Raw genomic sequence first — 57460 nt, 5'->3', positions numbered from 1 at the left:
GCCGAAAAACCGCGAGTGTTAATGAGCGGCTTCCAGGAGCTCGCCATACACGACGTCGCGGCCAAGTCCGTTGCTTCACTGTGGTACATCGCCGTCTCCATTGTCTCCAGATCGTGCAAAGCCCGGCTCGACCGGGTGGCGGCAAAGGGCCAGATCGACCGCCCAAGACAGCACGATCAGCCGTTCGAATGCGGAATGGCTCGCCGGAATGGCCGCGGATCTATCAATGCGGGAACTCCGCAGAGCCTCCTGAGCAAGGTCCGTGCCGGGACATCGCAGGTCCAGATCTTCCTCCCGTCATTAACCTCGATCGCCGGAAATGATCGCGTTTGGCCCTGCGATGCGACATCAGGCGAGAAAGTTGCAGATGGAGCCATGTTAACCGTGAGAGCCCGGACCATGACGACCGATAGAACCGTGACTGAGCCGATCGCCGCTGCGGCAAGCGCGTCGATCGCGACGGACATCGCGATCGTCGGCGGCGGCCTTGCGGGGTCGCTGGCGGCAGCCGTTCTTGCGCGGGCAGGGCATCGCGTTGCCCTGGTCGACAAGCGTGCGGTCTATCCGAACGAATTCCGGGTCGAAAAGATCGGCGGGGGACAGCTGGAGGCGTTCCGCAGGCTGGGCTTCATCCGTGGTCTTGAAAGCGCCGCCTGTCCATACGACCGCGTGCTCAATATCCGGGAAGGTAAGGTGGTCGATGTCAGCGTCGGCCAGGCTTACGGGCTTGCCTATGCCGATCTCGTTGCGATGGCGCGCAGCCAGTTACCTGATCCATCCAGCCTGATCGTCGACGAGGTCATTGCGATCAGCTGTAGCGACGACCTCCAGCATCTCGAGCTCGCTTCGGGACAGCGCGTCACTGCGCGCCTCATCGTTCTGGCCACGGGCATGGCAGGAGTTCTCGGCCACAAGCTCGGCATCAGGCGGCGCGTGCTGGCTGCGGGCCACTCGGTCTCGTTCGGCTTCACGATCGCCCGACGCGATGGCGCGCCGTTCGATTTCAAGGCGCTGACCTGTTACGGCGAGCGCACAGGGGACGGCGTCGACTACCTCAGCCTGTTTCCCGTACGCGCAGGTATGAGGGCGAATCTTTTCATGTTCCGCGACCCGGCCGATCCGATCATGCGCGATCTACGTCGCGAAACGGAAGCGACCGTTCTGCGCCTGCTGCCGGGATTGCAGATCTATCTCGGCGACTTCCGCGTGATTGACCGGATACAGAACTGGGTGATGGACCTCTCGGTCGTCGAGGGCCACCTGCAGCCCGGTGTCGTGCTCATTGGTGATGCGTTCCAGACCAACTGTCCCGCCGCCGGAACTGGCGTCGCGCGCCTGCTGGTGGACGTCGAGCGTCTTTGTACCGAACATGCGCCGCGGTGGCTGATGACTCCCGGCATGAGCAGGGAGAAGGTCTCGGAATTCTACTCCGATCGCGACAAGGTCGCGGCAGACCAGCAGTCACTGAAGATGGCACGATTCCGCCAAGCCTTGACCTCGCGCGACGATATCGGCTGGGATGTGCGGCGGCGGCTGCACTTCCTGCGCCGCAGTATCACCCATCGGGTCGATCAAATGCGGCCAGGCTGGCTCGCGCATGTCCGCAGCGCGCTCCGCGCCTGAGCGCCCCGGCCGTTGGCGTCCCGCGCTCGTCAGCGTGTCGGGGTCGAGGTGCGGGTCGGCAGAAGCCTGAACTCCGAGATCCGCTTGGCGGCCAGTTTGAGCCAGGGAGCCTGCTTCAGCGCAAACAACGCGACCGCGCCTGCGGTGCTGCCGGCCTGTGTGACCGCCCACATTGGCGATGGCTGCCCGCCGAACAGTTTCTTGTACGGCTCGTCACCTATGGTGAAGTCGAGCATCTGGTCCCCGCGCTCGATGCAATCCCTGGCCACCTGCTCGAACATCAGCGCGCCCAGCGACTGGCTCTTGTAGCCCGCAATGTCGAAGGCGCTCATGATGACGTGGAAGGTGTCGCGGTGGCACAATCCGAGCACGGCGGCGATCACCTCGCCGTCCATCTTCATGGCATAGAGACGCACAAAGGAGCCGAGGCCGCGGAGGGCCACCTCGGAATAGAAGTCGAAATATTCGGGGCGCTGGAGCAGATCTCCGTCGCCTTGCGACTGGAACCGCGGTCCGCGAAATTTCTTCATGACCTCCAGCGCGTCGAGCGTGGAGGCGCTGTCGTTGCAGCACGAGAAGCTCAAGGCGCCCTTCTTCTGGAGCTGACGATATTTCTTCGCGAGCTCCTTCTGATAGGAGCGATCCATCGCGCTGGCCCGCCATTGCTCGAACGGCGCGATGAGAACGGTCGCGTAGGCATTGGTGTCCATCGAGACGCGGCGGGGTGCAGCCAGGAGGTTCTCGATCGGAAGCCGTCCGTCGGGAAGCTTGGTCATGCGGAGCAGGTCGAAAGGGCGGAGGAGGCTCCGAAGCTCCGCGCATGCGCTCTCGTCCGCGAGCAGTTGAGAAAATGCTCCCGGGCTGCAAACCGGCGCCAGATAGTCGGAGACGCGGAGGTCGGCGAATTCGACGGTCCGTATCGGACCACGCCGGATCCGCAGCAGAGGCAGCACCATCGCAAGGGCGCGCGTCGTGCGATGGCGGACCACGACGATGAAAGGGGTTGCCCCCGCATGAGACGCCAGCCTGGCATAGAGGCTGTGTAGCCACAGCGGATGCTGGAACGCGGTGGCGGCGGAGTTGTCAAACAGCTCTGCGTATTCCGGACACAGAAAGTCGAACGCCTGCTCGATGGCGATATCGAACGTGCTGCTGGATCTGTTCATGCGCAACCAAGAAAACCAGACAATTCGTGAAAATTCGATCGAGCTCGATCCGCGCTTTATAGCAGGGTCGTTACGGGCGAGACACCAGCGGGGTACGATTTGCATTAATGCGCCGCGCCGGGTCTCCTAGCGTTACCAAATCCCTAAATTTCGGCGTCCTGTGCGCTGGGAGTGGCGGAGCTCGACCGTGGTAGCAAATTATTAACCGTGCCTAGGGAAGGTCGGTTCATGGCCAGCCTGCAGACCGAGGTGGATTCCGGGACACTCGAGAGCGCGTTCTGGGAGACGCGCAGCGTTGGCGTTGAGAAGATTGCCCGAGCCGCAATCAGCTGTTCGATTACCATCAACGTGGTGGCATCGATGGGCATCTTCAACGCTGCGCTCCTGCCGCCGGAGCTGACCTTTGTGCAGCAGACCGTGGCGCTTCTGATGTGGGGCGTCCTCATCTACGCAAGTGCATTCGTGCGCCCGCGCCTGCGCCTGCAGCTCAATCCCGATCTGATCGCGCTGCTCGCGTTCTACACGTTCGCGGTCGTCTCAGTGTTCTGGTCGAGCCTGAGCGCGGCGGCGTTCATGAAAAGCGTGGCGCTTGCCATGACGACCTTCGGCGCGTTCTGTCTCGTCACACGCATCGAGATCGACGAGATTGTGAGGGCCACGGCGCTTGGGTTGTTCATATTGGTCGCCGCATCGGCTTTCTGTGCGCTTGCTGTCCCCGATATCGGGATAGACCAAACCTGGATGCATAGCGGTCAATGGCAGGGCGTCTATGAATCGAAGCAGACGCTCGGATTCGTCGGCGCGTATCTGATGTTTTTTGCCTGTTATCGTAAGATGAAGGGGCAGGGATGGCCGACGTTCCTCGTCGTGTTCCTGCTGGCCTCGACCTGCGTCGTCGCGTCGGAATCGCGTGGTGCCGGCGCGGTTGCCCTGGCGGCCTGTGCGTTGCTCGTGACCTCGATGTGGTCGGTCGGATGCATGAGGGTCTATGCGGTGCTGCCGTTCGTCATGTGTCTCCTGGCCGGAATTCTGTTTCTTTATTTTTACCTGACAGGCTATGACGCCATCCATCTCGGCGATGCCTCGATCGATTTCACTGAACGAACCTTCATCTGGCACTACGCCATCAGCCATTTCGACGATGCGCCGCTGCTCGGTTTCGGGATCAACGGTTTTTGGACGGTGCCGTCGATCTACGATTATTTCGAACAAAACCACGGCTGGGTACTCGACAATTATCACAGCGGCTACATCGCGATCCTGATGGAAACTGGATTTCTGGGATACGTGCTTTTCGCAGCGAGTGTCCTTCTGTTCTCGAGCAAGATTCTCCATCTGATCTCGACCAGATCGATCGATCGTTCGCACTGTGCTCTCATCATCGGATTTGTCGTCCTGAGCTTCCAGACAAATTTCACGGAGACGACATTCCTTCGTTCGACGATGTTCACGTCGGTGTTGCTGGTGGCGTTCTTGTTCGCGACCTGCAGGCCTGTGGACGCAAGATGACCGTCATGCGCGCGAGGTGGCCGGGGAGCGTCATGCTGGCAGCGACGGTGATATTCGTCGCATCGCTCTTCTCCGACGTTCGCGGAGCCGAGCGGGCCAATTCCCGCGACGTGCCGAAACTCGGCCGGGGCATCAATATTCTCGGCTACGATGGAATCTGGGAGGGCGGTCAGAACGCGCCCTTCCGTTTGGAGAATTTGACGGCAATCAAGAAGGCCGGATTTTCGCACGTCAGGATCAACTTCTTCGGCTTCAAGTTCATGGGTCCGGAGAATGTCCTGGATGAGATTGTTCTGAGACGGCTCGACACCGTCATCGAGGAAGTCCTTGCAAGGGGCCTCATTCCTGTCCTCGACGAACACGATACCCAGGTTTGTCAAAGCGACATTGCCGGATGCACTGAGAAGCTGAAGTCGTTCTGGAGGCAGATATCCGAGCGCTATGCGGGGCGGTATCCCTCGCTCGTGTTCGAGGTCCTGAATGAACCTGGCGGGCTCATGACGTCCGCCAGATGGAATTCACTGCTCAACGAGTGTCTCGCGATTATCCGCCGCACCAACCCTGAGCGGCCGGTCATTGCCGCCGTTCTCAACAGGGATGATATTCCTGTCGACGAGCTGGCTCTGCCGCCTGAGGACAGGAAGCTCATTGTCACGTTTCACTACTACGCGCCCATACGGTTCACGCACCAAGGTGCACCATGGTCTGAAACTTTCTCGAAGATTGGTCCCCTGGCTTGGGGTACTCGGGATGACGAAGCAAAAGCCGCAGCCGATTTCAGGAAAATGAGTCTGTGGGCGGAGCGTGAGAGGCGCCCCCTTTATCTCGGGGAGTTCGGGGTGTACGAGCGTGCGCCGTCCGGCAGTCGCTTGCGATACCTCTCCTTCGTGGCGAGAAGCGCCGACAGGCTTGGCTGGTCATGGGCCTATTGGCAGTTCGACCATGATTTCGCGGCCTTCGACAGCGCGCGTCAGGCCTGGAAGCCGGGCATCCTGCGCGCCTTGATCTCGCCGCCGCATTGAAGCGGCGACGTGTTCGCAAGGGCATCAGAAATTCGCAGCCAGGGCTCCGAGGCGCTTGAACGCCCGTTCACGGGCGGCCTCAATCGGTTGCGGTGGCCCCGTGGTCGGCCCGATCGGCACGAAACGGACATCGTTGATGCCAATGAAGCGCAGGATTTCCCGCACGTAGGGCGTCGCCATGTCGATGCGGCCGCGGTTCATGCCGGTGGAGAAATCGCTGCCGCTGGCGAGGATCACGAGCGTTGGCCGGTCCCTCAGCAGCGGAACGTATCCCTGGGACGGATCGAATCGAAAGGTAAGCCCGGGCTGGACGATGATGTCGATGAACTGCTTCAGCTTGTAGGGGATGCCGAAGTTCCACATCGGCGTCGAGATCAGCACGCGATCGGCGAGTGAAAAGCGCAGCGCGATGCGCTCGGCCTCGGTAAAGCTGTCGCGTTGAGGATCGCTGAAGCGCTGGCCGTTCATGCGGGCGTATTTGGCTTCGAGGATGGGACCAGCGAACTCAGGCATCCGCTCGCGCCAGAGATCCATGACGTCGATGTCCCAATCGGGATGGGCCTGACGAAAGCCGTCAATGAAGACCAGCGCGGCGGCACTCGATTCCGAGTCGGGGCGCGGCGAGCAGGACAGGTGCAGCAGCTTCGGCACTGCGCGTTACCCCAGCGCCCTGATGACCGCGTCCGCCTTAGTCACCACCGCGACGTTTTGCATAGCGAAGTTGATCGAGGCGTTGTGCCAATCGGCATTCATGGTCGAGCAGCAATCCTCGGGCACGATCATGAAATAGCCCTTGTCGGCACCGGTGCGCGCGGTGTGTTCGACCGACATGTTGGTCCAGGCGCCGGTGTTGATGATCATGTCGCGGCCGGTGGCTTTCAGGATCGTCTCCAGCCGCGTGCCTTCCCACGCGCTCATGCGCATTTTCTCGACGACGAAGTCGCCGGGTCGCGGCTCGAGGCCGGACACGGGCGCCGCACCCCAGCTTCCGCGCACCATCGCCTTGCTGTCGACGAGGCCTTCGAACAGCGGCGCATTGAGCGTGACGCCGGGCGCGCCGGGTTCGACGATGAACCAGACGTGGATGATGGCGACGCCGCGGGCGCGCGCGGTCTCGGCAAGGCGGCGGACGTTGTCCACCACGTGCTGCTGCCGCGCATGACCGGGGGCGCCCGACTCGGCGAAGGCGCCGCCGTCCATGATGACATCGTTCTGAAGGTCCTGGATGATCATCGCGCATCGCTGCGGATCGAGCCGCATCTCGCCCTCGGCGAGGACGGGCGAGGTTGGCGCGGAGCTTGGCGCTGTGCCGCCGCCGGCTCGCCGGCCGCTCATATAGGGTTCATGCCGCGGGCCGACCTTGGTCGGGATCGCGTACACCGAATGCGTCGCGGTCAGATACAGCATGCGGAAGTCCGGACCGCCCCAGGCGAGGTTGGCGACGAGCTCTGGCACCCGAACCTTGCCGAGCAGCTCACCGCGCGGCGAATAGACCCAGACGCCGCCGGGCGCGGTGACCCAGACATTGCCCTGCTGATCACACTTCATGCCGTCGGGCAGACCTGGCTCGAGTTCGGAGCGAATGCCGCTCGCGAACACGCGCGCGTTCGACAGTGAACCGTCAGTATCGACGTCAAAGACGCGGATCAGCGCCTGCACGGTGTCGTTGATATAGAGCAGCTTTTCGTCGGGCGAGAAGCAGAGCCCGTTCGGCTGGTCGAACAGGTTGCGGTCGACGACGAGCTTCGGTTCGCCGCCGGGTACGAGGCGATAGACGCCCTGAAAGCCGAGCTGGCGTGGCCGCTCGACGCCATAGACCGGCATCCGACCATACCAGGGATCAGAGAAATAAATCGCGCCGGAAGAGTGTACGCAGACATCGTTCGGGCTGTTGAGCTCCTGGCCCTGGAAGTGTGAAGCCAGCACCTCTCGCCGCCCGTCCGGGCGCTCGCGGACCAGCGATGACGTCGCGTGCTCGCAGACGATGAGGTTGAGCTCGGCATCATAGGTCATGCCGTTGCATTTGTTCGAGGGACGCTTGACCTCCACGACGCCGCGCCGCGCATCCCAGCGCCGCCGCACGTCGCCCGGCATATCCGAGAACAACAGGTAGTGATCGACCGGATGCCAGATCGGTCCTTCCGTGAACTCGAAGCCGGTGCCGACTTGCGCGATCGGCGCGTACGGGTCGATCAGGGTCTCGAATTCGGAACGCAAGGTAACGTGGGTCATCGGTCGATCCTCAGGACCATGGTCCGGAAAGTGCTGCGCGGACCCCGGCAAGATCATGCGCAGAAAGGGTCTCAGGCCGGGAACCAGTTGCGCTCGGGCAAGGACTGCACGATCGGGCCTGGGACCTGGTCGTGCAGCCGCCCGACGACATTGCCGCCTTCGATCTTGGCGGGGCGATCGTGCACGGGAAGGAGATAGCGCGAATTGCTGAGCAGCTTTTTGATCGCCGCCTTTTCCGCGCGCTTGCTGGTGCCGTGGTTGCCGGTGGTGCGCGGCTCCCAATCGTGGATCTCGTTGAAGGGCGTGACGATCTGGTCGTTGAAGTCGTAGATCACGTCGCCGCAGATGGTGGCAATGCCGTCGGCGGTGTGAACGATGATGTTCATCGATCCCTCGGTATGGGCGTTGGCGGCATCGCAATAGACGCCGGGCATCAACTCGATCGGGCCGGTGACCTCGAGATCCAGAAAGCGCAGCGCGCTCTTGGTGTGCAAGCGGTCGATCAGGTGCTTGATGTCGGGCGCTGGATATTGGGGATGCATCAGGCCGGAAACGGAATATTCGAGCTCCCTGCGGTTGAGGACGACTGTCGTGTTCATCGGAAACAGATCGTCCTTGCCGGCATGGTCGATGTGCAGATGGGTGTGGCAGACGAAGCGGACGTCGCCCATGCGCACACCATGGCGCGCAAGCTGGTTCTCGATCATGTTCTCGTGGTATTGCAGCCCGCGCATGCCCAGCGTCTCCATGATCTGGTTGGAGCGATAGCCGGTATCGACCACGACCGGATATTTGCCGCCGAGGATCAGGAAGCCCAGGGTGAGGACGCGGCGCGTGCGGCCGCAGTCGCGGCCGAGCACCAGGAAGCTCGATTCCAGCTCGATATCGCCGTAGTCCAGGATCTTGATCTCCAGCGCCATTCGCGTCCCTCCCTGTCCTGCTTCTTGTCTGTCAAAGCCGATAGACGCGCGTAGCGGTTGCCCGAAAGATCGCGTCCTGTTGTTCGGTGCTCAGCGGTGCGGCTGCCGCGCAAAACGCGTCGACGAGCTCGCGATAGCTGGTCCACAATTTCTCGATCGGGAAATTGGAGCCGAACAGGCAGCGCTCGGCACCGAAAATCGCAACGGTGTCGGCGAGAACGGCAGCGATGTGCGCGGGATCGTTGCGATGGATGAAGGTGCCGAGCCCGGAGAGCTTTGAGACTACGTTCGGGCAGGCCGCAAGCCGCGCCATGCCGGCGCGCCAGGCGGCGCGGCCTGCCGCCGAGAGGTCCTCCAGCATGCCGGCATGCTGGAGGACGAAAGTCACCTTTGGACAAGCGTCGGCCAGCTCCGCTGCCTCCGGCATCTGCGGCGTGAACACCTGCAGGTCGAAGCTCCAGCCATAGTCGGCGAGATGCGCGACGTTGCGGCGGATTATGGGATCGGCGCAGAGATCGGGGCGGGCTGCAAAGCGGTAGAGCGGGTTCTCGTGCCAATGCAGTTGCATGCGCACGCCGCGCACGAGCGGATAGCGCTTGAGACGGTCGAGCTGGGGACGAACATCCTCGACGGCGAAATTGGCGTAGGCGACGATCGCGTGCGGCCAGCCGTGTTCGTCGGCGGTCTGTTGCACCCAGGCGGCCTCGTCCTCGAAGCGGTCGTTGGCCCAGTTGGTCTGCACATAGACCGAGCGGGTGACGCCGGTGCCCTCGAGGTCGTCGAGATATTCCTGGATCGGATAATCGCGTCGTATCGGCTCGTAGGGGCCGAAGATGCGCGGCTGCATCGGACCGATCAGCCAGGGCAGGTCGGCTTGCCGCCAGATGTGATGATGGCCGTCGACAATATCGGTCACGCCGCTCTCCTTCGTCCCAACGCCAGAATGTGCGCGACGATCGACGCGCTCGATCCGCCGTCCACGAGATCGTCGACGAAGCGCTCGATGGCAATGAGCGCTTCGGTCTGCGGGCGGAAGGCCGGGCTTGTGGCGAGCGGCGTCAGCCAGCTCAAGCGCCAGGACCGCCGCGATAACTTGGCGACAGCGTCGCGAAGTGCGTCGCCTTCACCGCGCTCGAGTCCATCGGAGACGATCACAACAGCGGCCCCACGCGCGTAGCCGCCGAACCGTGGCACGGCGAGGAAGGCTTGCAGCGCATCGCCAATGCGGGTGCCACCATCCCAGTCGCTGACGAGATGAGCGGCTGCGTTCAATGCCTGCTCGCGACGCTTCAGTCGTAAGGGGCGGGTGACCCGCGTCAGCCGCGTACCGAAGGTGAAGACCTCGACATTGGGCGCCGCCTGAACCAGCGCATGGGCGAGCTTCATGTTCTCATCGGTGCGAGTCTTCATGGAGCCGGACACGTCGATCAGCAGCAATATCTTCCGTGGCCGCTGCCGCCGCTTGAGGTGACCGAGCCGCAAGATCTCGCCGTCGCTGCGGACCGTGTCGCGCAAGGTGCGGCGGAGGTCGGCAAACGGTCCGCGGCGGGCGCGCATGCGCCGGTGGCCACGCCGTCGCGGCAGACGTCGCGGCGCCTCGCGCGCCAGGCGGCGTAGCGCGTCCGCGGTCGAACTCACCCCAAAGCGGCGCTCCACCAGCGCCTCGCTTCGGGTCGCGGCGAGGCCGGACTCGCTCGCCTCGTCGGAGAGCAGGGGCTCCTCGTCGCCGCGGCCCTCTTCCTGGAGGCGGACCGTCTCGTCGTCCTTGCCCTCGTCATCGCGCGCAATCGTTTCGCTGCCGCGGAAGTGGAGATCGAACAGCCGGTCGAAGGTGGCCCGGCGATCGGGCGGCGGAGCTAGCGTCGCCAGTGCAGCTTGTCTGATATCCTCGACGCTATCAGGGCCGAGCAACTCGATGGCCGCCAGGAACGTCGTGGTCTGCTCCGGCGCCACGGCAAAGCCATTCGCGCGCAGCAGCGCGACGAAGGCGACCAACACGCGCGCGGCGCGCGGGAGCTGCGGCTCGGTGCTCATGCGGTCGCCTCCGCGAGCATGGCGTCGAGCCGCGGCGAAATGAAATGCAGGTCTTCTTCGTCCTTCAGCGCCACGCCGATCGAGCGCTTGAACGCATCGGGCCAGCGCGCGCCGCCCTTGTGAAGGAGCGTCGCGGCCTCGGCCCAGTCGACGGCCTCAGCAATGCCCGGCGCCTTGCTGAGCGGCTCGCGCCGCAGCCGTTCGACGGCTGCGACGACCGCGCGTGCCGTGGCCTCAGCGACGCTCGAGGCGCGCATCATGATGATGCGGGCTTCGCGCTCGGCGGTGGGATAGTCAATCCAGTGATAGACGCAGCGGCGGCGCAGCGCTTCGTGCAGGTCGCGTGTCCGGTTCGACGTCAGCACGACCACGGGTCGCTCCGCCGCGCGTACCGTGCCGCGCTCGGGGATCGAGATCTGGAAGTCGGAGAGGAATTCGAGCAGGAAGGCCTCGAACTCCTGATCGGCGCGATCGATTTCGTCAATCAGCAGAACGGTGGAATCGGGTGCGCGCAGCGCGGCCAGCATCGGCCGCTCGATCAGGAACGTCTCGCCATAGATGTCGATGCTCTCGTCGCCGGCCTGGCGGATCGCGAGCATCTGGCGCGGGTAGTTCCACTCATAGAGTGCGGCCGACGCGTCGATGCCCTCATAGCATTGCAGGCGGATGAGCCGGCGGCCGAGCACGGCAGCGATCGCCTTTGCAGCCTCCGTCTTGCCGACGCCGGGCGCTCCTTCCAGCAGCAGCGGCTTGCCGAGCGCGAGCCCGAGATAGGCGGCGGTGGCCAGTCCCTCGTCGGCGAGGTAATAGGCTGCGCGCAGCGCCTTCTCCAACGCCTGTGGGCTGTCGATTCCGACGATGTTGCTACGAACCGCCACCGCCAATCCTCTAGCGTCGCGCCTGCGGCCGTGCGCCGCCCTGGGCCTTGATCGCGCGCAGCACTTTCTCGGGCGTGATCGGGAGATCGTCGATGCGCACGCCGACCGCATTGAATATCGCATTCGCCACGGCGGGCAGCACCGGGTTGGCGCACATCTCGCCGGGACCCTTGGCGCCGAAGGGCCCATCGGGAGCAGGGCGTTCCAGCACCGCGATATCGTGCGGGCAGATATCGCCGGGGCCTGGCATCAGATATTCGACGAAGTCGCGCGGGCCGTGAGCGGGGTCGGGATAGTAAGGCTCAGGCGTCTCGTAGAGCGCGTGGCTGACGCCCATCCAGGCGCCGCCTACGAGCTGCTGCTCGACCAGCCGCGGGTTGAGCGCGCGGCCGAGCTCATAGGCGGAGTCCATCCGGACCATCGCGACCTCACCGGTCTCGTCGTCGACCTCGACCTCGGCGACGAGGCAGGCATGGGCATAGCAGGTTGCCGGCGACATCTCTCCGGTTTCGGGGTCGACATCGGACAGCGGTACCAGGAATATTCCCCGGCCGGAGATGGTCTTGCCCTGCTTGAATTGCGCGGCGACCGCGACATCCTTGGTCGAGATCGAGCGATGCGGCGCGCCTTTGACATGGATGTTGCCGCGCCCGTCCGTCTCGAGGTCGGCGGCGTTGACCTCCAGCTCCTCGGCCGCAGCCTCCATCATCACGCCGCGGGCTTCGCGGGCTGCGGCCATCACGGCGTTACCGACGCGGTGTGTGCCGCGCGAGGCGAACGAACCCATGCAATGCGGGCCGGTGTCGGAATCCGCGGTGTCGACGTAGACGTCCTCGACCGGCACGCCCAGCGTCTCAGCGCAGATCTGCCGCGTCACCGATTTCATCCCCTGGCCGAGATCGATCGACGACAGCGCCACTGTGAACTTGCCGCTGGGATTGGAGTGAACCAGCGCCTGGCTGGGATCGCCGCCGAGGTTCATGCCGATGGGATAGTTGATCGACGCCATGCCGCGTCCGCGATGCCTGGTCATCTAGCGCCTCCTGGTCCCGAACACGGAAGAGAAGCGGGTGGCGCCGTGCGATGGTGCCGCCGGGCGGGGCGGAGGAGGCGGCGGGGTCGGCGGTGGCGGTTCGCGCGGCGGCTCTCTTGTCGCGGTCCCGGGTGCGCGGTCATAGGTCGTGCGCTGCTGGGCGGGCGCGGCCGGCCGCGCGCGTACATCCGTCGGCGTCGGCGGAATCGCGGCGCGGCTGCCGCCACCATCCTTGCGCGAGGAGGCGCGCCTGAACTCGTCGCGGATCGGCCATTTGGCCTTTTCGGCGGCGACCCGAACGCATTCGATCAGCGCCGTGTTCTTGGCCTCGCGCCGATGCGCCTTCATGTCGCCGTCGCGATAGGCGTTCAGAATCCGGAACTCCATTGGGTCCATGCCGACGAGGTTTGCGAGCTTGTCCATCTGGCACTCGATGGCAAAGTCCATCGCGGTGACGCCGAAGCCGCGCATGGCAGTCGCCGGCGTGCGATTGGTGAAGACGCAGTAGACGTCGCCATAAACGTTAGGGATGGTATAGGGGCCCGGCAGATGCGCGGCGCATTTCACCGCGGCGTAGCTGGAGAGCCGCGTATAGGCGCCGCTGTCGAAATAGGCACGGATCTTTCGGGCGACGATGCGGCCGTCGCGCATCACGCCGTCCTTGATGTAGATGCGCTCGGCGCCGCGCGGCGGGCCGTACTGCATCTCCTCCTCGCGACCGAAGACGTAGCGCACGGGCCGCCCGGTCAGCATGGCGGCGAGGATCGCGAGCGGCTCGGTCAGGGTATCCACCTTGCCGCCAAAGCCGCCGCCGACCGTGCCACCGATGAAGTGGAAGGTGTTGGAAGGCACATCCAAAATCTTGGCGCAGGTATCGACCGAGAAGAACAGCGCCTGCGTCGAGGTGTAGACGACGTAGCGGCCGTTGGTGTCGGGCGCGGCAATCGCGCCATTGGTCTCGGTCGGCGCGTGCTCGATCGGCGACATCTGGTAGCGCTGTTCAAGCACATGGTCGGCGTTCGCGAGTGCCGCATCGGCATCGCCGAACCGTAGGCGCTGGTGATCGTAGACGTCGTGATAGATAAAGGCGTTCTTCGGATAGGTCTCGTTGACCACGGGCGCGCCCGGCTTGAGCGCATCCTCGACGTCGAACACGGTCGGCAGCGGCTCATAGTCGATCCGCACCTTTGCGATGGCCTCGAACGCCTCACGCTCGCTGTCGGCGACGATGGCGAGGATCGGCTCGCCCTTGTAGCGGACCTTGTCGACGGCCAGTGATGGCTCGTCGTCCTTGCCGAAATTGATCAGGCTCAGCAGCGTGTTGAGATTGACCGGCACGTCAGTGCCGCGAATGATCCGGCGCACGCCGGCTGAGCGTTCTGCGTCCGTGGTATCGATGCGGCGCAGCCTCGCATGGGCCTCAGTCGAGCGAACGACCTTGAGGTGCAGCATGCCCTGGAGCTTATGATCGTTGAAATAGCTCGACGTGCCCGTGATGTGGCCGAGCATGTCCTGGCGCTGCGTGCCCTTGCCGATCTCCTTGAGATTGTCGTCGCGCTCGTCGGCGAAGATGTCCTTGCGTAGTTCCAGCATGGTCTGACCTCAGGCGCTGGCCCGGCCACCGGCGGCGGCGAGGATGGCATTGATGATCGGCTCGTAGCCGGTGCAGCGGCAGATATTGCCGGAGATCGCCTCGATCACGTCGGCCCGGCTTGGGGACGGATTGCGATCGAGCAGCGCCTTCGCGGCCATCAGCATGCCCGGCGTGCAATAGCCGCATTGGGCGGCAAAATTGTCGGCAAAGGCGCGCTGGAGCGGGTGCAAGTTCGGACCCTGCTTGAGGCCGTCGAGCGTTTCGACGGAGCGGCCGGCGACGGTCTCGGCGAGCGTCAGACAGGAGAGGTGGAGTTCTCCGTCGATCAGCACGCTGCAGGTGCCGCAGCCGCCCTGGCCGCAGCCGAACTTAGGCGTCATGTCACCGATCAGCTCGCGCAAGGCGACCAGCAGGTTGGTGCCGCCATCGACGAAGATGGCGACGTCGCGGCCGTTGTGACGAAATTGCAGAGGCGTCTTGGACATGTTGGTCCTTGTCTATTCCTGACCGGACAGCAAACGGCGGAGATGGACGCCGACGATCTCGCGGCGATACCAGGCGCTGCCGAGCGCGTTGTCCGCGGGCGATGTGCCCTCGATTGCGGCAGAGGCGGCTGCATTGATGTTCGCGGTATCGAGCGTGCGTCCTTCGAGGGCACGTTCCGCGGCCTTGGCGCGGATCTGGGTCGGTGCCATCGAGCCGAGCGCAATGCGAGCACCGGCGATGCGCCCGCCGCTGACCGGCAGATGGGCGGCCAGCGTGATGACCGAGCCGCCCTTCGGCTTGATGCGGGCAATCTTGCGATAGCGAAAGGCCTCGGCGCTGGCCGGCCGCGTGCAGGAGACCGACAGGACTAACGCGCCGGATTGCCGCTCGCGCGATTGCAGGAATTCCTCGATCGCGATGTCGCGGGCGCCGAAGCTGCCTTGCAGCGCGACCGTGGCGTCGAGCGCCAGCAGCGCCACGGTGAAATCGCCGTAAGGATTGGGCGCGAACAGATTGCCGCCCACGGTGCCCATGTTGCGCACGGCAGGACCACCAATCGAACGGGCGGGCGCGTGCAGGAAAGCGAGGTCGCGCTCGCCGAGAATTCTCGCGAAAGTGACGCCGGCACCGAGCGTGATGCGTGGGCCGGACGCATCGATCCGGGTCAGCGCCTGGTCACTGGCGCGAACGATCGTCGATATCGAGACGTCGCCCTCGTTCAATGCCCGCATCACCAGCGTGCCGCCGCCGAGATAGCGCGCGCTGCGGTCCGAGGATATTGCCCCGGCCGCTTCGCTGGCGCTGGCAAAGGTCTTTACGGTCACAGCCATGGTTAGGCGGCCTCCTTCAGATGGCGGCGGATCGCCTCGAATCCCGCCTGGTAGATGTCTTCCGCGACCATGTGGGTGATGCGGTCCCTATCCTCGGGCTTGGTGGTGAAGCGCGATTCCCAATGCCAGAAGGTGCGGTCGCCATCGGTCACCGGCAGCAGGCGGACATGGGCGACGTAATTGAACATCGGGATCGGGGTATCGAGCAGGCAATAGCTGAAGGTCTGCTCGAGGTCGGACAGCGCCAGCAACTGCTCGCGCAGCTCGGAGCCATCCTTGAGCTTGAAGCGCCTGATACAGCCGATCTTGTCGGAGGCCTGAGCGCGTTCGATCGAGGAGGTCGCAACCGCCGGATGCCAGCGGTCGTGGCCGTTGAAATCCCGCAGCACGTCCCACACCGCATCCGTCGGTGCGCTCAGGATCGTGCTCTTGACGATATGCGGCACGGCTAACCTCCGAACACGCGCTTCAGGGCGTCGAAGCCGCCCTGGAACACGCCGCCGCCGATGGTGCTGACGAGCTCGGTCTCGCGCTCCGGCGCGCAGTCGAATTCGGCGGTCCATTCCACAAAGGTCTGGTCGCCGTCGGTGACGGGCGTCAGCCGCAAGGTCGCGACGTAGTTCTCGACGCCCATCGGAGATTCCAGGATCGAGTAGGTGCAGAACATGTCGTAGTCGGACAGGCCCAGGAGTTTCTCGCGGATGCGGTCGCCGTTGCGCAGGCGGAAATCCCTGACGCAGCCGATCTTGTCGGCGGGTTCGCCGCCCTCGATCCGGCTTTCGGCGATGGCCGGATGCCAGTTCGGCAGGCCGTTGAAATCGCGCACCCGCGCCCAGACGCGGTCGTTGCGGGCGTTGACGATGGTGGAGACATAGACGCGAGCCATGGATTAGACCTCAGCTCTTCTTTCTCGGCCCGCGCTCGGCCGGCGGCTCGCCGCCTTCGGCCGCAGGCGGGGAGGCCGCCGGCTTGTCGCCGCCACCACTCTTGCGCGCGGAATCCCTGATGCCCTGCATGTCGCGCGCCTCGCGGATCAGGCCCGGCATTTTTGCGAGACTGCCGCCCTCGACGCCGATGTCCGACAGGAGCGAGTCAATCAGCGGCGCCTGCACGCGGTAGCGCAAGGCAGAGTCGATCACCTCGTCGGTGGCGCTGCGGCCGCCATTGCCATTTCCGTGGCCATTGCCGTTGAGGCCATCGACCTGGAGGATGCGGATGCCCTCGATCTTCTCCATCGGCTTGACGCTCTCACGTACGATGCCCTCGATGCGGTCGAGCAGCTTTCTGCGGAAGAGGGAGTAGCGCGCCTGGTCGGTGAGAACGTTCTCGGCCTCGTTGAGCAATCGCTGCGCTTCTGCTTCCACGGCCGCGCGTACGCGCTCGGCCTCGGCGGCGATCCGTGTCTCCTCGGCCTGCTTCTCGGCGATGAGAATTTCTACGCCCTTGCGACGTTTGGCAATCTCGTTCTCGCGTGCGGTGATGACGCGCTCGGTGGCTTCCGTGGCGCGCATCCGCGCTTCCTCGGCTGATGCCTTGGCCGCGGATTCCTCCAGCGACTTCGTGTGAATTGCGATCGCCTTTTCCATCAGCACGGTCTCGACCTCCTTCTCGCGATTGATTTCGAGCTTGCGCAGCTCGCGTTCGCGGCCGATCCGGGCTTCATCGAGGCCGCGGTCGGAGGAGATGCGGGCGCGCTCGACTTCTTCGCGCGCGGCAATCTCGGCTTCCTGCAAGGATTGCACCCGAGCGACCTCGAGCTGCTCGATGGCGCGACGCCGCTCGATCCGGGCGGCTTCCAGCGCCTGCTCGCGCGAGACGTCGGTGGTCTCGACCTCCTTGCGTGCGGCGATCTCTGCCTGCCGGACCTGGCGATCGGCGTCGATCCGCTCGGACTTCTTTGTGGACAGCGCGATGACGCGGTCCTCGTCGGCGATCTCGATCGCCTTCTTCTGCTCGATGTTGAGCACCTCGCGCTTCTTGGAGGAATTGATCCGTTCGGCCTCGAGCGCCAGATCCACCGTGATACGCTGGCGCTCGATCGCGTCACGCCGCTTCAGCTCGGCCGCCTCCAAGACGCCGGTCCGTTCGATCTCCAGTGCGCGGGTTTCGCGCTCGGCCTGGATGCGCTCGGCCGCAACCGCCTTCTCCTGGGCGATGCGGGCCGCCTCGATCGCCTCGCGCGAGGCGATATCGGCTTCCTCGACGGCGCGGTTGCGGGCGATCTCAAGCGAGCGCACGCGCTCCTCCTGCGCGATGCGCGTGGCCTCCGTCGTTTCGCGCGCTGCAATGCCGGCGACGTCGAGCGCCTGGTTGCGCTCGATCTCGAGTTGCCGTGTGTTCTGTTCGGCGGCGATGCGCTCTGCCGCGAGCGTCCGCTCGCGGGCGATGCGGGCCGCCTCGACGGCGCGTTGAGCCTCGATCTCGGCCTCCTGGATGGTTCGCACCTGCTGGATCTCCAGCGCGCGGGTGCGCTCGTCCGAGGAGATGCGCTCGACATTGACCGTCATGGTCTGGGCGATGCGGGCCTTTTCGGTGGCTTGGCGCGCGGCAATCTCTGCCTCTTCCACGGCACGCGTGCGCTCGATCTCGCGGCGCCTCGTTTCCTCGTCGTTGGCGATGCGGGCGTCGGTCACGACGCGATCCTGCTGGATCCGCGCCTTCTCGACCGCCTCGCGCGCGGCGATTTCGGCTTCCTCGACCGTGCGCATCCGCTCGATCTCGCGCTGGCGCACCTCGCGCTCCGAGGCGATGCGGGTGGTGTCGATCGAGCGCTGGTTGGCGATCCGGGTCTTCTCGATCTCCTCGCGCGCCAGCAGTTCCTTCTCCTCGATGGTACGCGTCCGCTCGATCTCCTTCTGCCGGGTCTCGCGCTCGGAGGCGATGCGGGCCTCCGCGATCGCCTGATCATTGGCGATGCGCGCGCGCTCGATGGCCTCCCGCGCAGAAATCTGCGCCTGTTCGGCCTCGGTCTCGCGGAGCGCGCGTTCGCGGGCAACCTCAGTGCGCTGAAGGGCGCGGCGCATCTCGATGTCGCGCTCCTGCTCGAGGCGCGCGGTCTCGCTCTCGCGCTCGATCTCGAGCGCCTGCCGCTCGGCTTCCAGATTGCGCGAGCGGATCTTGATCATCGAGTCCTGCTCGATATCGTTGCGCAGCTTTCGCTTGGCCTCGATATCCTCCATCAGGCGGGTCAGGCCTTCGGCGTCGAACCGGTTCGACGGGTTGAAGAACTCCAGGTCGGTCTGATCGAGATCGGTGATCGCGACCGATTCCAGCTCGAGGCCATTCTGGGCGAGGGCTTCGGATGCATTGGTCTTGAGGCGTGCGACATAGTCGCCGCGCCGCTCGTGCATCTCCTCCATGGTCATTTCGGAGGCGACCGAGCGGATCGCGGATATGAATTTGCCGGCCAGCAGCGCATGCAGCTGCTCGGGCTCCATGGTGCGGCGGCCGAGCGTCGCGGCCGCGATCGAGACCGCTTCGCGGGTCGGCTGGACCCGGACATAGAAGTCGGCCTCGATGTCGACGCGCATGCGGTCGCGGGTGATCACGGCGTCCTGCTTGGAGCGGACGATGCCCATCGGCAGCACGTTCATGTTGACCGGCGTGTAGTCGTGGATGAACGGCAGCACGAAGGCGCCGCCGTCGATGACCACGCGTTCGCCGAGAAAGCCGGTCCGGACGAACGAGGTCTCCTTCGAGGAGCGGTGGTAGAGCCAGTTGACGATGTAGACGCCGACCACGATCACGACGATCGCGACGATCAGCCAGAGGATCAATTCACCGACGAGAATCCCCGACATCTTTCCCTCCCTCGTACCTTCGGCGTTACCGCGCGCCGATCGCCTTGAATTGACGCACCTGCTCCGTCAGCGCCCGCTCCACAGGCAGTCGCTCCATCGAGGACGCCCCGTAGAAGCCGTGGCAATGGCGGGTGTTCTTCATGATGAAATCGGCATCGGCGGGATCAGCGATCGGGCCGCCATGAGCCAGCACCAGAATGTCCGGATTGACGCTGAGCGCAGCGGACGCCCAGATGTCGATCTGCGCGGGACAATCCTCGAGCTTCAGTGCGGTCTGCGCGCCGATGGTGCCGCCGGTCGTCAGGCCCATGTGACAGACGATGATGTCGGCACCCGCGATCGCCATTGCGGCGGCCTCCTTCTCGCTGAACACGTAGGGCGTGGTCAGCATGTCCTTGTCGTGCGCCTTGGCGATCATGTCGATCTCCAGCGCATAGGACATGCCGGTCTCTTCGAGATTGGCGCGGAAGACGCCGTCGATCAGGCCGACGGTCGGAAAGTTCTGCACGCCGGCAAACCCGAGCGCCTTCAATTGGTCGAGAAACACGTCCATGTCGCGGAATGGATCGGTGCCGTTGACGCCCGCCAGCACCGGCGTCCTGGTGACGACGGGCAGCACTTCGTTCGCCATTTCGACGACGATGGCGTTGGCATCGCCGTAAGCCATCAGACCCGCGAGCGAGCCGCGGCCGGCCATCCGATAGCGGCCCGAATTGTAGATGACGATGAGATCAACGCCGCCGGCTTCCTCGCACTTGGCTGATAGACCGGTGCCGGCGCCGCCGCCGACGATCGGCTCACCGCGCCTTGCCATGTCGCGAAAGGTCTTCAGGAGCGCTGCGCGTTCAAACCTCGCCATCGGTCACCTCGCTACTCTTCGGCGCACCTTGGTGCGGCCGAACAGGGTTCGGAACGCACTGACAATGGCGGCGGCGAACTCGGGATCGTTGATGTTCTTGGGCACGCGAATGAGCTGGCGGTTGCCGGTCTGCCGCACCGTGCGCTCCAGCGTGCGAAACAGCGCGCTGTCGGTGTCCGGATCCCAGAACGGCTGGCCCCGCGCATCGAGGGCGGACACGCCGCCCTCGGGCAGGAAAAAGCGGACAGGGCCATCCATCTGATTGAGCCGCTCAGCGATCCAGCGGCCCATGCGCTCGTTCTCTTCGGCCGTTGTCCGCATCAGCGTCACTTGCGGATTGTGGACGTGAAACTTGCGGCCGCGGTAGCGTTCGGGAATGGTCCCGGGCGCGCCAAAATTGACCATGTCGAGCGCGCCGACCGAGCCGACATAGGGCACGCGGCTGCGGATGATTGCGCCGAAGCGATCTTCGGTCGCAGGAAACACGCCGCCCATGAGCAGATCGCAGATCTCGGTCGTGGTGAGGTCGATGACTCCGGCGAGTTGGCCGGACTCGACGAGCTTCTCCATCGAGCGTCCGCCGACGCCGGTGGCATGGAACACCAGGCATTCGACATCGTCACGCAACTCGGCCGCGATCTTCTGAACGGCCGGCGTGGTAACGCCGAACATGGTAATACCGACCGCTGGCAGGCCGCCGGCCTCGCGCGCCATTGCGGCGCGGGCATCGAGCCGCGCCTTGACCATGCCGGCGAGCGCATTGGCGCCATTGGCCAGCACCGCCCGCGAGATCGAGTTCAGCCCCTGCACGTCGGTGACCGAGTACATCATCGTGATGTCGGCGGGACCGACATAGGGCCCGACATCGCCCGAGGCGACGGAGGAGATGATCAGCTTGGGTACGCCGACGGGAAGCGCGCGCATGCCCGGGGCGACCAGCGACGCTGCGCCCGAACCGCCGGCCGAGATCACTCCGGCGACATTGCCCTGGCGCCGCAGCCAGTTGGCGAAAGCATCAGCCATCGCGGTCACGGCGGCGCCACGATCGGGACCGAACACCGCTGCGCCGCCACGGCTGTGGTTCAGGGCGATCTCCTGCGCGGAGACATCGCACGACGAATGCTTGCCACTCGTCGAAACATCGACCAGCCGTGTGCGCAGGCCGCTTTCCGCGATGATGTCGCGGATGAAGCGCAGCTCAAGGCCTTTGGTGTCGAGCGTGCCGACGACCAACGTCACAGGCGGGCCGGCGGCCTGCGTCGTCACCGGCTCGCGCTTGCGCCGCGCCGTCTCATCGAGCCGGGTGACTTGCGTCGAGACCGTGCGCGCAGCAGCTTCGATGCGGGCGATCGGTACCGGTTGCGACCATCGGGTCGGGAGCGTCGGGTTCGAGATGTAGATGCGGATCGGTCCGTCGCGGCGCGGCGCCGGCGCCGGCCTGGCTTCGACGCCGGATGCGGCGACATCGATATCCGGCTCGAGCTCGGCGTGAAGTCCGACGCCGAGCAGGCGCTGCTGGAGCTCGCGGTCGGCGGCGAGGCGGGCGGAGTCGATGATGCGGTTGATGCGGCCGTTGACCATGATCGCGACGTTGCGCGAGATCGCGGTGGCGACGCCGATATTCTGCTCGATCACGAGCACGGACATGTCGCCGTCCTCACCGAGCCGCAGCAGCATCTCCTCGACCTGCGCCACGATGACGGGCGCGAGGCCTTCAGTCGGCTCGTCCATGATCAGGAGATGCGGATTGGTGAGTAGCGCGCGAGAGATGGCCAGCATCTGCTGCTCGCCGCCGGAGAGCTGGCCGCCGCCGTGATCCTTGCGTTCGGCGAGCCGCGGGAAGGTCTCGTAGATGCGATCGACAGTCCAGGCGCCGGGCCGGAGGCCGCCGGCCAGCCGCAAATGCTCGTCGACGCTGAGCGAGCGCCAGAGCCGGCGTCCTTGCGGCACATAGCCGACGCCAAGCCTGGCGATCTGGGCCGGAGGCCGCCGCGTGATGTCTTCGCCACGAACGCGGATCGAGCCGCCGCTCACGCCCACTAGACCCATGATCGCCTTGCACAGCGTGGTCTTGCCCATGCCGTTGCGGCCGACGACGGAGAACACGCCGCTCTCCAGTGTGAGATCGACGCCTTGCAGGGCGTGCGAGTGGCCATAGTAGACATCGAGGCCGCGGACCTCGAGCGCGGCCTTGCTGCGGCGGACCTCATTCATGACCGCCTCCGAGGTAAAGCTCCTGCACCTCGGGATCGGACTGGATCTCCTGCGGCAGGCCTTCCTTGAAGATGCGGCCGTTGTGCATCATCGTGACGCTCTCGACGACGCGTAAAGCGACGTCCATGTCGTGCTCGATGATGATGTAGCCGATATGCGCCGGCAGCGAGGTCAGGATCTCGATCAGCTCGGCCCGTTCGGTTGGCGACAGGCCGGCGGCCGGTTCGTCGAACAGGACAAAGCGCGGGGCGCCCGCGAGCGCGAGCGCGATCTCGAGCTGGCGCTGCTGGCCATGCGCGAGCTCGGCCACGCGCTGGTCCTTCACGGCGGAAAGATGCACGGCCTGGACGAGATTGTCCGCCACATGCATCAGAGCATCGGTCTGTCCCGGACGCAGGAACGAGAAGCGTCCGCGCGAGACGCCGCGGCAGGCGAGATAGACGTTATCCTGCACGGTGAGGCCGGGGAACAGCGCCGAGATCTGATAGGTCCGCCGCAATCCGCGCCGGATGCGTTCATAAGGCGGGAAGTGCGTGACGTCCTCGCCGAAGAAGCGGATGGTGCCGGAGGAGGGCGGGAAGTCGCCGGTGATGCAATTGAACAGCGTGGTCTTGCCGGCGCCGTTCGAACCGAGCACTGCGCGCCGCTCACCTGGACGCACCGTGATGGTGACGTCGGTCAGCGCCGCCAGCGCGCCGAACAGGCGCGTCACGCCTCGGAGCTCCAGCGCAGCGCCGGCGCCCACGGCGGAGAGGCGTTGAGCGACGCTATCCATGGCGGCGCCCTCCGCCGGAACGGTCCGGCCTGCGGCGCTGACGTTGGCGCCATCGCTGCCATAGGCCGATGACGCCGTCCGAGGACCAGAACACGATGGCGAGGAAGCCGAGCCCGATCAGCAGGCGGAAGCGGTTGCCATCCAGGCCAAGCCTGACCAGGAAGTCGAGCGCGAATGTGCGCAGCAGCACGAAGATCAGCGCACCGATGAAGGGACCGATCGGGCGCGTGATGCCGCCGACAACGGCGATGATCAGCACGTCGATGCAGGCGCCGACGCTGACCGATCCCGGCGAGATCTGACGGTAGTTCCAGACCTGGAGCACCCCGGCCAGCGCGGCCACGAACGAGGCGAACGCATAGGCCGCGACGCGGTGCGCATTGACGTTGAAGCCGAGCGCAGCCATGCGCCTGGGATTGTCGCGCACGCCCTGGAGGGCAAGACCGAAGGGCGCGCGTGAGAGATATTCGACTGCGAAATAGCAGAGCGCGGCGACCGCGAGCACGACGTAGTAGAAGGGAATGTCGGCGCGCCAGTTCACGCCCCAGAAGTGCGGCGTGGCGACGGTGTTGATACCGGTATGGCCGTTGAAGATCGCCCAGTTCTGGTTGGTGAAATAGTAGAAGGCCGCGCCGATCGCCAGCGTGATCATGATGGTGTAGATGCCTTCGGTGCGGACCGCGAGCGCGCCGCCGAGCGTGCCGAAAGCGGTCGCCAGCGTCAGCGCCATCGGCACCGCGAGCCACCACGGCCAGCCCAGGCTGATATTGGCATTGCCGCTGACGCCGAACACGGCGACCATGTACGCCGCGAACCCCGCGATGGTAAGCTGCATCAGGCTGACCATGCCGCCATAGCCGGCGAGGAACATCAGGCTCAGCGCCATGGTGCCGAGGATCAAGGTGGAGGCGAAGATCTCGATCAGGAAGAAGCCGTTGGCGATAAGCGGCATGATCAGGAGAATAACCGCGACGATCCAGGCGGCGGGATTGTTGACCTCCGGCCACGTCCGTGCCGGGCGCTGCGCCATTGTGGCGGGGCGTACGGCAAGCCGTGCATCGTGGGCGAGCGACATCTCAGCGCCTCGCCAATAGGCCTTGCGGCCGGATGGCCAGCACCAGCACCATGATCAGGAAGGTCACGACGATGGCATAGGTCGGGATGTAGACCGAGCCGAGCTGTTCGGCGAGGCCGATGATCAGTGCGCCGAGTGCGGCGCCGGGGATCGAACCCATGCCGCCGACGATCACGACGACGAGGGACGCCAGCAGGAAGCGGATGTCCTCGCCGGGCGACAATGACTGGAACGTGCCGCCGACCACGCCGGCGATGCCGGCAAGTCCTGCGCCAAAGGCGAACACCAGCACGAACACGAGCTGGATGCGCACGCCGGTCGCAGCAAGGATATCGCGATCATCGACGCCGGCACGGATGATCATGCCGATCCGGGTGCGGTTGAGGGCGAGCCACATCGCCACGCCGATGATCACGGAAGCGGCGAAGATCACGAGCCGCACCAGCGGATATCTGAGATAGACCGGCTCGCCCGAGGATTTGATCGCCGTGATTAGCGGCAGCTCCACCGGGCCGATCAGCCAATTCGGCGTCTGGATCTGGTAGAAGTCGCCGCCGCAGGCCCACAGCATGAGGTCGGCGAATACGATCGAAAGCCCGATCGTCACCATGGTCTGCCTGAGATCCTGTCCCTCCATCCGGCGGAACACGATCACCTGGAGCAGGACGCCGACCAGGGCGGTCAGGATGAAAGCGACGATGAAGCTGAGGATCCAGGAGCCGGTCGAGGCGCTGATGGCGTAGCCGACATAACCGCCGAACAGATAGAGCGAGCCATGCGCGAGGTTGACGTTGCGCATCAGGCCGAAGATCAGCGTGAAGCCGCTGGCGACGAGGAAGTAGAGCCCTCCGAGCGTGATGCCGTTGAAGACGGCATTGAGGAAGACGCGCTTGCGGCCGATCGCCTCTTCGAGGCCCGGCGGCCAGACCGCGAAGACCAGCCAAAGCACGACGGCAATGGCAATGATCAGGATCAGCGCCCAGACGGGATGGCGTTCGACAAAGCGGCTCATGGTCTCGCCCCGCTTGCGGCAGGGCAATCGCATGTGGGAAGCGATTCCCTGCGGCGCATCCTTCCAGACGCCCGCTTTGGCGGGCCCCTCAGGATGAGGGCGGAGTGTACGGCAGCAGGTTCAACGGGCCGGATGCCAATTAGCCTCATCCTGAGGAGACCGCGGCGCGGGCGTCTCGAAGGATGCGGCGCTTGCTCAGGCCACTCCAAGAGATCATATCCGATAACCCTGCCGCTTCCGGGGAGAGGTCGCGTCCAACGGGTCGCGCCAAAGGCGCGCTCGATGACGGGCTTCGGCGCGGGTGCAGCCCAACCCTCTCCCCGCAAGTGGGACGAGGCGGCGTGCAAGCCGTGATCGGCTGCGAGCCCTGCCATGGGCGAACGTCCTCCCTGGACTCGCAATTCTCTAGCGAGATCGCGTTGCCCACATTCTAGCCGGGCTGCGAGCAGGACGTTTGATCGTGAGTATCTTTTCGCGCAGTGGCTAGGTGCGCAAAACTTTGGCCGCGCGACGATAATCGGTCGGGGCCATCCCGACATTGGCGGCGAAGAAGCGGGTGAAGCCGCTTTGCGAGGAGAAGCCGAGATCGAAGCCGATATCGGCGATCGGCGCCTCGCTCGCCACCAGCGCTTCGAGCGCCTGTTCCATGATCAGCGTGTTGAGATAGAGATTCGGCGTGACGCCGGTCTGGACGCGGAACAGCCGGTAGAAATGCGGTCGAGACAAACCGGATTCCCGCGCGATCGTATCGAGCTCCATCTCGGCCCCGGGGCTCTCCGACATCAGCCTGATGCATTTGCGCACACGGAAGTCGGTCACGGCACCATTGGCGCGCGGATCGCGCGCGATCTCGGCCTGTTGCCAGCTTTCATCGTAGCAGATGTCGATCAGCCGCCGCAGCTCGGAATCCAGGCTGGAAAGCGATGGTGCGCCGCACACGAGCGCGGCGGTTCGCCTGATGTGCTTGTCAAGCGCAGGCGTGCGCTTGAATTGGGTGCGGCCGAAGCGCAACCGGTCGGAGCCGGAGGCATCAGGCGCAAACCATTCGGCATTGACATAAAGCACGAAGAAGATCGCGCCGCCGTCGACATCGGCCGGCAGGAAGTTGTGCGGCTCCCACGGATTGACGGCAACGACAGAGGATTCGGTGAGATCATAATGCCCGTTGCAGACATCTATGCATGCCGGCATGCCGCCGACATGGAAGATCAGATGACCTTCACGATGGGCGTGGATATTGAAAGGGCGGTTCAACTGATAAACCGTCGCCCGGCCGAACCGGCCGTGGAAGACGGCGAGCGCACGGCTCATGCCTTCCCCTCCGAATGTTCTTGTCTTTTCGGCCAGCGTTCAACAACCCCGGCGAGATTGCAAGAGCGGAGAGCGACCGCGTCAGCAAGTCGCTCTCCGCCGGTGCGGTGCAGGCGTGATGCGTCAGTACTTCTTACATTCCGGTACTGTGCGGCTCGGCAGCCCGATCTTCGAGAACACGGCCGGATCATAGCCGAGCGTCTGGTTCACGTTCGGGATCACCTTCACGACCTTGCTGAACAGCGCGCCCTTGCCGTCGTCGACGACCTCAGTGACGAAGTTGGTGCCGATCGCCTGGCGATTGGAGTCGAGCTTGATCTTGCCGTTCGGCGCGTCGAGCTCGATCTTCGCCAGGGCTTCCTTGAACTTCGCCTGGTTATTGGAGAGGTCGCCATTGACCTGGCGCAGCGCGAGGATCAGCGCCATGGTTGAATCATAGTAGTTGGTCGCGAGCAGCGAGGGGCTCGGGAAGCGCTTGTTGGGCGGAAAGGCGTCCTGATAGGCCTTCACGAACTTCTGCCAGCCCGGATCTTCCCAGGTATCGGCCTGGCCGCTCGCCGCAATGGTGCCGATCAGCGCGTTCTTGGCGTTGCCCTTCGACGACAGGATGGTCTGGTCGATCATGATGGAACCGCCCATCAGGTGCGCCTTGCCGCCGGCCTGCTGATACTGGTTGAGGAAGTTGACGGCATCCGCGCCGCCGAGCCCGAGATAGATGGCATCGACATCGTCGGGCAGGGCGGCGATGACGGAGGCGAAATCTTTCGTTCCGAGCGGGACCCATTGCCGATTGGTGACCTGTCCGCCGGCACCGCAAAACTCGAGCACGAGGCCGAACACCTGGGTGTAAATGAAGGAGTAATCCTCGCCGACGGTGGCGATCTTGCGATACTTCTTTTCGTCATAGGCGTATTTGCCGAGGCCGACCTGCCACTGTGCGCCGTCCATGTTGTACCGGAAGAAATTCGGGGCCGGATCGACATAAGTCGTCTCCTGGGCGCCGGAAGCCGCATTGATGAAGGTCAGCTCGGGATGCGTTTTTGCAAAATTCTTTACCGCGATGCCCTCGTCGCCAGAGAGCGGTGAGAGCAGGATCTGCACCTTGTCCTGTTCGATCAGCTTGCGCACCGCGCGCACGGCGGAGTCGGGCGTTGCGTCGGTCGAGGCGACGATGAATTCGAGTTCCTTGTCGCCGACCTTCTTGCCAAGCACGTTGAGGGCCGTCTGGTGGCCGCGCATGCCGTCCTCGCCGAGCACCGTGTAGGTGCCTTCGAGCGTCGCAGTCACGCCCACCTTGATCTTCTCCTGAGCGATCGCGGCGCCCGAAAGAAACAGGCTGCTCAGCGCCAGCAGTCCCACACTGCATTTCGACATGGTGCTCCTCCCTGTGTCGTCGATTTGTCGCCGTGCCAATCGGCGCGGCGCCCGCAGCTCGAAAGGCTGGCGGATTTGACGGGAAGGCTAGCCGAAGTCGCATGCGGTGCATGCGCGGGCGCCTCGTTCGGCTTGACGGGCAGTCTCATTTTGGATGTTGCGGCGCAAATGGTTTCGCGGTGCAGCACGTGACCGGTGACTTCGCGCGCGCCTGTTGAGATAGTGGCGGCCGCCACTCGTCGATCTCGACCCGCAGGATCTGCAACATGACGACTGACAGCTTCACCATCCGCGCGATCGAGGCGTTCTGCTATCGCTATCCGCTGGCAACGCCGGTGGTGACGTCGTTCGGCAAGATGCTCAACCGGCCCGCCGTCTTCGTTCGCGCTGTCGACGAGGACGGCGTCGAAGGATGGGGCGAAGCCTGGTCCAACTTTCCGGCTCCAGGCGCGGAGCATCGCGCCCGGCTCGTCAACGAGGTGCTCGCCCCCGGCCTCGTCGGACGCAAATTCGATAGTCCTGCCCAGGCCTTCGAGGCGCTGACCAAAAGCACCGAAGTTCTGGCGCTTCAATGCGGTGAACCTGGTCCGTTCGCGCAGGCGATTTCGGGCATCGATCTCGCCTTGTGGGATCTCTCCGCGCGCCGCCAGCGCCTGCCGCTGTGGCGGCTTCTCGGCGGTCAGTCGCGCAAGATCAAGGTCTATGCCAGCGGCATCAATCCCGGCGGTGCGGCGCAGACGGCGGAGGCCGCGCTCGAGCGCGGCCATCGCGCGCTGAAGCTGAAGGTCGGGTTCGGCGCCGAGACCGACCTCGCCAATTTGGCGGCGCTGCGCCGGATCGTCGGCCCCGGCATGCTTGCTACCGATGCCAATCAGGGCTGGTCAGTCGCGCAGGCGATGGAGATGCTGCCGCGGCTTGCCGAGTTCGATCTGCGCTGGCTGGAAGAGCCGATCCGTGCTGACCGGCCGCGCGAGGAATGGCGCAGGCTGCACGCCGCAGCGAAGATGCCGATTGCCGCCGGCGAAAACATTTCGAGCGCCGAGGGTTTCAGGGAAGTGCTGGCCGAAGAGGTGCTCGGCGTGGTTCAGCCCGATATTGCGAAATGGGGCGGGCTGAGTGTCTGCGCTCCACTGGCTCGCGACATTCTGAAGGCGGGCAAGACGTTTTGCCCGCACTATCTCGGTGGAGGTCTTGGCTTGCTTGCATCCGCGCACCTGCTCGCCGGTATCGGAGGTAATGGCTGGCTGGAAGTCGATGCGAACGACAATCCCTTGCGCGATCTGTTTTGCGGTCCGCTCCTCAACGTGAGGGAAGGCACGGTTGAATTGGAGGAAGAGCCGGGCCTCGGAGTAGCGCCTGATCTGTCATCTATCGAGCGTCATCGCACCATTTAGATTAGAGATTCGTCGGCTTCCGACCAACCCGCCCGCCGGGTGGCGATGTCATCGCGAGCCGGCGGCCGCGGAAATGGCGCGCGCCATCAGCGCTGTCGCCGTCGGACCTTTCAGGTGATCATCGAGAATGCCGAGGGGTGCACCCGCGACCGAGGACGCCTGCCTGTTCTGCTTCAAAGACCTGGCTGTGACCGAAGGCCTCGGGCTCTATCGGGAGAGGCCTATGGCGACAATGCCGGTCATCGGCCGGCGGCCTGACATCACGTTGCTCGTTTCGGATGTCGCGGACTCCGCCAAGAACCTGGACAACCACAAGGATCCCTCGAAACAGCCGGTCGTCTTCTCAAAAGGCGCCGCCTCGGTAATCGGCCCGGGCGCGGCGGTGGAATACATTCCTGCATGTGTGTGCCGCTTCACATTTTGTACGTGAAACGATGCTACCATTGATTTGAAAGTCCCTTTTATTTTTTGGCCGACGTCTGCGTTTTTTTTAAGCAGCCTTCCAGGGGCGCGTAATGAGTAGTCGTGATCGGGTCTGCGACCGTATGGTCATTCTGCACCACCGTGTCTGTTCGCTCAATTCTCAACTTGCAGAGCTTCGAAACCTTAGCACTCGGGTGCAAAAGGCGATGGAAAGAAGCAACGGCAAACGCTCAAGAGTCCCATGTGTTGGGGCCGTGCGGCGTCGAACTCGGAGATAAATGCGCGTTGAGAACCATGAGCCATAGCTCGGCCATGTGACCGCAACCCGCCGAAGGGAGGCTCTCTGCCAGAGGTCTGCTCTGGGGCCAAAAGCGCCATTCTAGTTGCCTGCTGGTCAGTTCAGGTCTGCGCCGATAGGCGCAGATTTGGAAGCCGGCCATGGGCATTCGCGTGGGGTTGATCCTTGGGGTGGTCCAATCGCGTACCGCTCTATTTCCATGTGTGCTATCTGTTGGGTAGCAAAACGGTAGCAGGAAGAGCGGATCATGACTGACGATCAGGTCAATCTTGTCGTTCAGCACCTTTGCGAGCATTTGCACTTGGCACTCCGATTGAAGGGCAGCGAGGCGCATCCACCAAACGCCAAGGATATTGGATTCGATCCTGCCTCCGTAAGAACCGTGTTCCTGACCGGGTTGCGTTCGGCGGGGGTCACGATCCATGCCGAGGCGGCCGGGCCGAGCGAAGAACCGCCGTGGTCCTAAAGGCAAAACGGGGGACACCCTAGACAGCCGACGCTTGGACGAGCATCGAGTTGGGCAGCGTCGGGCCAGACGCTGCCGTCGTGAACTTACGAAACACTCTTCGGCAGCTCCCGTTGCGCCTGGCCGATAATTGGCCGACTACGGGCCGGGTCGATGGCGGCGCTGATTGAAGCGTGCCGCTTTTCATCCGCTTGCAATGCTGCGTCTGGACGATTGCCGCATTCCCATCAACCGTCGCCTGGGAGCGCGGAGCGTAGAGGGCGGCATACCCAACCTTCTCCGCGATGTCGTCGAGGCTGAGCCGAGTTGCGGCAGCATTCGATTTGAGTGATGGGGCGATCACCTCGGACTGGCCGAGCCCACCGTTGCGGCTCTATCCGGTGCAGGTCAGGGCCGCGGAAATTTGGATCGAGGCGCAGAGGCGACATCCGCGTCGATGATGACATCATGCCCCTGTTTTGCCCGACGTGTCAAAAGCATCTGTGACATGGACTTGTTTTCTCAGGAAATTGTCCTTTGGAAACAAGGGCCTTCTACTGTGCATGGGGTTGTTTTCGCATTTATTGGTTCAGTGCTCGGCGGCAGCGTCGACCAGCAACGCCTTGAGAATAGTGGCTGCTTGGCCACATGCCATAATTGCCGATCTCGGGGATCATGCCGCCAAGAATGTTGAACATGGTCCTGAGACGGTGTCTCAGAGACGTACCCCGGTTGTGGCAAACGCTTGCGCGACTGGCTCCTGGACTCGATCCAAGATCACCATCCCTGCAATCGCGATCACCGTTGCCGCGACGCAGCCAAGAAGAAAAGCCCTCATCCGCAGCCTCCCTCGATCGAAACGTCAAGCTGTTATACGATACCGCTTGGCGCGAGCAAACTCGTCGATCGTATCAAGCCAGAAGCCGCCTACGGGCTCTTGAACATCGCATCGACGGAAAGTGCATCACCCATCAAGCCGAGGGACTGAAGTGCGGCGCGATTCCTGTCGATTTCCACTATCGCAAGAAGAAGCGCAAGCACGGCGGCAACGAGGATCAGGAAGGGCGAGGCGTCTCGGGAATCGGGATCTTGCGATCCATCAAGCGCGCGCAAAGCGCGCAGTCGCGCCAGCATCTGCAGAAATGGCCGGGTTCGCCTCTGCATGCCGTCATCCTTGACGTGGCCGCCAGAGATTAGTCTTGGGATCACCGGCATTCAAGCAGGAGGCGCAACGCCAGCCCGCTGCGACGCACACGGTCGGAACGGAATGCAGTGTCAGCCCGTTTAGTACGCACATTCGGAGGATCCAACGTGAAATTGCTGACAACGATTTTGTGCTTTGCAGCACTCTGCCTCTTCGAGCGCGCCTCCGCTGAACCTCCACAAACCAATTCATCTGCGGCGCCAACCCGGCCCGAGGAGAAGGGCCAACCACAACCGCAAGGCTGGACGGGTCCAATCAATACGGGTTCGGGTGGTGCGCCCGCCGAAAGTCCCCAAGGTCAGAGTCCGCCTGGAATGCAGCCCGCGCCTGAAGGGTCGTCCAAGAGCACGACGGCACCAGCCAAGTAAATGGGTTCGGATTTTCATCTCCGTGGGCTTCTGGCAATCTTCAGGCCGTGAACGTGACCAGAGCCGGTGACGGATGATGAGGTTACCTTTCTGCACGGGCGGCGCCGCAGCCCTGTGGGCCATCTTCGCCCTATCATTCGCGCACGCCGACATGGTGGGACATGGCGGCCCCGTACGGGCGCTCGCCATTTCCCCCGATGGCGAGGGCCTCCTGTCCGGCAGCTTCGACACAGCGGCCATCCGCTGGTCCCTGAAGACCGATACGGCAGAGCAAGTGCTGCGGTATCACGCTGACGCCGTCAATGCGGTCGCCTTTCTGAAGGACGGCCGCATGGTCACAGCGGGCGCCGATGCACGAATTGCAGTGTGGATGCCGGGCCGGCAGCAGCCGGACCGGGTGTTTGAAGGACACCGAGGTCCAATCGTGGCGCTTGCGGTTTCTCCTGATGGAGCGCTTCTCGCATCGGCTTCATGGGATCGGACCGTGCGGCTCTGGTCCCTATCGGACGGCGCGTCGCGCGTGCTCGAAGGTCATTCGCAGAACGTCAACGGTGTCGCTTTCACGCCGGACGGCAAGTCGCTTCTCAGCGTCGGCTATGATCTCACCTTGCGCATCTGGCATTTGCCGGACGGCCAACCTGAAGTCGTGACGTTGCCGGCGCCGCTCAACGTCATTGCTGCGGCGCCGGACGGTGAAATCGTCACGGGCGCGGTCGACGGCACGCTGCGGATACTGACCACAGACGGCAAGCCGAGCGGCGAGGTCGCGGCCGGTCCCACGCCGGTGGTGGCCTTGACGATATCGGGAGACGGGATGTTGATCGCCGCGGCCGGCATCGGCGGCACGGTTGCGATCATCGACCGCAAGTCGCGCAGTCTGCTGCGAACGCTGGTCGTGTCCGGCTTGCCGGTATGGTCGGTCGCCTTCCTTCCGGATCGAGAAAAAACACTCATGACGGGTGGCGCGGACGGCAGGATCAGGCGCTGGAATGCGCGCACCGGCGATCCCATTGGTTCGAACCTCTCGGGAACGCCGGCGGATCCGCTCGCCGCCTATGCCGGCGATCGTGGCGCCGATGTATTTCGGGCCTGTGTGGCCTGTCACACCCTGTCGGACAAGGATGTTCAGCGTGCGGGGCCGACGCTTGCCGGACTATACGGTCGCAAGATCGCTTCGCTGCCGGGCTATCGCTTCTCCGACGCGCTGAAGAGTATGGACATCGTCTGGACGCCGGAGACGGTCGCACGATTGTTCGAGGTTGGACCGAATGCCTATACCCCCGGCACCAAAATGCCGGAGCAGCGCATCGGCTCGGCCGAGGACCGCCGTGCGTTGACGGACTTCTTGGGCCGCGCAACGTCGCAATAATTGCCCCTTCCGACCCTGCGAAGTTGGCCGCTTCGCCTAATCCTTGCCATCGCGTTGGCGTAGATAGTCATCCGTCGTTCGCGGCGGCGTTCGTTCCGGAACGCCCTTGAACGGGTCGAATTGCTGTTCGCTCATGACGATGACGCGGCAGTCTGCGCACATCCTAAGTGCTGCGACCCGCTTGTCGCCGGCCGGATACATCCAGTGCCTGCCCTCGAGCTTGGCTGCGATGCGGTCGATCGTGCTCTTGACGCCGAAGGCCGTGCCGCAGCGGACGCAGAGTGCGGGCTCCTCTTCCTTGATAGTCACGGCGGAGGCGCGTGCCGCGCGGAAATCGATCTGCGGCTTGAGGCTGATGACTTTCTCCGGACAGGTGCTCTGGCACAGGCCGCATTGCACGCAGGCGTCCTCGACGAACTTGAGCACTGGCCGCTCGGGATCGTCGCGAAGCGCGCCGGTCGGGCAGGCCGAGACGCAAGACAGGCATAGGGTACAGCCGCTGGTATCGACGCTGATTGCGCCGATCGGCGCACCCTTGGGCAGGGCGATCACGTCGACCGGCGTCGGCGCCAGCCGATGCAACTCGCTCAGGGCGAACCGCAAAAGGTCGCGCCGCTTGCCGACGGTCTTGAAGGTCGCGGGCGTCGCGACGGCCGCGAGTGTGCCGATAGCAGCCAAATGCTCGCCGAGCGCGTCGGGATCATCCGTTTGGATGGTCGCGAGGCGGCGGCCCTCAAAGCCGAGGCCGCCAAGGATCGCTTCAGCCATGCCGATCGTCTGTGACAGTCCGGTGACATCGTGGCGTGGTCTTGCGCGGAGCAGGAATCGTATGGCCGATACGCCATAGGCAAAGGCCCCGACGATCGCCTCCAGCCCGACTTGCGTGAGTTCGTTGACGGCAAAGGGGAGCACGTTTGCCGGCAGGCCATCGCCATGCCGCGCCAAGGCATCGATCAATGGCGTGCCGTGCGGGCTATCATGAAAGAGCAGCACCGCATTCGTGCCACCGGCCTTGTGGTAAGCCAGCAGCATGGCACGAATTCTCTGAAGCTGCGTATCGGCGGGCGGGAGCGTATAAGATGCCGCGCCGGTCGGGCAGGCGGCGGCGCATTGGCCGCAGCCCGCGCAGATGTTCGGATCAATTGCGACATGATCGCCGACAGGCGTGATCGCTCCAGTCGGGCAGAGATCGAGGCAGCGCCGGCACCCCGTGCGCTTCGAACGCGAATGGGCGCAAAGAGCGGGCGTGACGTCGACATATTTCGGCTTGTCGAAGCTGCCGACGAGGTCTCGCGCGGTCAGCACGGCGCGAAGCACGGCGGTGGGATCGCTCGGATCGGCGCGCAGATAGCCGTCGCGTAACGCGTGGGCAGGAAACAATGGCATCCCACCGGAAATGTCGAGCACGATATCGCAGCGCGAGGTGACCCCGCTTCGCGGTGCGTCCAGTACGAAGCGATCGCGCGAAGACGGGCGGGGGCGCGCGTAATCGTCGATCGCAAGCTCGAAGGCGCCGAAATGTCCCTTTGCTGAGCGGATCGTGCCCTTCACGATCGGGAAGACCGTTGCAGCGGGCGGCACGATCTCGTCGAGCTGCTTCAGCATCACCGTCACGTCGAGGTGATCGGCAAGCAGGCGGCCGGCCTCGATCGCGGCCTCATCGCGTCCGTAGATCAGAACCACGCCCTCGCTCGACAAAGTGACGAGCGGATAGTCCGGCGCTGGGATGGAGGCGGAAGCGAGCAGGGCAGCCATTTTCGCGCCGGCGCGCGCGCCATCTCGCGACCAGCCGGCCGTTTCGCGGATGTTGACGAAGCTGATCGCATCAGGCCGCTCGCCGGCCTCATCAGTGAACTGCGCGGCCTGCTGCGTGCAGGCGACCGTCAGTGCGCCGCCAGCGGCCGCTGCGCTGCGGAAGTGATCGAGCTCGGCGCCGCAGAGATGATGAAAGCTTTTGATTTCGCAGTTGGGACATCCGCGCTGAATCGTGGCCGCGTCGAGACGCATCGTGTCTTCGCACGAGCAGATCAGGACCGTCTTGGATGGCTGCTCCAGGTTAACCCCTCCGCCAATCCGGCACCGACGACGGACTCGCGCCGGCCCTTCGCCTCGTATAGAACTTATCCATCGGGAAGAAAAGGAAAGCGGAGGACGGCCTGCCGTCGATCCCAGTCAGCCATGTTTCCCTGGCGGAACCGATTCATCTGCCGCCGCCGTTCACATTGGTGCGGCTGCGCGAGAGTGGCGACGCTTTTGCCCACGCATGCCGCATTGCACCGGAGAGCGGCGCCGGAACACTCGTCTATGTCGGCCGCTTTGATCTGGCGGAGTTCGCCGTGGTGCTGGAGCCAGCCGAGCCCTTACGTACGGCGCGGCGCGCGTTCTACGCCGGCATGATCGCGCTCACCGATGCCTTGCGTGCCTACGCACCGCCGAGCAAGCCGATCACGATCGGCTGGCCCGACGCCGTCAGGATCGATGGGGGGCTGGTCGGCGGTGGGCGGATGGGATGGCCTCCTGAGGCTGACGAGGACGCGTCGCCACCATGGATGGTTTTCGGCGCGATGATCCGGACGGTTGCCATGAACGAGGACGAGCGGGGTGTTCACCCGCTCGCTTCGGCGCTCGACCAGGAAGGCTTTGGCGAGGCTGGTGCGGTGCAGATCACGGAGAGCTTTGCCCGGCACCTGATGCTCGCATTCGATGACTGGCAGGCGAGCGGTTTTGAAGGCGTGGCGCGAGAATATCTTTCCCGCATGCCCCGCGAACGGCAGACCGTTCTGCGCATCGACGATCGCGGCGATCTCCTCACGCGCCGGATTGGGGCGGGCGAGATCGAGCGTGGCGATCTCGTGCAGGCGCTCGCGGCTCCATCCTGGCTCGACCCGGCACTCGGAGGGCCGCGGCTGTGAAGCTTCTGCGTACCATCGCGCTCGATCCCTCCGATACCTTCGTGTTCGACGTGGCGGCGGAGCCGGGGGAATGGGCCGTCTCCGGTGCTTTCCGCTTCTGGGATTGCGATGCTGCGAAGCTCGAGGGCAAGGCGCGCGCGGCGTTTCGCGGCGGGTTCCTCGGGGTGCAATCCTGGGGCTGGTCGACGCTGGCGCAGATCGTTCCGGCGACCGAGGACGATCACCGCAGCCTGATCGATCTCCTTGCCAGGCAACTTATCGATCGTCTCGGTGCGCCGGACATGGCCACAGCGATGACGGCCGCGGAAGAAGAGGTGGCGTTCTCGCAGTCGCTGTGCAGTCATCCGATCAGCTCCCTTATTGCAGTGCACCGGGCTTCAAGCGACGGCGAAGTCCGCGAGTCCTTTCGCCGACTAAAGCTCCGCGAAGGGCAGGGGCACAGCAAGGCGTTCTCGTTCATGGAAGTGGAGGACGACGTCCAGCCTGACGGCGATGTCAGGCTTGCGGATCTGGGCCGGGAGCCGACCGTCAGATGAATGATTTCTGGATCGCCTGCGGCCATCATCTGCTCGATCGCGACGAGGGCGGTGGGCTGTGCGTCACCGACGAATTCCTCAAGGCCTATTTTGCCCGTCCCGAGCTGATGCCGCCCGACGATGCGTGTCCGGTCGAACGCCGGTTGCATCGCGAGCTGCTCGCCGATCCGCGTCAGGGGGTCGGCGGCGACGAAATTGCCGGAATTTCCGATACCGACGCCCGGGAGAACTGGCGGTTCGTGCTGGCCTTTCGCGATCTCCTGTTGCGGCATCCGACGCTCGAAGCGGCCTATCTTGCATCGCTGCGATCAGGCGCGAACGACCTGCCGCCGCTGTTCGTCAACCAGCTGGTACATGTCATCCTGCGCAACGCGCTCGATGGCTGCGACGACCCGTTTGTGCTCCGCGCCGCCGAGCTATTCTTCCGGGTTCAGCGGATCCTGCCGCATGAGCACGCCCTGCTGCTCGGCGACGAGGAGATCGTCGGCGGCCGGAGCCCGACCCCGGTGCTCTCCCTGATGTCGATGCTGGGCGCCACCAACGAGGCGATGTGCGATGTGTTGAGCGAAGAGAATGTCGAGACCTATTGGCAGCGCAGCGACCAGTTCGACATGGCCCTCGACCTCACGGCCGGTGGGCGCGGACCAACTGCGCTGGCACAAGCGATGACGCGCTGGGTGTCTCATCTGCTCGGCATCGAGGTCACGATCGAGCCGCTGCGCACGTTGCAGGACGCAAAGCTCACCTGGTATGTCGGGCTCGATGCCGAGGCCACCAGGCTTGGCGACCGTCTGTGGCACGGCGAAGAAGTCGACGAGCGCGACGCCGACCGGGTGCTTGCACTGTTCCGGCTGATTTTTGCGGATTCGAGCCGCGCGCACGACGACCTCCGGGACGAGCCCGTCTACCTGATCCTGTCGATGACGGCGGATCAGAAGCTCCGGATGAAGCCACAAAATCTGCTGACCGGCCTGCCGGTGAAGCGCCTGGAGATGTTCACATGAGCCCCGCGGCATCGCCACTCGCATCCATCTCTGTCGGCGTCGTCGTCGAGCGGCGCAAGGCTGCCTCGCCTTGGGTTGACTTCGTCTGGCGCGGAATTGCTGTCCTGCCGGATGAGCCGGCGACACAACCCTGGACCGTGCTTCGCGAGCAGGATGGCACGACCCTGTTCTATGCCGGAAGCGCGACCGTGGATCTCTATCCGTCCGAGACGGCGCGCTATCGCGATAATCTCGCCTCCGGCAATCCGAGCATCTGGACTGTGCTGTCGCCCTCGGAAGGCGCCTGGCCCTATGCCGTCACTGCGGTTACCGCAGACCCCGCGGAGGGCGAGGGCTTTACCGAAGCCGCCGATAATCTGGTCGAGGCCGTGCCGATGCCGGAGATGCTGCGGGAAGTAATTGAAAGGTTCGTGGTCGAGCACCATGTCGAGCGGGAGTTCGTCAAGCGCAAGCGGCGCCGCGCTGATCCGGAGGCGCTGGCGCGGCGCGAACATGAAGGCGGACAGGAATGACTGAGGAGGAATTCCTTGCACGTTGGTCCCGCCGCAAGCGCGAGGCGCAAGCGGAGCCGGCGGAGCCTGCCCGGGCGCAGCCCACGCCGCAGTCTGCGGCCAAGCACGATGAGAGCGAGTTCGATCTCTCGAGCCTGCCGTCGATCGACGAGATCAACGCTGCGACCGACATCACCGCCTTTCTGCGCAAGGGTATTCCCCAGGAGTTGAGCCGTGCGGCTCTTCGCCGCGCGTGGACGACCGACCCCGCCATTCGCGACTTCGTCGGGCTTGCGGAGAACGCATGGGACTTCAACGACCCGACCGCGATGCCGGGTTTTGGCCCGCTGGATTGCTCGTCGGAACAACTGGCGGCGCTCGTCGATCGCATCATCGGCGGCGTGCGTGAGGCGGTGCAGTCTCTCCCCGAGCCGTCGATTGAAGCAGCGGATTCCTCGGCGGCGGAATTGGATCAAGCCGATGCGGCGGGCGCGTCGGATATTGTCGGGACAGCAGGCGCCACGGAACGTCCGGCAACCTCTGTTGCGGTGCAACCATCAGTGGCGGAGAGATCTGCGGATTTCGCTGAGCCCATCAGGCACCGTATTCACGGTGGTGCACTGCCGCGCGAGCAGCACGACTAAAGGCTATAGGTTCGGGCTATGGACGGATGATTGACCATCCGTGGAACCGGGACTACGATTTCGTTAGAACACTGTTACAAAAGCAGTAATCAAGCAGACGGGACTCGGATGGGAGGTCCACGTGCGGGATGACGGGCTTGATCGCGCAATCGATGCCGCAGGCGGCATTGCTCAGCTTGCGCGCAAAATCGGCATCAGCCAGCCTTCGGTCTCAAACTGGACCAGGGTACCCGCACAACGGGTGGTTGCAGTCGAAACGGCCACCGGTATTCCACGCAACGATTTGCGGCCCGATCTCTACAGCGAAGAAGCCGTCCCAGCGGGGCTCATCGACCCCGTCGATGCTGCGCGCGCGCAGGAATACGCGTTGCTAGCAACCTTGCTGTCCGCGCCGCCGTCGAAACGACTGCTCGAGCAGCTCTCGGCATTGAGTGGTGACGCGACGCCGCTCGGCCGCGCGCATGCGGCGCTCGCCGACGTCGCCTCAAGCGCAGTCGCAGCTAAGGTCGAGCGCGAATATTTCGATTTGTTCGTGGGGCTCGGTCGCGGCGAATTGCTGCCTTACGCCTCGTACTATCTCACCGGCTTCCTCAACGAACGGCCGCTGTCGCGCCTGCGCGGCGACCTGACGATGCTCGGCGTCGAGCGCGTTGCCAACAATTCCGAACCTGAGGACCACGCCGCTATCATTTGCGAGATCATGTCGGGCCTTGCCGGCGGGCACTTCGGTGCCTCGCCAGAGGCACAGCGCGCCTTCTTCGAGAAACATGTGTCGCCGTGGATGAGGCGACTATTCGCAGACATCGAGAGCGCCGGGAACGCCGATTTCTACCGGGCGGTCGGCGCGCTCGGTCGCACCTTTATCGAGATCGAGACGGAAGCATTCACATTCGCCAACTGACCGGCGTGCGCAGGTCCAGGAGAGATGCGATGAGTGAAGACAAGAAGACCACAGTGGGACGCCGCGACTTCCTGCGCAAGGTCAGCATCGGCACGGTCGGTGTCGGTGCGACACTCGCGACACCGTTGGTCGGGTCGGCGCAGGCCGACGGTGAGACCAACGATGAGAAGCGCAAGGCGCGCTACCAGGAGTCCGACCACGTCAAGGCGTTTTACCGCGTCAATCGTTATCCGGCCAAGGGAGGCTGACCGTGCTGATCAAGCGAACACACCAGCATTCCCCTGGCCACGGCTCCGTTGTCGCGTCCCTTGCGGGCCAGGCCGGCGGTCTCGACCGCCGCAGCTTCTTGCGCAAATCCGGTCTGGCCGGCGGTGCGCTTGCCGCGCTCGGCGCCCTGCCGGTCGGCAGCGTGCGCAAAACAGAGGCAGCAATGGCTGGTCCGCTCACCGCAGGCGCAACCATCCGCAAGAACATCTGCACACATTGCTCCGTTGGATGCACGGTGACGGCCGAGGTCTTGAACGGCGTATGGATCGGCCAGGAGCCGAGCTGGGATTCGCCGATCAATCGCGGCTCGCATTGTGCCAAGGGCGCCTCGGTGCGCGAACTCGTACACAGCGAGCGGCGGCTGCGCTATCCGATGAAGCTGGTAAATGGGCAGTGGACCCGCGTCTCCTGGGATACCGCGATCAATGAGATCGGAGACAAGCTTCAAGCTGTACGCGAGAAGTCGGGCCCCGATTCCGTCTATTGGCTCGGCTCGGCCAAGATGACCAACGAAGGCGCCTATCTGTTCCGCAAGCTCGGTGCGTTCTGGGGGACCAACAATACCGATCATCAGGCTCGCATCTGCCATTCGACTACCGTGACCGGCGTCGCCAATACCTGGGGCTACGGCGCGATGACCAACAGCTACAATGATATTCGCAACGCAAAGACACAGGTCATCTTGGGCGGCAATCCAGCCGAAGCGCATCCCGTGTCGCTGCAACATCTGCTCGAGGGCAAGGAGCTGCAAAAGGCCAACTTTATCGTCATCGATCCGCGCCTGACGCGTACGGCGGCCCACGCGACGGAATATGTGCGGATGCGCCCGGGCACCGACATTCCGGTGCTCTACGGCATGATGTGGCACATTCTCCAGAATGGCTGGGAGGACAAGGAATTCATCCAGCAGCGCGTTTACGGTTTCGACGACATCAAGAAAGAAGTTGAGAAGTGGCCTCCGGAAGAAGTCGAGCGCGTCACCGGCATTCCCGGCGAGCAGCTCAAGCGCGTCGCCAAGATGTTCGCCACGGAGAAGCCGGCAACCCTCATCTGGGCCATGGGCCAGACCCAGAAGACCGTCGGCACCGCCAACGTCCGCGCGAGTTGCATTGCCCTCCTGATGACCGGCAATGTCGGGAAAGCCGGCGCGGGCGCCAACATCTTCCGTGGCCATGACAACGTGCAGGGCGCGACCGATGTCGGGCTCGATATCGTCACGCTGCCGTTCTATTACGGCCTCGCCGAAGGCGCCTGGAAGCATTGGTCGCGGGTTTGGGAGGTCGACTATGATTTCCTGAAGTCCCGCTTCGACTCCAAGCAGATCATGGAAACCCCCGGCATTCCGCTGACCCGCTGGTTCGAGGCAGTGACATTGCCCAAGGATCAGGTCGCTCAGAAAGACAATGTGAAGGCGGTGTTCGTACAGGGACACGCCTCCAACAGCATCACCCGCATTCCTGAGTCCCTGAATGGTCTGAAGGCTCTCGAGCTGCTCGTCATTGGCGACCCGCATCCGACGACCTGGGCCTCGCTCTCCGTCGAGGCGGGCCGCAAGGATGGCGTCTACATTCTGCCGGTCGCTACGCAATTCGAATGCAAGGGATCGCGCGTCGCCTCCAACCGCTCGCTGCAATGGGGCGAGCAGATCGTGAAGCCGATCTTTGAATCGAAGGATGATCTCGAGGTCATCTATCTGATGGCGAAGAAGCTTGGCTTCGCTGACCAGATGTTCAAGAAGATCAAGGTCGAAAACAATCTTCCTGAAGCCGAGGATGTGCTGCGCGAGATGAACCGCGGCAGCTGGTCGACTGGCTATTGCGGGCAATCGCCCGAGCGCCTCAAGGCGCACATGAAGAACCAGGCCAAGTTCGACATGCTGAGCATGCGGGCACCGAAGGACGATCCCGAGGTCGGCGGCGACTATTATGGTCTGCCCTGGCCGTGCTGGGGATCGCCTGAGGTCAAGCATCCCGGCACGCCACTGCTCTACAACACCAATTTGAATGTGATGGACGGCGGTGGCACGTTCCGGCCGCGGTTCGGCGTCGAGCGCGAGGAGAAGCTGCCGGACGGCACGACGCGGAAGGTGAGCTTGCTCGCGGACGGCTCGTACTCGTTGGGGTCGGGAATTCAGGACGGCTATCCGGAGTTCACGCTGGCGAGCTTGAAGAAGCTCGGTTGGGACACCGAGCTCACCGAAGCGGAAATGGCCGTGATCAACAAGATCAATCCGGCCAATCCGGACACGGTGTCGTGGGCGCTCGACCTGTCGGGAGGCATCCAGCGCGTGGCGCTGGCGCATGGCTGCGTTCCCTACGGCAACGGCAAGGCGCGCATGAATGCCTTCGGCTTGCCCGATCCTATCCCTGTTCACCGCGAGCCGATCTACACGCCGCGCGTCGACCTCGTCGCTAAATATCCGACGCTGCCCGACGCCAAGCAGTTCCGGATGCCGAATATCGGTTTTTCCGTGCAGAAGGCAGCGGTGGAGAAGGGAATTGCAAAGCAGTTCCCACTCATCCTGTCGTCCGGTCGTCTGGTCGAATATGAGGGCGGCGGCGAGGAGACGCGCACCAACCCGTGGCTTGCCGAATTGCAGCAAGACATGTTCATTGAGATCAACCCTGCCGATGCCGCCGAGCGCGGCGTCAAGGACGGTGGCTGGGTGTGGGTCACGGGTGCAGAGAACAATTCCAGGGCGAAGATGAAAGCGCTCGTTACCGAGCGCGTCGGCAAGGGCGTCGCCTGGATGCCATTCCACTTCGGCGGTTGGTTCGCGGGCAAGGATCTTCGCGGCAATTACCCGAAGGGCACCGACCCGATCGTGCTCGGCGAAAGCGCCAACACGATCACTACGTACGGATACGACCCCGCCACGGGCATGCAGGAGCCCAAGGTCACTCTCTGCCAGATCGCGGCGGTTTAGGGAGTAACGACGATGGCACGTATGAAATTTCTCTGCGACGCTGATCGCTGCATCGAGTGTAACGCCTGCGTCACCGCCTGCAAGAACGAGCACGAGGTGCCCTGGGGCATCAACCGGCGCCGCGTCGTCACTATCAACGACGGCAAGCCGGGCGAGCGGTCGATCTCGATGGCCTGCATGCACTGCACGGATGCCCCCTGTGCGGCCGTGTGCCCGGTGAACTGCTTTTACACCACGGCCGATGCTGTGGTGCTGCATTCCAAGGACCTCTGCATCGGTTGCGGCTATTGCTTCTACGCCTGCCCGTTCGGTGCTCCGCAATATCCGAAGGTCGGGAATTTTGGCTCTCGCGGCAAGATGGACAAGTGCACCTATTGCGCGGGCGGCCCGGAGGCCGACGGCAGCAAAGAGGAATACGAGAAATACGGCGCGAACCGGTTGGCCGAGGGCAAGCTGCCGCTGTGTGCCGAAATGTGTTCGACCAAGTCGTTGCTTGCGGGTGACGGCGAGATCATTGCCCAGATTTACAAGGAGCGCGTGATGAAGCGCGGTTACGGCTCGGGTGCCTGGGGGTGGAAGACGGCCTATCGCGAGACGATCGAATCCTGACGAAGGTCGCGCGAGCATTGAGGAGGAGCTCATGGTGTCGTTTGCAAAATTCGTTCGGGCGGCTGTTTGGGCTTGTGCTTTACTCCTCCTCATCGTGGCAGCTCCGGCACCGGTAGGCGCTCAGCAGGTCAATCCGACCGCCAGCGCCGTCAAGGAGCAACAGCTCTTGCAGGAGCTGAACCGGATCCAGGGTCGCGTCAGCATTCCTGATCAAAGGTCCGGCGTTCTCGAGCAGCCACAGGGGCGGGAATGGCGCGAGTTCCACAATGTCACGCTGCGCTGGATCGGCGGAGTCGCGATCATCGGCATGCTGGCGGTGCTCGTAATCTTTTATCTCACGCGCGGCATGGTGCGCCTCGAAAGCGGACGATCCGGCCGCACCATCGTGCGCTTCAACACGTATGAGCGTTTCGTGCATTGGATGACCGCCACCTGCTTCATCATTTTGGCGATCTCCGGACTGAACATCACCTTTGGGCGACCGCTGCTGTTGCCGCTGATCGGCTTCGAGGCCTTCTCCGAATGGTCGCTTTGGGCAAAGTACGCCCACAACTATCTGAGCTTCCCGTTCACCATTGGGGTCGTTCTGATCCTTCTGATGTGGATCGGCGGCAATATTCCGAGCAAGGTGGACGTCGAGTGGATGAAGCGAGGCGGCGGCATCGTCGGGCATGATCATCCTCCGGCCTACCGCTTCAACGCCGGCCAGAAGGCGATCTACTGGATCGTCGTGATCGGCGGCGGTCTTGTCGCCGCGAGCGGCTATGTCCTCATGTTCCCGTTCTACACGACGGGGATTGAGGGCATGCAGCTGGCCCAGATCGTCCACTCCATCGTTGCGGTCCTGTTTGTCGCCGCGATGATCGCGCACATCTATATCGGCACCATTGGCATGGAAGGTGCGTTCGAGGCCATGGGCTCGGGTGAAGTCGACGTCAATTGGGCCCGCGAGCACCATAGCCTCTGGCTCGACGAGCAGATGGCGCGAACGGGTCCGAACGACGGACAGCCTCAACCTGCGACCGCGGCGGCCGAGTGAGACGAACAGCCTGAAAGTGGCCGGGCGTTTTACTGAACCGGCTCTCTCGCAAACAGGACAGAGCGGTCCTGCATCTGCAGCTCCGGCAGCTTGCTCGCCTGACCGGTCTGCAGTTCCTTGATGGATGGCATGCTGCTCTGGCCTGCATGGAACAGCACGTGCGATTTGAGCACGCTGCTGGCGGCTCCGGCGAGAAGCAAGGCTGCGATGAGCGAGGGCATGAGGCGTTTCATGCGCATCTCCGTCTGCCATTCCACCCGGCACGACTGATAGACGTAAATTGCCTGGCGCGATGTGAGCCACTTCACAGCCGGCATTCAAATTACATCGGCCCCAGCGAGGCGGGAGTATGAAGAGAGGCAACTAAGCCGTTTCGCGCGAGCACACCCTGTAAGCTCCACGGAATCCCTGGTGTGCGCTATCGAGGGGCGCGACCTTGCGGCTATCGAAATGATTTGGGCGCCACTTGCAAGGTTCGGTTGCTCTCGAGGGACCGGCAGCCCGGGAGCTATTTCGGAAAGCAAGCCGCGAATGCTTTCATCAGCCGAGGCGATCCCTTGATTCGGATCGAGCGTGTCGCAAGGGCGCGTAGGATCGAGAGACGGCCGTCAAGAAATCTCAACCATGCGTTCGAATCGGCTTGCACCCGGAGATCGGCTCGCCCTTGCAGCCCCTTGACCATCGAGAGCGTCTGATTCCGGATCAGAACGGTCGCCTCGGCTGGTTCGGTGCCTGTGAAAACGAAGTGGTAAGTTGCGTTCAGTCCTTTCGCCTTGCCCCGTTGGAAGCCTAGTCTCATGCCGAAGAGGAACTGCGAAATGCTGCCCGCACGTGCCGCGTTGCGCACGTGACGAAGGGTCTTGTGCGGAAAGCGCTTTGCCGCATGCTCCGCCGCGTCCGAATTGGAGACGACGTAGAGCGTCTCTTTTTTGTCCTGCAGCGGTTTGACGATCGCGTCGACGTGCGCCTTCCGATCGGCGAGAAACCCGCCAAGGACATCCTCGCCGGCGGGGCAGACCGCCAGGCAGTAGGCAGCGTTGTAGTTCGGCCCGTAAGATAGACTTTGCCAACGCTGGAGCGTTTCACTTGGGGGATGGCGGTCGCTGTATTCCTTTGCCGATTTGGAATCTGCGATGTCTTCGATCCAGTGCGTAAAACCGCCCATGAACTGCTGGTAGTTGTGATTTAGGCACGAGGAGAAGTCGAAATAGCCGTCGGGCTTGATCGCGCCGACGGGGCAAGCGACGACACAAAGCTTGCACTCGAAACACGGATTGTAGTCGAGCGGTGTTCCGGGAGCTTCCATGTGGACGTCCACCAGCACGGTGCCAAGCAAGATGAAGCTTCCGAACTTCGGATGGATGATGCTCCGATGAATGCCGCGCTTGCCTACGCCGGACGCTTCAGCGACGAGCTTATGGGAAACGATCCACCCGCGCTGCGAGAATCCGTCCATCTCCATGGGGAAGGCCATGGGCGGATTGAGAGCTGGAATGCCCAAATCTTCGAGACGGCGCACCAGCGCCCGGCAAACGTCTTCGACGTCGTGGCTGACGTTGTGAAATTCGTTGTTGGCGGCGGATCGTAGCGGAGAGCGGATCGGCGCCCTGTGCATTCTACGGACAATCGAAATGGCGATGCGTGCCGACGGAAAGGCCCGGTGGATATGCGGCCGCTCTTCTGCAAGGGAGGGATCATCGAGGCTCACTATGCCGCAGTCATCCGCACCGCATTCCAGGGCCAGCGCCTTGAGCTCGTCCTGCGTTAGCTTTGGCGGCATGGTCGGCGTCCTGGCCCGCACACGCTTGGCAATCGGATGATCATCAAGTCCCGCCATGTCCGCACCTCGTTTCGTTATCCCTGCGCCGCCGGATTTCGCGGGGCTGTTTTGCCTAGGCAGCCATTCGCAGCAGACCGACGATGTCAGCTTCGCTTTTGAAGGGTCGCGGATTGGCCTGGACGAAGCGATGGTTGATCGCGATTTTGCTGATCCGCTCGAACTTGTCTTCGCCAACGCCGACGTCGGCAAGGCGGCCAGGTAATCCGAGACTTTTGGTGAATTCCGAGAAAGCGTCTGCGGCTTCGATATCCGGCGCACCAAGAGCCGTCGCCAAACGCTTCTGCGCGCCCTCGGTGAATGGCTTGTTATAGCGAAGCAGGCTCGGCATGATAACAGGTGTACAATAGTAGTGCGGAACGTCGAAAGTCCCTCCCAGCACGTGGCCAATGCCGTGACTTGCTCCCATCGGGACGCGTGCCTGTAGCCCAAAAGAGGCGAGCCAAGAGCCATATTGAGATAGCCGGCGCGCCTCGATATCATCAGCTTGCTGCAAGGTCTGGAGCATTCCTTCACGCAGACTACGGATTCCCGCCAGGACGACTTCATCAGCCAAGGGTGTACCGGCTGGCGAGCACAATGCTTCGATGCCGTGATCCATCGCGCGGGTGCCCGATCCCATCCAGAGCTTTGAAGGCGTGTGAAGCGTCATAGCAGGGTCCAGAATGATCGCCACTGGCATCATTTTGGGGTGAAAGAAAATCTGCTTCAGCTTGTGGCGCTCATCCGTGACGAGCGCTGCGGCATTGTATTCGCCGCCGTTCAGTGTGGATGGCACGGCAATCTGCCGGACGGTCGGCGAGCGGAAGGGAGAATGGCTCAGCCCTGGACCCATGGGAAACGGATCGAAGCCCGCTTCATCGCGGATGTCGTGTTCCATCGCCATGATGACGATCTTGGCGAGATCGACGGCAGAGCCTCCGCCGACAGCCACGACCAGATCAGCGCGGGCGTCTTTTGCGTGGCAGGCAACCTCGGCCGCCTGCTTGCGCGTCGTATGCTCTGCAATTCCATCGAAGGTTGCTGCGTGCTTGTTGCCGAGCGCTCGGCGAATCTTCTCGATCTCGTCGGTCTTGGTGTTCAAGGTTCGGCTGACGATAAGGAAGACGCGTTTCGCGCTCAGTCGTTCGGCCTCTTCGCTGACGGCTTCAGACGCCGCTTTGCCGTAGATGACACGATCAATTGCTGGAAAATTATGTACACCAGTCCTGCGCATTTTTGTCCTCCCATTGATGTGGTCAAAAGCGCTTGAACATCGTTGCGCGCTCCTGCGTTTGGTCGTTGCCGCAATTATGTTCCCATTATCGTGCGAGCCAGCTCCGACGGGTTCTCAATAGCTGAGAAGTGGCCGGTGTTTTTGAGCGTTACCATCTGCGAAGCAGGAATCAGCGACCGTGTGCGTTCACGCTCGTTTGGCCGAGACCAATCGCTATCGCCATAAATGAGCGTCACGGGCGTCGTGATCTGGCGATAATAATCGCGTGCCCTGCTCCAGGATCGCCAGCCTGCCAACACCTTGCGTGCGATGCGCTTGTATCCGGGGCGCTGGGCGACTTCATTGAACTCGGCAAGCAGATCGGCCGGCAGTCTGCGGGGATCGTGAAATCCGCCGCCCATGATCTTGCCGAGGATCAGCTTGTTTTCGACCGATGCATTCACCGCGCCGAGCACCGGAATCTGCAAGCTGCCGATGATGAAATTCGCGAGCCAGTTGCCGCGTCGAATGCCGTCCCCGTAGCGGGTCTCGTAGTCGTAGGGATTGATCGCATAGACCCGTTTCACGCGCTGGGGAAGCGACGCCGCCACCGTGAGGGCCAATGCCCCGCCGATCGACTCGCCGACAATCGTCACGTCCGAGAGGTCTAGCTCATCGATGAAGCGAATGACGGCCTGCCTGAAGTACGGTTCGTCGAAGTTTGCGTTTGGATCTATTGGTGAGTGTCCGTGGCCCGGGAGGTCAATGGCGTACACGGTGTGCGATGTCGCGAGGAGGGGCGCAAGACTGCGGAAATATTCGAGCTGCGTCCGGATCGTATGGATGAGGAGCAGCGGAGGCCCGTTACCGGTCTTTTGAAAACGCACACTTAGCGTGTCCGATAGCTTCAGCAAACGTGGTTTGAGTTCACTCGTGCTAAGCATTCGGTCTCTCTGTGGTTCGAGGGGCAATCCTTCGGGCGCCTGCGGCGTCGCGAACCTGTTCGCCCGCCGCATCGAGAAGGGCCTGCGCCAGATCAGGGTCGTTGACGACCCGCGAGAGCGTCACCGCGCCGATCATCGTCGCGAGAATGGCCATGGCCTTGCTACGGGACTCCTCGCCGCCGGTCTCGGCGAGGAAGCGGCCGAGGACTTCGAGATGGGCCTTGATCCCCGCTTCGAATGCCGCTTTCACGCCGGGCCCCTGTCTGGCGGCATCTGAGCCGAGCGCCACGATCGGGCAGCCGTCCATCCTTTCTCCGCGATGGTCGGCACTGAGGTAGAACCCGATCACCGCGCCGAGCGGATCACCGGGGTTCTGCGCGGCCGCGTCCGACCATCGGAGGGAGGCGCTTTCCAATGCCCGGTTGGACGCCTCTACCGCCAAATCCTCTTTTGACGCGAACTGCTTGTAGAAGGCGCCTTGGGTTAGGCCGGCGGCCTCCATCAGATCCTTCAGGCCGATGCCGTCAAAGCCTCGCTCCCGGAAAAGGCGACTTGCCACATTGATCACGTTTTGGCGGTTTTCCGCGGCCTGAACGCGACTCACGCGCATCGGGGATCTCCTATTTAGATTTCGTTTGACCTCTATATGCGAGATAGAGGCTGAACGCAATCTATCAAGAGGTAGGCCCTGTGGCGAAAGCTCCTTACGCCGAGCTGGCGAACCCCCACCATGATCACGGTTCCGTGACTTCATGCTTTTAGATTGCGATCGAAATCTATTTGGATTATAGAGTTTGAAGGCAATCTAAATGAAGGCGGGAGTGGACATGAGAAAGAAGAGAATTGCGGTCTTGGCCGGTGTCGTGCTCGCGGCGTCCGGGGCGGCTGCCTTCGTGACTTTTGTCATTCCCACCCAAAGGGCCTCTGCCCTGAGCGATCCGAGACAAGAACGACCGGTCGTCAACCTGGTGACGGCAGCGCGAGTGGCCGGATCCGAACGCGGCTTCACCGGCGTTGTAGGGGCGAGGGTGGAAAGCAATCTCGGTTTTCGCGTCGCCGGCAAGATCGTGGAACGGCTGGTGAATGTCGGTCAGCAGGTCAAAGCCGGCGAGCCGCTGATGCGGATCGACGAAACCGATCTCCGCCTTGCGCTTGCGGCGAAGCGCAACGCCGTTGTCGCAGCGCGCGCTACCGTCGTTCAGACCGACGCGGATGAGAAGCGATACGCCAACCTCGTCAACGACGGATGGACGTCCCGACAGCGCTACGAGCAGGCGAAAGCCGCGTCCGACACCGCCAACGCGCAACTCGCCGCGGCCGAAGCCGATGCGCGCGTCGCCGAGAACCAAGCGACCTATTCCGTACTGGTGGCCGACGCGGACGGAACGGTCATGCAAACGCTTGGTGAGCCCGGCCAGGTGGTTTCCGCCGGACAGACAGTCGTTCGGCTCGCACAGTCCGGTCCGCGCGAAGCTGTGGTGGCGCTTCCCGAAACGATGCGGCCGGCGATCGGCTCGCTCGCCGAGGCGAGCCTGTATGGGAGCGATGGGCGCCGCTTTACTGCGCGTCTCCGGCAGTTGTCGGATTCCGCCGATGTCCAGACCCGTACCTACGAGGCCCGCTATGTGCTCGATGGCGAAGCCGCGGCGGCGCCACTTGGCGCGACGGTCACCATTCGGCTTGCAAGCCAGGAGAGCCAACCGGAAGTCCAGGTGCCGCTGGGAGCGGTGCTCGATGACGGCAGAAAGACCGGCGTTTGGGTCTTCGAGAGCGGCACCTCGGCCGTACACTTTCAGCCCATCAAGCTTGTGCGTGTGACCAGCGAAACCGCGGTGATCTCCGGGCTGAGCTCAGGTGATCGGGTCGTTTCGCTGGGCGCTCATCTCTTGCAGGAGGGCGCTCACGTCAGGACCGCCTCTCAAGACAGGAGCAACTGATGAGCTTCAATCTGTCCGCGATCGCCGTCCGCGAACGAGCCGTGACCCTGTTCTTCATCCTCCTGCTGGCGGCCGCAGGCGCGTACGCCTTCTTCATGCTCGGGCGGGCGGAAGACCCTTCCTTCACCATCAAGACCCTCACTGTCACGACGGTATGGCCGGGCGCGACGGCACGTGAGATGCAAGACCAGGTCGCCGAACCCCTGGAGAAACGGATTCAGGAGCTGACCTGGTACGACCGGGTGGAGACGACCACGCGGCCAGGTTATGCCTACATGACCGTTACGCTGAAGGACAGCACGCCGCCATCCGTCGTGCAGGAGGAGTTCTACCAAGCCCGCAAGAAGCTCGGGGATGAAGCGCGCAAGCTGCCGTCCGGTGTGCTCGGCCCCTTCGTCAACGACGAATATTCGGACGTGAGCTTCGCCCTTTATGCTCTTAAAGCGAAGGGCATGCCGATGCGGGAGCTCGCCAGGCAAGCCGAGACCATTCGCCAGGACCTCCTGCACGTGCCCGGCGTCAAGAAGATCAACATCCTCGGGGAACGTCCCGAGCAGATATTCGTCGAGTTTTCCTATCCCAAGCTGGCGACGCTCGGCGTGTCGGCACAGGACATTGTTGCCGCCTTGCAGCGGCAGAACACCTTAACTCCGGCTGGTTCGATCGACACCAAGGGGCCGCAGGTCTTCATCCGGGTCGACGGCGCTTATGCCAGTGTTGAGGCGATCGCCGACACGCCGATCGTCGCGGCTGGGCGGACGCTGAAACTCTCCGACATCGCCGTAGTCCGTCGCGGCTACGAGGATCCTCCCACCTACCTCATCCGGCACCAGGGCGAGCCCGCCGTCATGCTCGCGGCAGTCATGCAAGAGGGCTGGGATGGCCTCGCGCTCGGCAGGGCGTTGGAGGAGAAGTCCGCAGCGATCGCTCGGACGCTGCCGCTCGGGATGTCTCTGGCCAAGGTCAGTGACCAGGCCGTCAACATCACCTCGGCCGTTGACGAATTCATGATGAAGTTCGCGATGGCGCTCGGCGTGGTGCTGCTGGTGAGCCTGCTCAGCCTCGGCTGGCGCGTCGGCATCGTGGTCGCTGCCGCCGTTCCTTTGACGCTTGCCGTCGTGTTTCTCATCATGCTGGAGACCGGCCGGTTCTTCGACCGCATCACGCTCGGCGCGCTCATTCTGGCGCTCGGCCTTCTCGTGGACGACGCCATCATCGCCATCGAGGTGATGGTGGTGAAAATGGAAGAGGGCATGGACCGTATGTTGGCGGCGGCCTATGCCTGGAGCCACACGGCGGCGCCGATGCTGTCGGGAACACTCGTGACGATCGCCGGCTTCCTGCCGGTGGGCTTCGCGCGCTCGACGGCCGGCGAATACGCCGGCAACATCTTCTGGGTCGTGGGCTTTGCCCTCATCGTCTCGTGGATCGTCGCGGTGGTCTTCACGCCCTATCTGGGCGTCAAGATGCTGCCCGCGATCAAGCCGATCGAAGGTGGCCATCACGCGATCTACGGCACGCCCAACTATCGGCGCCTGCGCGCGCTCATTACCTTCGCCGTGCGCCACAAGTTCGCAACCAGTGGCATCGTCGCCGTCGCTTTCGCCCTTTCGGTCGTCGGCATGGGCGGCGTCAAGCAGCAGTTCTTCCCGACCTCCGACCGCCCCGAAGTGCTGGTGGAGGTTCGGCTGCCGGAAGGCACCAGCATCGAGACGACGACCGCCGCAGCCGAGAAGCTCGAGCGGTGGCTGCATGATCAGCCCGAGGCCAAGATCGTCACGAGCTATGTCGGTCAGGGCGCGCCGCGCTTCTTCTTCGCGATGGCGCCGGAGCTGCCCGATCCGGCCTTCGCCAAGATCGTCGTGCTGACACCGGATGCGGAGGCGCGTGAGGCTTTGAAGCACCGGCTCCGGCAGGCGGTGTCGGGCGGTCTTGCAGCCGAGGCCAATGTGCGCGTCACCCAGCTCGTGTTCGGACCCTATACCCCGTTCCCGGTCGAGTTTCGGGTCATGGGGCCGGATCCGGCGCAATTGTACGCGATCTCCGAAAAAGCGCTCGGTATCATACGTGGCGTTCCCGATGTGCGCCAGGCGAACCGCGACTGGGGTGATCGCACGCCCGTGCTCCGCTTCATCCCGAATCAGGATCGACTGAACCTCATCGGCCTTTCGCCAGCGGAGGTCGGCCGGCAACTGCAGTTCCTCCTCACCGGCATCACCGTGACGCAGGTCCGCGAGGACATTCGCAATGTCCCGATCGTGGCACGCAGCGCTGGCGGAGAGCGGCTGGATCCGACGCGTCTGGCGGATTTCTCCCTGATGAGCAGGGACGGCCGCGCGGTTCCGCTCGACCAGGTCGGCCATTCGGAAATCCAACTTGAAGAACCGATCATGAAGCGCCGCGATCGCACCCCCGTCGTCACCATCCGCTCGGACATCAACGAGGCGACCCAGCCGCCGGAGGTCTCCAAGGAGATCAAGACAGCACTTCAACCGCTGATCGCGTCTCTGCCCGCCGGCTATCGTATCGAATTGGGCGGATCGATCGAGGAGGCAACCAAGGCCAATGACGCTTTGGCGACGATCTTTCCCGCCATGATCGCCGCCATGCTGATCGTCATCATGTTGCAGGTGCGATCGTTCTCGACGATGGCCATGGTGGTGCTGACGGGACCGCTTGGCCTCGCCGGCGTCGTGCCGATGTTGCTGATCTTTCACCAGCCCTTCGGGTTCAACGCCATTCTGGGCCTGATAGGGCTGGCGGGCATCCTGATGCGCAACACGCTGATCCTGACCGAACAGATCAAGGAGAACCTTGCCGCCGGCCTTGATGACTATCACGCCGTCATCGAAGCCACGGTGCAGCGTACTAGGCCCGTGATTCTGACCGCACTTGCTGCGGTGCTGGCCTTCATCCCCCTCACGCATTCCGTTTTCTGGGGATCGATGGCCTACACGCTGATCGGCGGCACGGCCGTCGGCACGGTGCTGATTCTGCTGTTCCTGCCTGCGCTTTATGCCGTGTGGTTCCGGATCAAACCGACTGCCGATACGATTCATGAGCATTCGACGCAGGAACCGGAATTGCAAACATCGATGGCTGCCGAGTAGGGCTCGGTCGCATCCATGAATCGTCCGGTCCGAACGGTCACCGGCTCTGACGAGGTGCGCGCGCTTATCCTGGAGGTGGCGGAGGAGCACTTTCGCCGCGTCGGTTACCACAGGACGTCGGTGGCTGATATCGCCTCGGAGCTCCGCATGAGCCCGGCAAATGTCTATCGCTTCTTTCGCTCGAGGGATGCGATCAACGAGTCCATTTGCGGGCGGGTTTTGGAGGAGGTTACTGAGATCGCCTTTGCGATCGCAAGTTCGAACGCACCGGCCACAGAGAAACTCGACAAGCTCCTGACCGCCGTTCACCAGCACAACAAGATGACGCTGGTCAAGGAAAGGCGCATGCACGAGCTGATTGTCGCCGCCATGCACGAGAACTGGGCGGTCATCAAGGCGCACATGGAGCGATTGCTGACAATCTTCGAGGCGATCATACGCGAGGGCGCTCAAACGGGCGAATTCGAGGTCGAAGATGCCGCGGAAGCCGCGCGAGCGGTCAACGCCGCCTTCATGCCGTTCTTCCATCCGACGCTGATCGAGCATTGCCTGCAATGCGGCGAAGATCCGGAAGCAGGGTTGCGCGTCCAGATTCGCTTCATCCTGAAAGCTCTCGGCAGGTCCGACCAAGCAGTCTGCCTTAGCCGGACCTGATGCACTCGGTCGCCGCACACCGCCGTTTAGCGTTTGTGACTTCATCACGCGGCACGCCGATGCGTATACGGCGGCGAACTAGGAATACCTGAATGAAGTTTTCTGTGTGGTCGCTGGGGCTGATGCTGCTTACGACGTCTGCGACGGCGCGTGATGACGGGCGCTACGCCAATTCGCCCCTGAAAGGATGGTTCGAGAGCCTACAAAGCGAATTCGGGCAATGTTGCTCGGACTCAGACGGATACTTCATTGCCGATGTCGACTGGGAGTCCGATCACGGGCATTATCGTGTGCGCATTGACGGTGAGTGGGTGCTGGTTCCTGACGGGGCCGTGGTCACGCAGCCGAACAAGACCGGCAGGACCATGGTGTGGAAGTACTATATCGATGGTCATCCGCGGGTCCGCTGTTTCATGCCCGGCACCATGATGTGACTTATGGTCCTGACGCGACGCGGAGCGGTCTGGCATTCGATCTGGGCTTGCTTGCGCAGTGCGATACGTACGACAGCAGAAGCGTTTCCTAAAGACGCTCCGACCACGAGTCAGTGACCCATTGCTCGAGCTGTTCGGGCCGCAAGTCAACGCCCGTGCCGGGACCTTCCGGTACCGCGAGCATGCCGCGCTGATCAACCGATGGTGTGCCGGCGAGGCGCAGGAGCGGGTTATCCATCATGTCGTACTCCATGAATGGATACGCTGCGCAGGCCCCTCCGCGACGTGGTTCAAGCACAGCCGACATTTGAAGCGAGGCGTGGAAATTTACGGCCGTGCCAAACACGTGGGGCATGATGGGTAGATCATAGGCTTGCGCGAGCGCCCAGATTTGCCGAAAGCCGCTGTAACCTCCACATATCGAAAGATCGGGTTGAAGAATATCGAAGGTACCTGCGGCCAGAAAATCGCGGAAGGCACGCAGGCTACCGAGTGCCTCTCCGCCAGCGGTGGCAACCTTGGCGGCGCGCGTAAAGGATTGATAGCCCGGGAGGTCCTCCGGCTGAACTGGTTCTTCAATCCAGAGCAGGTCGGCATCCTCCATGAACTTTGCGGCCCGGATGGCGGCTGCTGCGGTATAGCTCTGGTTGATATCAACCATGATACCGATATCAGGGCCCACCTGCTTGCGAAGCGCGTTTGCCATGGTGCCGTCGGCTCTCGGCTCAACGCCGCCTCGGGGCTTGATGGCTTTGAAGTTCAGCGAAAGATACTGATCGACCTCGCGCTGATACTCCCGGTAGGGATCGGGCTGCATTCGCACGAAGGGGCCGCTTGCGTAAGCGAACACCTCGTTGCGCACCGCTCCGCCCATTAGCGCTGCTACGCTGATTCCGTGCATTTGCGCAGCAAGATCGTGCAAGGCGATGTCGATGGCCGATATCGCCATCATTGGCGCCCCGCGCCGATCATACCCGAGACAACCGCACATCGATTGAAAGTGGCGGCCATTGTCGGCGGGCGACTTGCCCAGGATGAGTCCGGCGAGCCGGGCACGAATAAAGGCGCCGGCGGCGTGTGGGGAATTGCCCGCCTCTCCCCACCCGGAAAGGCCGCTATCTGTTCGTATCTGGATAAGCAACGCGTCCCGCTTCCGGAACACATTGAGAGCGTTTCCCATGGGCTCGGCCAGCGGGAAGCTAAGATGGAAACCATGAACTTCGGTTATTTTCATAGCAGCTCACTGAGTGCACGTAAGGCCGGGGGTCAGCCCGGCTGAATGTTTCCCTTCTCCACGATACGCGTCCATTTGGCGATCTCCTCATCGATACGTGTGGCAAATTCGGATGGCGAGCTGCCAACGGAAACAAAACCGAGTTCCGTTGTCCTCAATCGGAGTGTCTCATCTTTGAAGGTCCTTCCGGCAACCTCTGCGAGCTTGTCGATGATGCGAGGCGGCAGCGCAGCCGGTCCGACCATGCCGAAAATCGGCGTGGCGTCGGCGGCCGGCAAGCCGGCCTCGGCCATGGTGGGGACGTCGGGCAGCTGTGCGATACGGGCGCTTCCAGTAATGGCCAGGCCACGAACCAGACCCTGACGGACCTGCTGTCCGATAGCTGCGACGGTGGCAAACGTCATCTGGACCTGTCCGCCGATCAGATCGGTAATAGCCGGTCCTCCGCCTCGATAAGGCACATGAAAAATATCGATCTCGGCGGCTTGTCGCAGTTGCTCTCCCGCCAAATGAATGGCCGTTCCAAGCCCAGCCGATGCAAAGTTGATCTTGCCCGGCTGAGCTTTGGCAAGGGCAACGAACTCCCTCAGGCTATTGGCAGGCACTGAGGGATGCACGACCAGAACGAGAGGGGAAGTCGCCAAAAGCGAGATCGGCGCAAAGTCTTTTTTGGTATTGTAGGGAAGTTTCGTGCGAAACAGCCCGGGGTTAATGACAAACGCGCTATCGATAACTCCTATGGTATGGCCGTCGGGGGAGGCGGTCGCGACTGCCTGCGTGCCGACCATGCTCGCGCCGCCGCCGCGATTATCGACGATGACGGGCTGGCCCAGCGCACGCTCCATTTCCGGTGAAATCAGCCGCGCAATGATGTCGGAGGCACCTCCCGCGGCATACGGTACGATGATTTTCACGGGTCGTTGCGGGTAACTCTGCGCCTCGACTGTTCGCAGGAAAGGCGAAACATAAATCGCCGTTGCCAGCCCTGAGCCGACCATCGTTCTTCGTGTAAATGAGCGCATGGCTCTTCTCCATCACCCAAGGGCTCTGTCTCGGGCAGAGCGGCGGCTTTGAGCCGGAGCCGTGGCCAATGCGGCAAGACCGAACCAGCCTAAGGCATGGTTTCCCCGCGTCTCATCAATCGTTGAATTTGAAACCGGGTAAGGCCTCGCCCGGCGGTCCCGGATCGGCAATCGAAGCGCAATTGGACTGCATCGGAGTCCCGGCCAGCGCCGCCTGAACGAATGCAAGTTCGTCGGAATAGGCTGCGTGCACCGTTCCGTTATGGCTCACGCCAGCATAGGTCTTCCAAACCACATGGCTCCCTGCAGCGCAGAGTGCTGCAACCGCAGCATATTGGCGCTGCGGGTAGATCGACTTGTCGGCCAGGCCTGTGGCGAGAAAGACCGGTACCGGCATTCGAACCGGACTCATGTCTATGTCAAGCGACGTCCGGATTTGACCCCGCAGCGACATGAGGAAGTGACCCCCTTGTTGTTTGCAGGACTGTAGCAAGCCGCTCGCGAAGCGCGCCCGTC

Annotated in this window: 51 protein-coding genes and 1 pseudogene; 22 read left to right on the top strand and 30 right to left on the bottom strand. The window is 63.3% G+C overall.

Annotation, left to right across the window (positions count from 1 at the left end; all coding sequences use genetic code 11):
* Positions 1-399: 399 nt before the first annotated feature.
* The gene (locus IVB12_RS33240; RefSeq protein WP_247305998.1) at positions 400-1623 is read left to right on the top strand and encodes an NAD(P)/FAD-dependent oxidoreductase; all 1224 of its coding nucleotides are present in this window, start codon (positions 400-402) and stop codon (positions 1621-1623) included.
* A gap of 29 nt (positions 1624-1652) precedes the next feature.
* On the opposite strand, the gene IVB12_RS33235 is transcribed toward IVB12_RS33240, so the two are convergent.
* Complete coding sequence (locus tag IVB12_RS33235; RefSeq protein ID WP_247305995.1) at positions 1653-2789, bottom strand: GNAT family N-acetyltransferase; 1137 nt, start codon at positions 2787-2789, stop codon at positions 1653-1655.
* A 228-nt stretch (positions 2790-3017) separates the two neighbouring features.
* Here IVB12_RS33235 and IVB12_RS33230 point away from each other — a divergent pair, with 228 nt between their 5' ends.
* On the top strand, positions 3018-4298 hold the full coding sequence (locus tag IVB12_RS33230) for an O-antigen ligase family protein (RefSeq protein ID WP_247306276.1): 1281 nt from the start codon (positions 3018-3020) through the stop codon (positions 4296-4298).
* Positions 4295-5320, top strand: a complete 1026-nt coding sequence (locus tag IVB12_RS33225; RefSeq protein ID WP_247305992.1) for a cellulase family glycosylhydrolase — start codon at positions 4295-4297, stop codon at positions 5318-5320. Before IVB12_RS33230 ends, IVB12_RS33225 begins: the two co-directional genes overlap by 4 nt.
* A gap of 24 nt (positions 5321-5344) precedes the next feature.
* Here IVB12_RS33225 and IVB12_RS33220 read toward each other — a convergent pair whose 3' ends face one another.
* The 20 genes from IVB12_RS33220 to IVB12_RS33125 form a co-directional block, all read right to left on the bottom strand.
* Positions 5345-5971 (bottom strand): NAD(P)H-dependent oxidoreductase, encoded by a 627-nt coding sequence (locus IVB12_RS33220; RefSeq protein ID WP_247305990.1) that lies wholly within the window; start codon positions 5969-5971, stop codon positions 5345-5347.
* A gap of 6 nt (positions 5972-5977) precedes the next feature.
* A complete protein-coding gene (locus IVB12_RS33215) occupies positions 5978-7552 on the bottom strand; it encodes an isochorismatase family protein (protein ID WP_247305987.1) in 1575 nt (524 codons plus the stop codon).
* Positions 7553-7623: 71 nt separating this feature from the next.
* Complete coding sequence (locus IVB12_RS33210; protein WP_247278144.1) at positions 7624-8472, bottom strand: MBL fold metallo-hydrolase; 849 nt, start codon at positions 8470-8472, stop codon at positions 7624-7626.
* 31 nt (positions 8473-8503) lie between these two features.
* Complete coding sequence (locus tag IVB12_RS33205) at positions 8504-9388, bottom strand: amidohydrolase family protein (RefSeq protein WP_247305984.1); 885 nt, start codon at positions 9386-9388, stop codon at positions 8504-8506.
* Entirely contained in the window at positions 9385-10506 is a 1122-nt protein-coding gene (locus IVB12_RS33200) for a VWA domain-containing protein (protein WP_247305981.1), read from the bottom strand. The genes IVB12_RS33205 and IVB12_RS33200 overlap by 4 nt, the downstream gene beginning before the upstream one ends.
* Positions 10503-11384: a MoxR family ATPase gene (locus tag IVB12_RS33195; protein WP_247305978.1), complete on the bottom strand. Its 882-nt coding sequence runs from the start codon at positions 11382-11384 to the stop codon at positions 10503-10505. Before IVB12_RS33195 ends, IVB12_RS33200 begins: the two co-directional genes overlap by 4 nt.
* Positions 11385-11394: 10 nt before the next feature.
* A complete protein-coding gene (locus tag IVB12_RS33190; protein WP_247305975.1) occupies positions 11395-12417 on the bottom strand; it encodes a molybdopterin cofactor-binding domain-containing protein in 1023 nt (340 codons plus the stop codon).
* Positions 12418-14010 carry a molybdopterin cofactor-binding domain-containing protein gene (locus tag IVB12_RS33185; RefSeq protein ID WP_247305971.1) on the bottom strand — a complete coding sequence of 531 codons (1593 nt, stop codon included), beginning with the start codon at positions 14008-14010 and terminating at the stop codon, positions 12418-12420. It abuts the gene before it with no gap.
* 9 nt (positions 14011-14019) lie between these two features.
* Entirely contained in the window at positions 14020-14496 is a 477-nt protein-coding gene (locus tag IVB12_RS33180; RefSeq protein WP_157331004.1) for a (2Fe-2S)-binding protein, read from the bottom strand.
* Positions 14497-14508: 12 nt separating this feature from the next.
* Entirely contained in the window at positions 14509-15327 is an 819-nt protein-coding gene (locus tag IVB12_RS33175; protein WP_247305968.1) for an FAD binding domain-containing protein, read from the bottom strand.
* A 2-nt stretch (positions 15328-15329) separates the two neighbouring features.
* Complete coding sequence (locus tag IVB12_RS33170) at positions 15330-15773, bottom strand: SRPBCC family protein (RefSeq protein ID WP_247305965.1); 444 nt, start codon at positions 15771-15773, stop codon at positions 15330-15332.
* 2 nt (positions 15774-15775) lie between these two features.
* On the bottom strand, positions 15776-16213 hold the full coding sequence (locus IVB12_RS33165; RefSeq protein WP_247305963.1) for an SRPBCC family protein: 438 nt from the start codon (positions 16211-16213) through the stop codon (positions 15776-15778).
* A gap of 10 nt (positions 16214-16223) precedes the next feature.
* Positions 16224-19127, bottom strand: a complete 2904-nt coding sequence (locus IVB12_RS33160; protein WP_247305961.1) for a flotillin family protein — start codon at positions 19125-19127, stop codon at positions 16224-16226.
* A gap of 25 nt (positions 19128-19152) precedes the next feature.
* Positions 19153-19986 (bottom strand): phosphoenolpyruvate hydrolase family protein, encoded by an 834-nt coding sequence (locus IVB12_RS33155; protein ID WP_247278135.1) that lies wholly within the window; start codon positions 19984-19986, stop codon positions 19153-19155.
* A gap of 3 nt (positions 19987-19989) precedes the next feature.
* Positions 19990-22200 carry an ABC transporter permease gene (locus IVB12_RS33150; protein WP_247305959.1) on the bottom strand — a complete coding sequence of 737 codons (2211 nt, stop codon included), beginning with the start codon at positions 22198-22200 and terminating at the stop codon, positions 19990-19992.
* Positions 22193-22975, bottom strand: a complete 783-nt coding sequence (locus tag IVB12_RS33145) for an ABC transporter ATP-binding protein (RefSeq protein WP_247305957.1) — start codon at positions 22973-22975, stop codon at positions 22193-22195. The genes IVB12_RS33150 and IVB12_RS33145 overlap by 8 nt, the downstream gene beginning before the upstream one ends.
* Positions 22968-24050: a branched-chain amino acid ABC transporter permease gene (locus IVB12_RS33140; RefSeq protein ID WP_247305953.1), complete on the bottom strand. Its 1083-nt coding sequence runs from the start codon at positions 24048-24050 to the stop codon at positions 22968-22970. Before IVB12_RS33140 ends, IVB12_RS33145 begins: the two co-directional genes overlap by 8 nt.
* Position 24051: 1 nt before the next feature.
* On the bottom strand, positions 24052-25062 hold the full coding sequence (locus IVB12_RS33135) for a branched-chain amino acid ABC transporter permease (RefSeq protein WP_247305950.1): 1011 nt from the start codon (positions 25060-25062) through the stop codon (positions 24052-24054).
* A gap of 483 nt (positions 25063-25545) precedes the next feature.
* Positions 25546-26373, bottom strand: coding sequence for an AraC family transcriptional regulator (locus IVB12_RS33130; RefSeq protein WP_247305948.1), 828 nt, complete (start codon positions 26371-26373; stop codon positions 25546-25548).
* Between the two features lie 123 nt (positions 26374-26496).
* Positions 26497-27747: an ABC transporter substrate-binding protein gene (locus IVB12_RS33125; RefSeq protein WP_247278130.1), complete on the bottom strand. Its 1251-nt coding sequence runs from the start codon at positions 27745-27747 to the stop codon at positions 26497-26499.
* A gap of 266 nt (positions 27748-28013) precedes the next feature.
* On the opposite strand from IVB12_RS33125, the gene IVB12_RS33120 reads away from it, so the two are divergent.
* The 5 genes from IVB12_RS33120 (at position 28014) to IVB12_RS33100 (ending at position 33248) form a co-directional block, all read left to right on the top strand.
* Entirely contained in the window at positions 28014-29141 is a 1128-nt protein-coding gene (locus IVB12_RS33120) for a mandelate racemase/muconate lactonizing enzyme family protein (RefSeq protein WP_247305943.1), read from the top strand.
* Positions 29142-29364: 223 nt separating this feature from the next.
* A complete protein-coding gene (locus IVB12_RS33115) occupies positions 29365-29571 on the top strand; it encodes a hypothetical protein (RefSeq protein ID WP_247305941.1) in 207 nt (68 codons plus the stop codon).
* A 538-nt stretch (positions 29572-30109) separates the two neighbouring features.
* The gene (locus IVB12_RS33110) at positions 30110-30328 is read left to right on the top strand and encodes a hypothetical protein (RefSeq protein ID WP_247305939.1); all 219 of its coding nucleotides are present in this window, start codon (positions 30110-30112) and stop codon (positions 30326-30328) included.
* Positions 30329-31111: 783 nt separating this feature from the next.
* Positions 31112-31504, top strand: coding sequence for a hypothetical protein (locus tag IVB12_RS33105; RefSeq protein ID WP_247305936.1), 393 nt, complete (start codon positions 31112-31114; stop codon positions 31502-31504).
* 451 nt (positions 31505-31955) lie between these two features.
* A complete protein-coding gene (locus IVB12_RS33100; protein ID WP_247305933.1) occupies positions 31956-33248 on the top strand; it encodes a c-type cytochrome in 1293 nt (430 codons plus the stop codon).
* A gap of 36 nt (positions 33249-33284) precedes the next feature.
* Here IVB12_RS33100 and IVB12_RS33095 read toward each other — a convergent pair whose 3' ends face one another.
* Positions 33285-35255: a 4Fe-4S binding protein gene (locus IVB12_RS33095; protein ID WP_247305931.1), complete on the bottom strand. Its 1971-nt coding sequence runs from the start codon at positions 35253-35255 to the stop codon at positions 33285-33287.
* Between the two features lie 218 nt (positions 35256-35473).
* On the opposite strand from IVB12_RS33095, the gene IVB12_RS33090 reads away from it, so the two are divergent.
* From IVB12_RS33090 to IVB12_RS33045, 10 genes are all read left to right on the top strand, one after another.
* On the top strand, positions 35474-36160 hold the full coding sequence (locus tag IVB12_RS33090; RefSeq protein ID WP_247306274.1) for a biotin/lipoate--protein ligase family protein: 687 nt from the start codon (positions 35474-35476) through the stop codon (positions 36158-36160).
* Complete coding sequence (locus IVB12_RS33085; RefSeq protein WP_247305929.1) at positions 36157-36696, top strand: DUF6505 family protein; 540 nt, start codon at positions 36157-36159, stop codon at positions 36694-36696. Before IVB12_RS33090 ends, IVB12_RS33085 begins: the two co-directional genes overlap by 4 nt.
* A complete protein-coding gene (locus tag IVB12_RS33080) occupies positions 36693-37700 on the top strand; it encodes a DUF6352 family protein (RefSeq protein ID WP_247305926.1) in 1008 nt (335 codons plus the stop codon). Before IVB12_RS33085 ends, IVB12_RS33080 begins: the two co-directional genes overlap by 4 nt.
* Entirely contained in the window at positions 37697-38212 is a 516-nt protein-coding gene (locus IVB12_RS33075; protein WP_247305923.1) for a DUF3305 domain-containing protein, read from the top strand. Before IVB12_RS33080 ends, IVB12_RS33075 begins: the two co-directional genes overlap by 4 nt.
* The gene (locus tag IVB12_RS33070) at positions 38209-38835 is read left to right on the top strand and encodes a DUF3306 domain-containing protein (RefSeq protein WP_247305921.1); all 627 of its coding nucleotides are present in this window, start codon (positions 38209-38211) and stop codon (positions 38833-38835) included. Before IVB12_RS33075 ends, IVB12_RS33070 begins: the two co-directional genes overlap by 4 nt.
* A 121-nt stretch (positions 38836-38956) precedes the next feature.
* On the top strand, positions 38957-39736 hold the full coding sequence (locus tag IVB12_RS33065; protein WP_247305917.1) for a molecular chaperone TorD family protein: 780 nt from the start codon (positions 38957-38959) through the stop codon (positions 39734-39736).
* A 29-nt stretch (positions 39737-39765) separates the two neighbouring features.
* Positions 39766-39984, top strand: coding sequence for a twin-arginine translocation signal domain-containing protein (locus IVB12_RS33060; RefSeq protein WP_247278119.1), 219 nt, complete (start codon positions 39766-39768; stop codon positions 39982-39984).
* A gap of 2 nt (positions 39985-39986) precedes the next feature.
* Positions 39987-42929, top strand: a complete 2943-nt coding sequence (locus IVB12_RS33055) for a formate dehydrogenase subunit alpha (RefSeq protein ID WP_247305914.1) — start codon at positions 39987-39989, stop codon at positions 42927-42929.
* 12 nt (positions 42930-42941) lie between these two features.
* On the top strand, positions 42942-43538 hold the full coding sequence (gene fdh3B, locus IVB12_RS33050; protein ID WP_027571966.1) for a formate dehydrogenase FDH3 subunit beta: 597 nt from the start codon (positions 42942-42944) through the stop codon (positions 43536-43538).
* 31 nt (positions 43539-43569) lie between these two features.
* Positions 43570-44577, top strand: coding sequence for a formate dehydrogenase subunit gamma (locus IVB12_RS33045; protein WP_247305911.1), 1008 nt, complete (start codon positions 43570-43572; stop codon positions 44575-44577).
* Positions 44578-44606: 29 nt separating this feature from the next.
* On the opposite strand, the gene IVB12_RS33040 is transcribed toward IVB12_RS33045, so the two are convergent.
* From IVB12_RS33040 to IVB12_RS33020, 5 genes are all read right to left on the bottom strand, one after another.
* The gene (locus IVB12_RS33040; protein ID WP_247305909.1) at positions 44607-44810 is read right to left on the bottom strand and encodes a hypothetical protein; all 204 of its coding nucleotides are present in this window, start codon (positions 44808-44810) and stop codon (positions 44607-44609) included.
* 275 nt (positions 44811-45085) lie between these two features.
* Positions 45086-46414 carry an SCP2 sterol-binding domain-containing protein gene (locus tag IVB12_RS33035; protein WP_247305907.1) on the bottom strand — a complete coding sequence of 443 codons (1329 nt, stop codon included), beginning with the start codon at positions 46412-46414 and terminating at the stop codon, positions 45086-45088.
* 55 nt (positions 46415-46469) lie between these two features.
* Positions 46470-47630: an iron-containing alcohol dehydrogenase gene (locus IVB12_RS33030; RefSeq protein WP_247305905.1), complete on the bottom strand. Its 1161-nt coding sequence runs from the start codon at positions 47628-47630 to the stop codon at positions 46470-46472.
* A 74-nt stretch (positions 47631-47704) separates the two neighbouring features.
* Positions 47705-48553 (bottom strand): alpha/beta hydrolase, encoded by an 849-nt coding sequence (locus IVB12_RS33025; RefSeq protein ID WP_247305903.1) that lies wholly within the window; start codon positions 48551-48553, stop codon positions 47705-47707.
* Positions 48546-49163: a TetR/AcrR family transcriptional regulator gene (locus IVB12_RS33020; RefSeq protein ID WP_247305901.1), complete on the bottom strand. Its 618-nt coding sequence runs from the start codon at positions 49161-49163 to the stop codon at positions 48546-48548. The genes IVB12_RS33025 and IVB12_RS33020 overlap by 8 nt, the downstream gene beginning before the upstream one ends.
* Positions 49164-49380: 217 nt before the next feature.
* Here IVB12_RS33020 and IVB12_RS33015 point away from each other — a divergent pair, with 217 nt between their 5' ends.
* From IVB12_RS33015 to IVB12_RS33000, 4 genes are all read left to right on the top strand, one after another.
* Positions 49381-50490 (top strand): efflux RND transporter periplasmic adaptor subunit, encoded by a 1110-nt coding sequence (locus IVB12_RS33015; RefSeq protein WP_247305899.1) that lies wholly within the window; start codon positions 49381-49383, stop codon positions 50488-50490.
* Positions 50490-53600, top strand: coding sequence for an efflux RND transporter permease subunit (locus tag IVB12_RS33010; protein ID WP_247305897.1), 3111 nt, complete (start codon positions 50490-50492; stop codon positions 53598-53600). Before IVB12_RS33015 ends, IVB12_RS33010 begins: the two co-directional genes overlap by 1 nt.
* Positions 53601-53615: 15 nt before the next feature.
* A complete protein-coding gene (locus tag IVB12_RS33005) occupies positions 53616-54254 on the top strand; it encodes a TetR/AcrR family transcriptional regulator (protein WP_247305895.1) in 639 nt (212 codons plus the stop codon).
* Positions 54255-54346: 92 nt separating this feature from the next.
* Complete coding sequence (locus tag IVB12_RS33000; protein ID WP_247305892.1) at positions 54347-54688, top strand: hypothetical protein; 342 nt, start codon at positions 54347-54349, stop codon at positions 54686-54688.
* Between the two features lie 88 nt (positions 54689-54776).
* On the opposite strand, the gene IVB12_RS32995 is transcribed toward IVB12_RS33000, so the two are convergent.
* The 3 genes and pseudogenes from IVB12_RS32995 to IVB12_RS32985 all read right to left on the bottom strand — a co-directional run.
* Positions 54777-55922: a mandelate racemase/muconate lactonizing enzyme family protein gene (locus IVB12_RS32995; RefSeq protein ID WP_247305889.1), complete on the bottom strand. Its 1146-nt coding sequence runs from the start codon at positions 55920-55922 to the stop codon at positions 54777-54779.
* A 32-nt stretch (positions 55923-55954) separates the two neighbouring features.
* Positions 55955-56944, bottom strand: coding sequence for a tripartite tricarboxylate transporter substrate binding protein (locus tag IVB12_RS32990; protein ID WP_247305886.1), 990 nt, complete (start codon positions 56942-56944; stop codon positions 55955-55957).
* Between the two features lie 115 nt (positions 56945-57059).
* Positions 57060-57460: pseudogene (locus IVB12_RS32985) on the bottom strand (prolyl oligopeptidase family serine peptidase); the annotation flags it as partial.

The organism is Bradyrhizobium sp. 179, assembly GCF_023073535.1.
Classification (GTDB): domain Bacteria; phylum Pseudomonadota; class Alphaproteobacteria; order Rhizobiales; family Xanthobacteraceae; genus Bradyrhizobium.
This window is presented reverse-complemented; position numbering and strand designations above follow the sequence as displayed.

Excerpts from the sequence above, each read along its gene's own strand:
- IVB12_RS33240 (WP_247305998.1), top strand. The coding sequence starts at position 400 with ATGACGACCGATAGAACCGTGACTGAGCCGATCGCCGCTGCGGCAAGC.
- IVB12_RS33225 (WP_247305992.1), top strand. The coding sequence starts at position 4,295 with ATGACCGTCATGCGCGCGAGGTGGCCGGGGAGCGTCATGCTGGCAGCG.
- IVB12_RS33115 (WP_247305941.1), top strand. The coding sequence starts at position 29,365 with ATGGCGACAATGCCGGTCATCGGCCGGCGGCCTGACATCACGTTGCTC.
- IVB12_RS33015 (WP_247305899.1), top strand. The coding sequence starts at position 49,381 with ATGAGAAAGAAGAGAATTGCGGTCTTGGCCGGTGTCGTGCTCGCGGCG.
- IVB12_RS33155 (WP_247278135.1), bottom strand. The coding sequence starts at position 19,986 with ATGGCGAGGTTTGAACGCGCAGCGCTCCTGAAGACCTTTCGCGACATG.
- IVB12_RS33010 (WP_247305897.1), top strand. The coding sequence starts at position 50,490 with ATGAGCTTCAATCTGTCCGCGATCGCCGTCCGCGAACGAGCCGTGACC.
- IVB12_RS33110 (WP_247305939.1), top strand. The coding sequence starts at position 30,110 with ATGACTGACGATCAGGTCAATCTTGTCGTTCAGCACCTTTGCGAGCAT.
- IVB12_RS33160 (WP_247305961.1), bottom strand. The coding sequence starts at position 19,127 with ATGTCGGGGATTCTCGTCGGTGAATTGATCCTCTGGCTGATCGTCGCG.
- IVB12_RS33180 (WP_157331004.1), bottom strand. The coding sequence starts at position 14,496 with ATGTCCAAGACGCCTCTGCAATTTCGTCACAACGGCCGCGACGTCGCC.
- IVB12_RS33135 (WP_247305950.1), bottom strand. The coding sequence starts at position 25,062 with ATGAGCCGCTTTGTCGAACGCCATCCCGTCTGGGCGCTGATCCTGATC.
- IVB12_RS33235 (WP_247305995.1), bottom strand. The coding sequence starts at position 2,789 with ATGAACAGATCCAGCAGCACGTTCGATATCGCCATCGAGCAGGCGTTC.
- IVB12_RS33100 (WP_247305933.1), top strand. The coding sequence starts at position 31,956 with ATGAGGTTACCTTTCTGCACGGGCGGCGCCGCAGCCCTGTGGGCCATC.
- IVB12_RS33150 (WP_247305959.1), bottom strand. The coding sequence starts at position 22,200 with ATGAATGAGGTCCGCCGCAGCAAGGCCGCGCTCGAGGTCCGCGGCCTC.
- IVB12_RS33000 (WP_247305892.1), top strand. The coding sequence starts at position 54,347 with ATGAAGTTTTCTGTGTGGTCGCTGGGGCTGATGCTGCTTACGACGTCT.
- IVB12_RS33005 (WP_247305895.1), top strand. The coding sequence starts at position 53,616 with ATGAATCGTCCGGTCCGAACGGTCACCGGCTCTGACGAGGTGCGCGCG.
- IVB12_RS33060 (WP_247278119.1), top strand. The coding sequence starts at position 39,766 with ATGAGTGAAGACAAGAAGACCACAGTGGGACGCCGCGACTTCCTGCGC.
- IVB12_RS33035 (WP_247305907.1), bottom strand. The coding sequence starts at position 46,414 with ATGGCGGGACTTGATGATCATCCGATTGCCAAGCGTGTGCGGGCCAGG.
- IVB12_RS33130 (WP_247305948.1), bottom strand. The coding sequence starts at position 26,373 with ATGAGCCGTGCGCTCGCCGTCTTCCACGGCCGGTTCGGCCGGGCGACG.
- IVB12_RS33045 (WP_247305911.1), top strand. The coding sequence starts at position 43,570 with ATGGTGTCGTTTGCAAAATTCGTTCGGGCGGCTGTTTGGGCTTGTGCT.
- IVB12_RS33095 (WP_247305931.1), bottom strand. The coding sequence starts at position 35,255 with ATGCGTCTCGACGCGGCCACGATTCAGCGCGGATGTCCCAACTGCGAA.
- IVB12_RS32995 (WP_247305889.1), bottom strand. The coding sequence starts at position 55,922 with ATGAAAATAACCGAAGTTCATGGTTTCCATCTTAGCTTCCCGCTGGCC.
- IVB12_RS33125 (WP_247278130.1), bottom strand. The coding sequence starts at position 27,747 with ATGTCGAAATGCAGTGTGGGACTGCTGGCGCTGAGCAGCCTGTTTCTT.
- IVB12_RS33215 (WP_247305987.1), bottom strand. The coding sequence starts at position 7,552 with ATGACCCACGTTACCTTGCGTTCCGAATTCGAGACCCTGATCGACCCG.
- IVB12_RS33210 (WP_247278144.1), bottom strand. The coding sequence starts at position 8,472 with ATGGCGCTGGAGATCAAGATCCTGGACTACGGCGATATCGAGCTGGAA.
- IVB12_RS33020 (WP_247305901.1), bottom strand. The coding sequence starts at position 49,163 with ATGCGCGTGAGTCGCGTTCAGGCCGCGGAAAACCGCCAAAACGTGATC.
- fdh3B (WP_027571966.1), top strand. The coding sequence starts at position 42,942 with ATGGCACGTATGAAATTTCTCTGCGACGCTGATCGCTGCATCGAGTGT.
- IVB12_RS33120 (WP_247305943.1), top strand. The coding sequence starts at position 28,014 with ATGACGACTGACAGCTTCACCATCCGCGCGATCGAGGCGTTCTGCTAT.
- IVB12_RS33190 (WP_247305975.1), bottom strand. The coding sequence starts at position 12,417 with ATGACCAGGCATCGCGGACGCGGCATGGCGTCGATCAACTATCCCATC.
- IVB12_RS33175 (WP_247305968.1), bottom strand. The coding sequence starts at position 15,327 with ATGGCTGTGACCGTAAAGACCTTTGCCAGCGCCAGCGAAGCGGCCGGG.
- IVB12_RS33230 (WP_247306276.1), top strand. The coding sequence starts at position 3,018 with ATGGCCAGCCTGCAGACCGAGGTGGATTCCGGGACACTCGAGAGCGCG.
- IVB12_RS33075 (WP_247305923.1), top strand. The coding sequence starts at position 37,697 with ATGAGCCCCGCGGCATCGCCACTCGCATCCATCTCTGTCGGCGTCGTC.
- IVB12_RS33140 (WP_247305953.1), bottom strand. The coding sequence starts at position 24,050 with ATGTCGCTCGCCCACGATGCACGGCTTGCCGTACGCCCCGCCACAATG.
- IVB12_RS33185 (WP_247305971.1), bottom strand. The coding sequence starts at position 14,010 with ATGCTGGAACTACGCAAGGACATCTTCGCCGACGAGCGCGACGACAAT.
- IVB12_RS33040 (WP_247305909.1), bottom strand. The coding sequence starts at position 44,810 with ATGAAACGCCTCATGCCCTCGCTCATCGCAGCCTTGCTTCTCGCCGGA.
- IVB12_RS33145 (WP_247305957.1), bottom strand. The coding sequence starts at position 22,975 with ATGGATAGCGTCGCTCAACGCCTCTCCGCCGTGGGCGCCGGCGCTGCG.
- IVB12_RS32990 (WP_247305886.1), bottom strand. The coding sequence starts at position 56,944 with ATGCGCTCATTTACACGAAGAACGATGGTCGGCTCAGGGCTGGCAACG.
- IVB12_RS33200 (WP_247305981.1), bottom strand. The coding sequence starts at position 10,506 with ATGAGCACCGAGCCGCAGCTCCCGCGCGCCGCGCGCGTGTTGGTCGCC.
- IVB12_RS33070 (WP_247305921.1), top strand. The coding sequence starts at position 38,209 with ATGACTGAGGAGGAATTCCTTGCACGTTGGTCCCGCCGCAAGCGCGAG.
- IVB12_RS33025 (WP_247305903.1), bottom strand. The coding sequence starts at position 48,553 with ATGCTTAGCACGAGTGAACTCAAACCACGTTTGCTGAAGCTATCGGAC.
- IVB12_RS33030 (WP_247305905.1), bottom strand. The coding sequence starts at position 47,630 with ATGCGCAGGACTGGTGTACATAATTTTCCAGCAATTGATCGTGTCATC.
- IVB12_RS33080 (WP_247305926.1), top strand. The coding sequence starts at position 36,693 with ATGAATGATTTCTGGATCGCCTGCGGCCATCATCTGCTCGATCGCGAC.
- IVB12_RS33165 (WP_247305963.1), bottom strand. The coding sequence starts at position 16,213 with ATGGCTCGCGTCTATGTCTCCACCATCGTCAACGCCCGCAACGACCGC.